A 57,671-nucleotide genomic window follows, 5' to 3' on the forward strand; every position below is an offset into this window, starting at 1 on the left:
TCGTTTTCAATACACCGCGCCGCATACGTTGCCAGCTTTGTTCCTTTTCCAGAGGAATAGCTTTCGATGGCTTTAATGAGTCCGATCGTCCCGATGGAGATGAGGTCTTCAGCGTCTTCCCCGGTATTTTCAAATTTCTTGACAATATGGGCGACGAGCCGAAGGTTATGTTCAATCAGCATATTTCTCGCGTGTTCATCGCCCTGTGCCATAAGGGCTAAGTATTTTTTTTCATCATCTCCTGAAAGGGGCTGTGGAAAGGCATTGTTTTTGACATAGGACACCAAGAACACCAATTCTTTGACCATCAATCCCATCGCTGTAAATACTCCTGCCACGATTTTCACCTCCACCATGTTTAGGCCACTGCCTATATCCTCAAATGTATGTGAAGGGGGGATTGTCTGTGTCTGTACGATGAAAAAATCATCTTTTTCGAAAAAAACGGGCTTCTGTTCGTCTGTTTTTGCTGCCCTTCTCATATGTTTGCGGTTTCTTTGCGGTGCTTGGCGGTCAAGAAGCGTGCTAAAATATGTAATATTAGACCGAAAAGGAAGGGGTTTTTTCGGAACATGGGGAAGGTTCTTTCTTCACATGTAGGTATGAAAATTAATGAATGGTATCGAATGATACGGCAGTTCAGTGTTCCAGATGCGGAAATCCTGAAAGCAGAAGTAGAAGCGGAAATTGAACGGATGGAAGAGGACCAGCATTTACTGATTTATTATCAGCTCATGTGTTTTCGGCACCAAATCATGCTTGACTATATACACCCTTCAAAATATCAACCTTTCTCAGTATCTAATCTTGTCGATAAAATCGAAAATTCCAATCATGAGTTATCTGATATGCTGCATTATTACCATGCATTTTTTCGTGGCATGCATGAGTTTAGTCAAAAAGAATATTTAGAAGCCGTCAAATATTATCGAGTGGCAGAAAAACAGCTGTCCATGGTATTTGATGATATTGAGCAGGCTGAGTTTCATTTTAAAGTAGCAGAAGCCTACTATATAATGAAGCAAACGCATGTCTCGATGCATCATATTTTAAAGGCGCTGGAAATATACGATCAGCATGATGCCTACTCTATTCGCATCATTCAGTGCCTTTTTGTTATCTCAGGAAACTATCAAGATCTAAAACGAAAAGACCGGGCACTGCCTCATTTAAAAAAGGCAAAACAGCTCGCATCACAGATTGATCACCCGCGGATATACAGTTCAGCGCTTTATAATTTAGGAAAATGTTATGGGGAGCTGGGCTATAGAGAGGAAGCAGAACGCTATTTAACGGAATCGGCTGATATTGCCTGTAAAGAGCAGCTTCCCACGCTTCCGCATACGCTCTATACGCTGGCAAAACTGCTTTTTAGACAAAATGAACAAGTGGAAGCACGCCGCATATTAGAAGATGGAAAATTAGCTGCAAAGAAGCATGAAGACCAGCTGTTTTGTCATATGTTTGAGTATCTGGATGCTTTATATGTTCAAGGAATGAATGAAGAACAACTGCAAAAAACCATTGATTATTTGGAAAAACTTAGCCTATACTCTTATATAGAGGATATCTCACTAGAAATTGCGACAGCCTTAGAAGCCTCTCAACAATACCAGAAGTCCAACCAGTATTATCAGAAATTATTATGGGCTCAAAATCAAATCCAAGAAGGAGAGTGTCTGTATGAATTCTAAGCAACGTTCGACAGTTGAAGAGAGAAACCAAACGTGAAATAAAAAGCGGGCCTGATGGGCCGGCTTTTTTTATGTCAAAAAAGAAGTCAGAGATGCGGACCGTGACTATGAATGCTGAATGATTCATCAAAAAGCGGGCAATTTAATCTGTAAGAATGTTCTGTGGAGGCGGTCAAATGAGAGGGTTGCATGTCTTGATGTGTATATTGCTGCTATGCACGTTTGTTCCTAATAAAATAGAGGCTCGAACATTAAAAAGGATCGACCTAGAAAAAACAGGACGAGCTTTTTGGGACATGAGACAGGAACGAAAAAAGATTGCACTGACCTTTGATGATGGACCTCATCCAGTGTACACGAATCAAGTATTGGATGTGCTCAAGGAGCATCAAGTGAATGCCAGCTTTTTTGTTGTAGGCAGCCGTATTCATACATATCCAGAGATTGCGGAACGAATCGTAGGCGAGGGAAATGAGCTTGGCAATCACACGATGAATCATACGTATTTTGACCTGTTATCATCAAAGGAGATCAAGCAGGAATTAAAAGAATCATCGGCTCATATCGCTTCACTTCAGCCTGGCGGACCCTTATTATTTCGCCCCCCTGGTGGCCGCTTGACGATGACATCATTCCGCATTTTGTCAAAGCAAGGATATGATGTGGTCATGTGGTCCTTTACGCAAGATCCGAAGGACTGGTCAAGACCAGGCTCACGCAAAATTGCGAGCCGGATTATTGATCATATTCAAGGCGGCGATATCATTCTTTTGCATGATGGCGGGGGCAATCGGAAGCAGACGGTAGAAGCACTGAAACAAGTGATTCCTGAATTAAAGGACCGAGGCTATGAATTTGTCAAAGTGAGCGAACTGCTGCATCATGACAAAGCGTATGTACCTGTTCAACTGCAATAGGAAGCATTCGTCAAAAACAGTCATTCATTGAAACCAAAAGTCTTGTCGTTTACTATATGAAGAGGGCTTTTGGAGGTGAATGTTGTGAAGAAATGTGTTGTCCTTTTTATCCTGCTTTGTGTCGCTGCTGGGTGCTCAAAGCCAGAACAAGAAAGTGTCATTGCATTTGGCGACAGCAATACAAGGGGATCAAACTGGGACTTTCGAGATTATCCAACATCTGAAAAATGGGTGAATCTCATGAAAAACGTCGAGCGCGGCCAAATTCAAGTGAAGAATGCGGGCATTGGTGGGCAGACAACTGAAGACGCGAAGCTTCGCTTTGAGCAGGATATTTTAAAGCAGAAACCAACTTACGTCCTCATCATGTTCGGTACGAATGATGCGGCGATTTTAGATGGGAAACATCCCCGCGTGACGAAAAAACGATTTAAAGAAAATGTATCCTACTTCATTTCTGAAAGTAGAAAAGAAGGCATTACCCCGATTCTCATGACCTGTGTACCTGTTGTAGAAGGCGGAAAAAAGGGCTTGTATTACTACTCTAGGTATAAGTCATCTTATTTTGCTGAGAGAGGCGGGGCAAGAGCTTGGCAAAATTCCTATAATGACATTACGAGAGAAATAGCCAAGGATCAGCAAGTACCGCTTGTCGACAATTGGAAAGCGTTCATCCGAGAAGCTGGTGAAGATAGTGACAATGCGCTGATTCAATCAGGTTTGATCGACCCTTCTGGCAATCATATGACGCCAAAAGGGGCAAGAATTATTTATAACGAAATCAAAGAGCGTGATGTCATCAAACATTTTTAAATGATGGCCATCTGCCTAAACAAGACCATCCATCCAGCATAGTCTAACAGTATATCTTCCTAGAAGGAGGTAACTGATATGTGGGGATGCCCTTATCCTTACCCTGCGTGTTCACCTTATCCAGCTCAAGGAGCAGGAATCGGTTACGCTTTTCTTGTTGTGTTCCTTGTGGTCATTTTGGTCGTAGGCGGAGGGTTATGGTTTTGGAATGAACAGCCTTGCAAATAAGACACCTCTTCTTTGATGAGAAGGGGTGTTTTTTACGGAAAATAGTAGTAAGCCTATAGCGCAAGTGATATAATATCAGTCACCTGAGTTTAAAAAAGGAGAGTGCTCGGGAGGCATGGTTCCTGCGAAATGGAATTAAGAGGAAACAGAGAGCATATGCCCGAGCGAACGTCTTTTCATTTCTGTCTCAATTAATTCAATGAAGTCGCGATTTAAGTTCATTTCATTTGCTTTATAATACGATTCTATAAGTAAATCATCTGACAGCTTTTTCATACTAGAAACCCATATGATGGGAAAAACACCTCCCCTGAAAAAGTTGGCATAAAACTTAAGGAAAAGACATATCATCATAGGTTGATCGAATGTCTCTGAAGTACCTTTAATCTACCATGAATGGGAAACAAGAACAATCGTTCTGTTATCCACATGGTGAAGTGGATAACTTGTGGGTAGAGTGTTTATAATTGAATGAAAGCGTGATGAAATATAGGTGGATAATGTGTGTAAAATTATCCACACCTGTTGAAGGTCCTCATCATATGTCGAAAACTTTTTCATTGTATTCGATAGACAGACAAATTGTGATTTGATTCGACACAATCGCTGAAAAACCAATGGAAGAAAGGGTGCAAATTGTGCTAAAGAAGTATTTCTTACCGGATGAATTTGTGAAAAGCATTTTCCACATTTCACCGCAAAAACTAAAAGAACGAAATGTAAAAGGAATTATTACCGATTTAGATAACACACTAGTAGAATGGGACCGTCCAAGTGCGACGCCCCGCTTAATTGAATGGTTTCAAGAAATGAAGGATCACGGGATACAAGTGACGATTGTATCGAACAATAATGAAAAAAGGGTCAAGCTTTTTTCTGAACCAGTTCATATCCCGTTTATTTATAAAGCGAAAAAGCCTATGGGAAGAGCCTTTAATAAGGCAGTCTCTGATATGCAATTGAAAAAAGAAGATGTGGTGGTCATTGGGGATCAGCTCATGACCGATGTACTAGGCGGGAATCGTCATGGCTTCCATACGATTTTGGTCGTCCCTGTCGCTGCCTCGGACGGATTTTTCACCAAGTTTAACAGGCAGATTGAACGCAGAATTTTAGGAGCCTTAAAGCGTAAGGGCCACATTCAGTGGGAGGAAGAGTAATAATGGAAAAGGTTGTTTGTATTGGCTGCGGTGTAGCCATTCAGACGGAAGATAAAGATCAATTAGGATATGCGCCGGCAGCATCTCTATTGAAAGAAGATGTGATCTGTCAGCGCTGTTTTAGGTTAAAGAACTACAATGAAATACAAGATGTTTCTTTAACAGAAGACGACTTTTTAAATATATTGCACAGCATTGGAGAGACAGATTCTCTGATTGTAAAGGTCGTTGATATTTTTGACTTTAACGGAAGCTGGATCAATGGGCTGAGTCGTATTGTCGGTGGTAATCCGATTTTACTCGTCGGCAACAAAGTAGATATTTTACCGAAATCCGTGAAAAAAGATCGTCTGATTCATTGGATGAAACGGGAAGCGAAAGAAAACGGATTGAACCCGATCGATGTTTTCTTAATCAGTGCAAGCAGAGGTCAGGGCGTACCTGAGGTGATGGAAGCGATCGATCATTACCGCGAAGAAAGAAATGTCTATGTCGTCGGCTGTACGAATGTTGGAAAATCCACATTTATCAATCGAATCATCAAAGAAGTATCTGGCGAAGAGAACGTGATCACCACATCCCAATATCCAGGTACAACACTTGATGCCATTGAGATCCCGCTTGATGACGGATCTGCTCTATTTGATACGCCGGGCATTATCAACCGTCATCAGATGGCGCACTATGTCAGCAAAAATGACTTGAAGATCTTAGCGCCGAAAAAAGAATTGAAACCGAGAACGTTCCAATTAAATGAAGCACAAACGCTTTATTTTGGCGGCCTTGCTCGATTTGATTATGTAAAAGGCGGCAGAACGTCATTTGTCTGCTATATGCCAAATGAGCTGAACATACACAGAACAAAGTTAGAGAACGCAGATGATTTATATGAAAAACATGCCGGGGAACTGCTATCACCGCCATCAAAAGAGGGGATGGAAGATTTCCCTCCGCTCGTTCCGCATACCTTTACGATTGATCAGCCGAAAATGGACATCGTCTTTTCAGGCTTAGGATGGGTAACGGCAAATGATGCAGGGAAGCAAATCAAAGTCTATGCGCCAAAAGGCGTTCATGTGTTTATGAGACGTTCGTTAATTTAAATGTTCAAAGGGGGAGAGACCTTGAAACCTTTATACGGATTAATCGGTAACCCTGTTGGTCATTCAATGTCTCCGGATATTCATAATGCAGCATTGAAGGATGCTGGGATTGATGGACATTATCATGGCTTTCAAGTAGAAGACGAAGACCTTAAAGATGCCATTCATGGTATGAAAGCCTTAGGAATCAGCGGCTTTAACGTCACTGTTCCGCACAAGGTAGACATTATGCAGTACCTTGATAAAATTGATGTGACAGCTGAACGCCTGCGTGCAGTCAATACGGTGCGGCTTGAAGGAGGTCAGCTCGTTGGGTACAACACAGATGGAGAGGGCTTTCTTCATTCATTGCTTGAAGCCTTGGATCAGCCATTATCAGAGCTGTCATTTCTTATGATTGGTGCTGGCGGAGCGGCAAGAGCGATTTATACGACAATCGCTGAGTATGCACCGAAAAGCTTTGATATCACCAACCGAACCATTGAAAAAGCTGAGGCTTTAATTGAAAGTGCAGATGGGAACATTACTTCTAGTGCCATTATTTTAAAGACAGCAGAAGAACGACTTGGGGAATATGATGTCATCATCCATACGACCTCAATCGGTATGTACCCGAATGTTGAAGAAACCCCGATTTCTTTAGCAAACGCAAAAAAAACAGCGGTCGTTTGTGATATTGTGTATAATCCAATAGAAACAAAGCTGCTCAAAGAAGCAGCCGGGTTAGGTTTGAAAACAGTAGATGGTGTCGGCATGTTTGTTGGACAAGCAGCAAGAGCCTTTGAATTGTGGACAGGCATCACGCCTGACGTCAGAAAAATGAAGTCAATTGTGATAGAGAAATTAGGAGGAACACCATGTTAAAAGGGAAACAAAAACGTTTTTTACGTGCAAAAGCACATCATTTATCACCTATTTTTCAAGTAGGAAAAGGCGGGGTAAATGACAATATGATCAAGCAAATTTCCGAGGCGCTTGAAGTAAGAGAACTGTTAAAGGTCAGCGTATTACAAAACTGCGACGAGGACAAAACGGAAGTTGCGAAAGCACTTGTAAAAGGTGCAAAAGCTGAACTTGTTCAAACGATCGGAAATGTGATTGTCCTTTATAAAGAATCGAAGGAAAATAAACAAATTAAGCTGCCGTAAAGGTGGATGTGATATGAAAAAAATAGGGTTGTTTGGCGGTACGTTTGATCCTCCTCATAATGGGCATTTGCTGATGGCGAATGAGGTGCGTTTTCAAGTAGGGCTTGATGAAATGTGGTTTATCCCAAATCACAAGCCCCCTCATAAAACAGACCGGAAACGAGCAGATAGTCGTCACCGGGTGAAAATGGTGGAAGCGGCGATCCAGTCAAATCCACATTTTCGGCTGGAGCTCATTGAAATGGAGCGAGAGGGTCCATCTTATACAGTGGATACGGTGGAGCTTTTAAAGAAGCGTCATCCTGAAGATGAGTTCTTTTTTATGATTGGAGCTGACATGGTCGAGTATTTGCCAAAATGGCATCGGATTGATGATTTGCTTCAGATGATCACCTTTATTGGGATGAAAAGACCGGGTTATGCCGGAAGTACGGCATATCCTCTTTTATTTGCAGATGTTCCAGCTTTTGATGTATCATCGACATTGATTAGGCAGCGAATAAAGCAGGAAAAACCTGTCGATTATTTGATACCGAAAGCTGTTGAGCGTTATATAAAGGAGCATCATTTATATGAATCGTGAAGAAGCATTGAACTGTGTCAAAGAGCAGTTAACAGAGCATAGATATACACATACACTCGGGGTCATGAGTGCAGCCATTTCATTAGCGGAACGGTTCGGTGCAGATGTGAAAAAAGCAGAGATCGCCGCTATTTTTCATGATTATGCGAAATTTAGACCAAAGGAAGAAATGAAGGGAATTATCCAGAAGGAACAGATGAACCCTCTATTGCTTGAATATTCGCCTGAGCTTTGGCATGCCCCGGTTGGTGCTTATCTGGTTAAAAAGGAAGCAGCTATTAACGACCAAGACATTTTAACTGCCATTGAATTTCATACATCAGGCAGGCCAAACATGACATTACTTGAAAAGGTCATTTATGTCGCTGATTATATCGAACCAGGACGTCATTTCCCTGGTGTTGAAGAAGTAAGAGAGTTAGCAGAGCATGATTTGGATAGCGCGCTGGTTCAGTCACTAAAAAACACCATCAGCTTCTTATTGAAAAAGAATCAGCCAGTCTTTCCAGATACATTGGCTACTTACAACTCGCTTGTGCATAAGAACAATTAAGGAGGAATTTGGATGGATTCATCATCAATTTTAAACGTCGCGGCAGGAGCATGCGATGATAAACGGGCTGAGGATATTATTGCCCTTAATATGCAAGGAATCTCACTTGTTGCCGATTATTTTCTCATTTGTCACGGGAACTCTGATAAGCAAGTGCAGGCCATTGCAAGAGAAGTAAAACATCTTGCAGAGGAAAGTGGAATCGAAGTGAAGAAGATGGAAGGCTTTGATGAAGCAAGATGGGTATTGATTGATCTTGGTGATGTCATTGCTCATGTGTTCCACAAAGAAGAAAGAGGATACTACAACCTAGAGAAGCTATGGGGAGATGCGCCGAGAGAAACGCTTTCACTTGGCATTAACTCATGATTTATCAAGGGTTTGCAGATGTGTATGACGAGCTCATGACACATGCACCTTATGATGAATGGGTTCAGTGGATCCAGCAGAATATCAAACCGAATGCTGCCATTATTGATGTTGGCTGTGGAACTGGAGAGATTTCTCTTCGGTTAGCTGAAAAGGGCCACACAGTCACAGGAATTGACCTCAGTGAAGAAATGCTGGCCTTCGCGCAGCAAAAAGCACAGGCGAAAAGGCAGTCAATTCAATTTTTACACCAAGATATGAGAGAGCTTACGGGTTTTGAGCAAGTCTTTCAAGCAGCGGTTATTTGCTGTGATTCCTTAAATTACTTAAAAAACGAAAATGACGTCAAAAAAACCTTTAAAAACATGTTTCAGCTTTTAGAGGCAGATGGGGTTTTACTCTTTGATGTTCATACACCTTATAAAATGGAAGAGGTATTCCCAGGTTCGACTTATGCCGATCAGGATGAAGAGATCAGCTATATTTGGCAGAGTGATAAAGGGGATGACGTGTATTCGGTCATTCACGATTTAAGCTTTTTTGTAAAGGACGGAGACGTGTATCAGCGTTATGATGAGACACATGAACAGCGCACATTTCCATTTGAGACATATGCGGCGTTCCTTGAGTCCGCTGGCTTTGTACAGATAGAAGTGACTGCTGATTTTACAAATGAAGTCCCTGGGGAATTCGCCGAAAGATATTTCATTTCAGCTAAGAAACCAAAAACCATCGTTTAATGGAACGATGGTTTTTTAAAACCCTTTTTTCGCTTGTTGCAGAGATGATTAATTTCTGCGATCATCAGTAAACACACTTGGCGGGTATTGATGCGCAACCGCTTCAAGGTCTTCATCGAATTTTTCATGGGTGTTTTGAAAGAGGCGGTGAAACATATCTTGAACACCTGCTTCAAGTGCTTTAATCCCTTCACCAGTGACGCCGCCTTTAACACACACTTTGTCTTGCAGTGTCGGAAGGGTATAGACTCTTTTTTCAATCAAACGGCCAAGTCCTACAAGCATATCTTCTGATAAGGTGGTGGCTTCTTCTTTGGAAATATCTGTTTGTTCGACAGCTGCTTCAATCATTTTCTGAACGAGAAAGCTGATAAAGGCAGGACCGCAGCTGACGATATCTGACGCCGCTCTTGTAATCGAATGATGAATCTCAACGGGTGTTGAAATGCAGGAAGCTAACTGTCTTAACGCTGTTTTCGTCGCGACATTGCATGACGATCCAAATGTTAAAAGTGACGCCCCTGATAAAGCGCGGTTCGTAATGCTTGGAATCAGCCGTGCTGTTTGACAAGGAACGATATCCTGAAGCTGTTCAGGATGTACCGGGCTTGTGATGATGACAATGGTTTGGTGCTCTGTTAAAAGAGGGCTCAGCTCTTTTAAAAGTGGATAAATATCAAGTGGTTTGACACAAACAAAGATAAAATCTTTATTCGTGACAGCTCCTGTAAGCTGTTTCGTAACTTCAAGCTCTGGGTGGTTCTTTTTTATATTGAACGCTTTTTCAATGGTCCGGTTTGTGATGGTGATGGATGAGGGATTGACTGCCTTTGATTCAATAAATGCCTCAGTAAGTATGGTACCCATGTTTCCTGTACCGATTATCCCTATATTCAAACGTTCTCCCTCCTTAGACGCATAGGATCTGTTATCTTCTAAACAGTATGTTGAGCAATAGAAAAATATGATTGAAAGAAGCGTGAGCACGTGAAGCGACTCATTCCATTGAAAAAATACAGTCTTTATATCGGAGCTGGGCTCATGGTCGTGATCATCATCACTTTTTTCCTTTTCGCAGGAAATAGGGAGAGCAGCAGAGAGCCAAGTGTATTGAAGGAAGATAAAGACATACAAGTCACATTAGAAGACAAACAAGAAAAGACCGATCATGAATCATCTCCCATTTTTGTAGAGGTCAAAGGAGCTGTGAAAAAACCAGGTGTTTATAAGTTTCAATCTGATGCACGGGTAGAAGAAGCGATCCGGAGAGCAGGGGGCTTTACTAGTAAAGCAGACACGATTGAAATCAATCAAGCAGCAAAATTAGAGGACAGTATGATGATTTATGTCCGGAAGCAGGGAGAAGCGGAGAGGCAGACGCAAATAGCAGCTGCTGACGCTCCATCGGGTAATGAAAAGAGTCAAGGTGTCAATGTCAATCAGGCTGATGCGGCGGAATTGCAAACTATTAACGGAATAGGGCCAGCTAAAGCAGAAGCCATCATTACGTACAGAGAGGAACACGGGGAATTTCAACAAATTGAAGATTTGCGGAACATTTCAGGTTTTGGGGAGAAGACCATTGAACGGCTGAAAAGTGAATTGACCGTTAAGTAGAATTGACGGTATAGAAGGAAGGCATGTACACTTAATACCAACCATCATTCTGGAGGGATCAGCTCGTGGAAAGAATTTCATGGAATCAATATTTTATGGCACAAAGCCATTTGCTTGCTTTACGAAGCACCTGTGAGCGGTTAGCTGTTGGGGCGACCATCGTCAGAGACAAGCGTATCATTGCAGGGGGATATAATGGCTCAATTGCTGGTGATGTCCATTGTGCAGATGTGGGATGCTATGTCATTGATCATCACTGCGTTCGCACCATCCATGCGGAAATGAACGCTATTTTACAATGTGCCAAATTTGGTGCACCTACAGCGGATGCTGAAATATATGTCACGCATTTTCCTTGTTTGCAGTGCTGTAAAGCCATTATTCAAGCGGGTATTCGAACCGTGTACTATGCAAAGGATTATAAAAATCACCCATATGCCGTTGATTTATTTGAGCAGGCAGGTGTTCAAACGGAACAAGTTGAACTGGATGAAATGATCATCGACTTAAAAAATCAAGAAAAATTGGCCTTTGTTGCAGATTTAATTGGCAAGTTAAGTGAATCAGGACTTAGTGAAACAGAAATTCGCGTTATGCATGAGAAGGCGAATCAATTATTTACTTCCTATGTTTAATTATTTGCCGTTTGGGGCAATTTCAGCAGCTGTTGGAATTGCTCTGGCTGCATATCATCTTCATATGTATTTCCTTCTCTTTCTTCTCATCATATTACTTCTCAGCCTACTGAAAAAAATTCCCCGGCTCTTTCTAATGGTCAGCCTATGTGGAGCTGTTTATACTCTTATTTTTATGGTTCATGAGTTTTTTGAAACGGATCAACCTGTACAAGAAAAATTTCTTTCCGGCTCCGTTGTGATTGAAAGTATTCCGAAAACAGATGGCAATCGTTTTTCAGCAACTGTGTCAACAGAACATGAACGGCTAGCCGCTTTCTATACCATTCAAACAGAGCGTGAAAAAGAGGCGCTAAAAGATGTAGAGCCAGGTATGAGCTGTCATATGACAGGTGATGTTCGGCCGCCTAAACACGCAACCATTCCTAACGGGTTTCAATACGATCAATTTCTAAAATCAAAAGGCATTAGCGCCATTTTCTTACCGCAGTCAATCAAAGGCTGTACAAAAAAAGACAGACCTTCCTATTATCTTCAAGCGATGAGACAAAAGGGCTTAAAATTCTTAGAAGATCATGTGCCGAAAAACTCTGTAGGCATTGTACAGGCCCTTATTTTTGGTGATCGTGAGTTGATTGATCCTGACACATTAAGAGACTATCAAATGCTCGGCATTATTCATCTGTTAGCGATCTCAGGACTGCATGTGCAAACGCTTCTTGCCTGTTTATTTTGGTGTCTGCTTCGTGCCGGTGTGACAAGAGAGACAGCACGTATTCTTCTATTATTCTTTCTTCCTGTTTATGCTTGTTTGACAGGTGCTGCACCATCGGTTTTAAGAGCTTGTCTCATGGCAGGAATCTATTTAGCGATGACGAGCCTGCCGAAAGAAATGAAACAGCCTTCTGCTGTCGTATTAAGCGCAACGTTTTTACTCTTATTAGCGATTCATCCTCTATATCTATTTGATATCGGATTTCAGCTTTCATTCGTGGTAACGTTCTTTATTTTGTTATCGACCAAAATCTTATCACAAGCGAAAAGTGCAGTGATGCAGTTATTCCTTATATCCTTTGTTGCGCAGCTTGCCTCACTTCCTGTTCTTTTATATCATTTTCAGCAATTTTCTTTGCTGAGCATCCCATTGAATATGATGTTTGTCCCTTTTTATACGACGGTTGTCCTGCCTCTGTCCTTACTCTTTTTTCTTTTGTCCATCATTTATCTCCCTTTTGGACAAGCATTGTTCCAGCTGCTTGATTCGGTCATCCAGCTAAGTCATCAGTTGTCAGCATATATGGCAGTTTTTGATGGGTTTAACTTGATTTTTATGAAATCTACTTGGTGGCATATTCTTCTGGAAGTGAGTGCCATTGTTTTTCTGCTGTTTGTGATGGAGTGCAAAGCTTCTGTGAAATCCTATTCTGTGCCACTTCTTTTTTCTATTGGTGTTTTGAGTGTACACTTTTTTACTCCGAACTTTCTCCAAAAAGGGGAGGTCACGATGCTGGATGTAGGACAGGGGGATAGTTTGTTTATTCAACTGCCCTATCGAAAGGGGCATCTGCTTGTGGATACAGGGGGCAGACTTTCTTTTGAAGAGGAACCGTGGAAAAAAAGACGTAAAGTATCTACGATCGGTGATCAAACGCTGATCCCGTTTCTGCATTCTAAAGGTATAGCAAAACTTGATGTACTGATTCTCACGCATGCGGATCAAGATCACATGGGAGAAGCGGTTCGTTTAATCAACCGAAATAAAGTAAAGCGGCTGGCCATACCAAAAGGCTTTGCCCGAAGTCCAGAGGACGCAAAGCTGCTAAAAGAAGCAGCTAAAAAAGGGATATTTATTGATGAATTAGAAAGAGGAGATCAGCTCCGAGTTGGAGAGCACATATTTGAGGTTCTGCACCCTTCGCAAGACCGGGTGACAAGTAAGAACAATGATTCACTCGTTCTGGCTTTTACTCTTGGTGGGAAACGTTTTCTGTTCACTGGAGACCTTGAACAAGAAGGGGAACGAGACATCATAGAAGCCTATCCCCACCTGCGAGCGGATGTCTTAAAGGTTGGGCATCATGGGAGTAAAGGGTCAACAAGTGAGGAGTGGCTTCGACATCTGGAGCCGTCCTATGCACTCATTTCGGCTGGTGAACGCAATCGTTATCAGCATCCTCATCAGGAAGTTTTGAAAAAACTAAAGGATCATCAAATGGAGGTGTACCGCACAGATCGAGACGGGAGTGTGACCTATGAATTTCTTGAGAAGAAAGGAACGTTTTACACGCAACCTCCATATGATATCTTACAAAATCAATAAAAAAACTGCCTAAACGGCAGTCATTTAGCAATCATGAAGTTAAGATCCAACGAGGTGTATAATTGTTGCCAAAATAAACATTGAGGCGAAAAATCCGAATGTGACGATAAAACCAACGGCTGAGTCGGTCACATCATTCCGCTTGCTTTGAACATTTTTTTCAAATTCATTCATTTTCATCCCTCCTGGCTAATTTTAGTATACTTGAACTCATTTGGAATTGCTAGAAGGTAAAGTAACCGTTTTCCATTTTCATGATCATTTTATGAATATCGTCTGACAGCGAGCTGACCCGGGAGCTTGCACCAGACGTTTACTATAAATGAGGAGGCGGCACTTTCAGCTTCCTCTTTACTAATGTCTTCACACACTTTAGGATAGAGGAGGAAGTGAAAGAGAGGGATTCAATTTATGGTCTTTGAAGTTTGGAACAATTTAAAAAGAGGGGATATCCATCCCGTTTATTGCTTATATGGAAAAGAAACGTATTTACTGCAAGAAACAGCAGCTAAATTAAGACAAGCTGTAGTAGACGAGGAGACGAAGGATTTTAATTACTCCGTCTTTGATATGGAAGAGGTGCCGCTTGAACAGGCTGTGACGGATGCAGAAACCTTTCCGTTTATGGGAGAAAGGCGTCTCGTTGTGATCAAGAATCCTTATTTTCTTACAGCGGAAAAGAAAAAGGAGAAGATTGAGCATGAGCTTTCTGTGTTAGAAGCTTATTTAGAAAAGCCGGCGCCTTATACCATTCTCGTGTTATTAGCACCATATGAAAAGCTGGATGAACGGAAGAAAATCACCAAATTGCTAAAAAAGAAAGCGGCTATGGTTGAGGCAAAAGAGTTAAACCCAAAAGAAACAACGGATTTCACCATTACACTGGTGAAAACAGAAGGAAAGGCGATGACATCTGAAGCGGCTGAGCAGCTTGTGATGCTATGCGGTGGGAGTCTATCCTCATTGTTTCAAGAGGTCAGGAAGCTGAGTACATATATTGGAGAACGAGAAGAAATTGAATTAGCGGATGTCAATCAGCTCGTTGCAAGAAGCTTAGAGCAGAATATTTTCGAATTAATTAACCAAATTGTCAACAGACGCCGCTCTGAGGCCATGCAGATGTTTTATGATTTGCTGAAACAAAATGAGGAACCCATTAAAATATTAGCACTCATATCAACTCAATTTCGATTGATTTTGCAGACGAAGTATTTCGCTCAGCAAGGATATGGGCAAAAACAAATTGCTTCAAATCTAAAAGTCCACCCATTCCGCGTCAAACTTGCTATGGATCAGGCAAGGCTGTTTTCAGAAGAAGAGCTCAAGCAGATTGTCAAAGAGCTATCAACGATCGATTATGAAATGAAAACCGGTAAAAAGGACAAGCAGCTATTGCTAGAATTGTTCCTGCTTCGACTATTGGGCGCTTGAACATAAAAAAAACGACCTTCTAAAAAGAGGGTCGTTTTTGTTTAGATGTATAATTGCCAGTCTGTCCTAATGGCTGAGCCGGTCAGGACGGACGTACAGTTAAACAGTTGCCTCATCACTGAGGCGTTGCAAGCATTATGCAGAAAGTCCGTTTACTTGTTTAGCAAGTCTTGACTTGTAACGCGCAGCTGCGTTTTTGTGTACAAGACCAGTTTTAACGGCTTTGTCAATGCGTTTTGCAGCAGAAGAAAGAGCAGCTTTTGCTTGCTCAGCATCGTTGTTAGCTACAGAAACTTCAACTTGTTTAATCGCAGTACGCATCGCAGACTTGATTGTTGCGTTGTGTGCACGGCGTTCGTTATTCGTTTTTGTACGTTTGATCGCTGATTTAATATTTGGCATGTGTTTCACCTCCTAAGATACAACCTAAACACAATTGTCTTAAGGTTAAATCTTCACAATAGAACAAGTTGTATTCTATCAAACACACCTTTAGAATGCAATATAAATGTAAAGTATTTTTCATTGATGAAGCGCTCGAATGTTTCTTTAAAGAGATGGAAAGACTACTGTTAATTACTTGGTGGAAGGAGTCTTTTTATGGAGAAACAGAAACTTGATTTAAGTGCTTATCAAATCCGGACAGACTTGGCTGTTGAAACAAAAGAGATACTAGAACAAGAGAACGATCCGAATGTCGTCAAAAAGGACGGAATTCAAGGGATTGTCGAAAAGGAAAAAGAGGAGCACGGCATCCGTATACGCACAGTGGAGATCACGAAAGAAGGGGAGGAGCTGACCAGCAAAAAGGCAGGAACATACTTGACGCTTGAGGCGCAGGGCATTCGGGAGAAAGATTCTGAGATGCAGGAAAAAGTCGTCGAAGTATTTGCGCGTCATTTTGCTCAGTTTTTAAAAGACCGAGGCATTCAGGCTGATGCGAGCTGTCTTGTAGTAGGACTAGGAAACTGGAATGTCACGCCAGATGCGCTAGGCCCGCTCACGGTTGAAAGCCTGCTTGTGACCCGGCATCTCTTTGAATTGCAGCCGGAAAATGTACAGGAAGGGTATCGCCCAGTGTCCTCTTTATCACCGGGAGTGATGGGACTGACCGGTATTGAAACAAGCGACATTATACAAGGTGTAATCGAGCGGTCCAAACCTGATTTTGTCATTGCAATCGATGCTCTTGCTGCTCGTGCAGTGGAACGGGTGAATACCACGATTCAAATCTCTGATACAGGCATCCATCCCGGTTCAGGTGTAGGGAATAAGCGGAAAGAATTAAGCAAAGAAACGTTGGGAATTCCAGTGATTGCGATTGGCGTTCCAACAGTGGTAGATGCAGTAACCATTGCAAGTGACACAATTGATTATGTCTTAAAGCATTTTGGTAGAGAACTGAAAGATGACCGGCCGTCCCGCTCTCTTGTGCCGGCTGGTTTGACTTTTGGGAAGAAAAAAGTGCTAAACGAAGAAGACTTACCAGATGAGGAAACGCGTCAATCATTTTTAGGTATCGTAGGGACTCTTCCGGAAGAAGAGAAACGGCAGCTGATCCATGAAGTACTTGCGCCGCTAGGGCAAAATTTAATGGTCACGCCTAAGGAAGTGGATACATTCATTGATGATATGGCAAACGTACTCGCCAATGGATTAAATACAGCACTCCATCAAAAAATCTCTCAAGATAACATGGGTTCTTATAATCATTAATCGGTTCTACTTTCTCTAGCTCGCTCATAGTGTAATTACTAGAAAGCGTGCTGGAGGGAGTAAATCATGAAAAAAAGACCCCGCCGTCCTCGACAGTTGGTCGTTGCGATTAATGGAACAAAAGTAGTGAAAAGCATTTTCTTATTTATAGCCTCGCTTGTTGTGGTGTTTGTGATGTCAGGGGCGTTGACATCTTTAAAGCCAGAGCTGAGGCCGCAAGCCTCACTATATGGTGTAGCAGATGAGCTTTCCGGAGCCTTCTTCGCTACATTAATGGGTATGGAAAATCAATATTTCGCCTCAGCAGTCCCGAAAGATCAAAAAGGGTTTCATTTCTCTGGACTGTCACTCAAGCTTGCGACTAGTATCAATTTAGAAGACCCGCGTAGTTTTCTAGGGAGAGAACTCCCAGGTTTTGAACATTTTGATACAAAAATCATCTTAGCGGGTGAAGGAACAGACTATACCAACATGCCAATGGAATCGCCGCCGCCAAGTGAAGTCATCCAAGATGAAAAAGAAGCAAATTTGGCAGAGCTGGACAAGCTCGACAAAGATGTGCCGAAAAAGCCTGCGAAAGAGCCGGACCGGTCGACAGGAAAACGAAAAGCCGTGTACATTTACCACACGCATAATACGGAATCATATTTACCATTTTTAAAAGGAGAAACGAATCCAAACAATGCACGGCACTCAAAAGTGAATGTCACCCTTGTCGGCGACATGTTCGGAAAGGCGCTTGATCAGCAAGGCATCGGGAATACGGTCGACAAAACGGAAGTTGAAAAAAGGCTCCTGCAAAAAGGATTAAAGTATCCCCAGTCTTATAATGAATCAAGATTGGTCGTAAAAGAAGCCTTAGCGAAAAATGATGACCTCGAATATTTAATTGATATCCACCGTGACTCAAGAAGAAAGAAAGACACCACTGTCGAGATCAAAGGGAAAAAATATGCGAGAATTGCGTTTGTTGTAGGGAAGAAGAATCAAAGCTATGAGAAAAACCTCAAGCTTGCGACGGAGTTCCACCATTTGATGGAGAAAAAATATAAAGGTCTTAGTGTCGGTGTGTTTGCCAAAGGAGAAATTGGCGATAATGGAATTTATAATCAAGATTTATCCGACAAAGCCCTTCTTTTAGAATTTGGCGGAGTGGATAATAATATGGAAGAATTGAAAAATGCATCCAATGCAGCAGCTGATGTCTTCAGCGACATTTTCTGGGACGCGGAAAAGGTAAACGGCAAAGCAAAGGATGAGAAAAAACGCTCTTAAGGTGGTGACGGTGCATGGGATCATTTATTGGAAAAACCATTATTTTAGGACTAGTCTTGCTATTTGGCGTCTTTTTAGGAATGCAGCAGGCGAATAATGGCATGCTGCAAATGAAGGGTTACCATGACCCGCAATTAAAAGGCGCGTTCTCCATCCAAATGAACGAAGATAAAGAACGAGAAGCCTCTATCTTAGGAACGGCTGTTACAGAAAAGGATCTTGCCGAAAAACAAAAGCAGCTTGAGGAAATAGAGAGCTTTAATGCCTTCTCCAAGGCAGGAAAAGCGCTGTCTAATGGCATGACACATGCAGCCCGTTCTCTTTATGATTGGATGAATGGGAAATAAACAAATCAACACCATATGACTAAAGCCGCTGACCGATGAGCGGCTTTTCTTGATTTCGATTGAATCTTTACAGCCCTATTGATATAATCTAAGCTAGCGCAACCCGCGTTTTATAGTAGGAGTGATAGATTGTGACAGATAAAGAAAAACGATTAGAACGGCAATCAAGAATTCGAAATTTCTCTATTATCGCCCATATTGACCATGGGAAATCCACATTGGCGGACCGTATTTTGGAAAAAACAGCGGCGATTACTCAGCGAGAAATGAAAGAACAATTACTTGATTCCATGGACTTAGAGCGTGAACGCGGCATAACGATTAAATTAAACTCTGTCCAGCTGAAATATAAGGCGAAGGATGGAGAAGAATATATTATGCACCTGATTGATACACCAGGGCATGTCGACTTCACCTATGAGGTATCTCGAAGCCTTGCTGCCTGTGAAGGTGCGATTCTTGTAGTAGATGCAGCACAAGGAATTGAAGCACAGACACTTGCGAACGTTTATTTAGCTCTTGATAACAACTTAGAGATTCTTCCGATTATCAATAAAATCGATCTGCCAAGTGCAGAGCCTGAGCGTGTAAGAGAAGAAATTGAAGATGTCATCGGGTTGGATGCGTCTGAAGCTGTTCTCACCTCTGCTAAGGCGGGTATTGGGATCGAAGATATTTTAGAACAAATCGTCGAAAAGGTCCCGGCACCTGCTGGAGACCCAGAAGCACCGCTTCAAGCTCTTATTTTTGATTCTCTCTACGATGCGTATCGCGGCGTTATTGCGTACATACGAATTGTTGAAGGAACCGTCAGACCAGGTCAGAAAATCAAAATGATGGCGACGGGCAAAGAATTTGAAGTGCTTGAAGTCGGCGTATTCACACCAAAAGCGATGCCGACAGATGAACTCACTGTTGGAGATGTTGGCTACTTAACAGCAGCGATTAAAAATGTCGGTGATACACGTGTGGGGGATACGATCACAAGTGCGGAGAACCCAGCGAAAGAAGCGCTGCCAGGATACAGAAAGCTGAACCCAATGGTGTACTGCGGACTTTATCCAATTGACACAGCGAAATATAATGACTTACGTGAAGCCTTAGAAAAGCTTGAATTAAATGATTCTTCCCTTCAATATGAGGCAGAGACGTCCCAAGCACTTGGCTTCGGTTTCCGCTGCGGCTTTCTTGGAATGCTTCATATGGAAATCATCCAAGAACGGATTGAACGTGAATTCAAAATCGATCTTATTACGACAGCACCAAGTGTTATTTACGATGTGTATATGACAGACGGAGAAAAAATCGTCGTAGATAACCCGTCGAATCTGCCTGATCCGCAAAAGATTGAGAAAATTGAAGAACCATACGTGAAAGCAACAATGATGGTGCCGAATGATTATGTAGGCTCTGTCATGGAGCTTTGCCAAGGAAAGCGCGGCAATTTCATTGATATGCAATACCTTGATGCAAACCGAGTGAGCATTGTGTACGAAATTCCTTTGGCGGAGATCGTGTACGAATTCTTTGATCAGCTCAAGTCCAACACAAAAGGCTATGCGTCCTTTGATTATGAGCTGATTGGCTACCGCCCATCTACTCTAGTGAAAATGGATATCATGCTGAATGGCGAAAAAATCGATGCCCTTTCCTTTATTGTTCACCGCGATTACGCATATGAACGAGGCAAAATCATCGTAGAAAAGCTGAAAGAACTCATTCCACGCCAGCATTTTGAAGTACCAGTTCAAGCAGCGATTGGACAAAAAATCGTGGCTCGTTCTACCATTAAAGCGATGCGTAAAAACGTACTTGCTAAATGTTATGGTGGAGACATTTCCCGGAAAAGGAAGCTTCTTGAGAAGCAAAAAGAAGGGAAAAAGCGCATGAAACAAGTGGGCTCTGTTGAAGTCCCGCAAGAGGCATTTATGGCTGTGCTGAAGATGGACGACAGCACACCAAAAAAATAACACCCTCAAGGCAACCTGCTTTACAATGTCAGCCTTGGCGTTTATAGTCGAAAACAAACAAAGGTGCCGCAGCGATAAACTGCGGCTCTTTACCTGTAAAGAAGGTGTCATCAAATGAAAGCAGCATACATTCATATTCCATTTTGTGAGCACATTTGCCACTATTGTGATTTTAATAAATTTTTCATTAAAACGCAGCCAGTCGATGAATACTTAGCGGCTCTTGAAAAAGAGATGCAGCACACGATCGAGCAAAAGGGCGAGCAAGAACTAAAGACGATCTTTATTGGCGGGGGAACGCCGACATCACTGACCGTCAGCCAGCTAGACCAGCTCATGAACAGCATTCACCGTGTGTTAAAACCGGCAAAGCATCTGGTTGAATTTGCAGTGGAAGCGAACCCAGATGAATTATCACTCGAGAAGCTGCATGTATTAAAAGCAGCCGGCGTCAATCGGCTAAGCTTTGGGGTGCAAACCTTTGAAGACGATTTACTCAAAAAAATCGGACGAGTTCATCAAAAGAAAGATGTCCTCACGTCTTTCCAGCGAGCAAGAGCGGTTGGGTTTGACAACATTAGCCTCGACCTCATGTTTGGATTGCCGCATCAAGAAAAGCATCATGTGATGAATTCACTTGAGACAGCTTTCTCATTAGGGGCAGAGCATTATTCTGTCTACTCACTGATTGTGGAGCCGAAAACAGTTTTTTACAACTTAATGCAAAAAGGCAAACTGCATTTACCGCCGCAAGAACGTGAGGCTGAAATGTATGAGCTTGTGATGGATGAAATGGAGCGACATGGATTAAAGCAATACGAAATTAGCAATTACGCAAAACCTGGCTTTGAAAGCCAGCATAACCTGACCTATTGGAGCAATGAAGACTACTTCGGTTTCGGTGCAGGAGCACACGGGTATGTAGATGGCATCCGAAATGTGAACGCAGGGCCTGTGAAGCATTACTTGGAACTGATTGAGCAAACTGGGTTCCCGTATAAGGAAACTCATCAGGTCACAAAAGCAGAGCAGATTGAAGAAGAAATGTTCTTAGGCCTTCGAAAGATCGAAGGGGTGAAAAGTGCCGACTTCCAAGCCAAATATGGTGTTGCACCAGAAGCTCTTTTTTCCACTGTTCTTGAAGAATTAGAAGAAAAAGGTCTCATTGTAAAAGATGACATCGGCATTCGTCTAACAAGAAAAGGGAAATTGTTAGGAAATGAAGTATTTCAAGCGTTTCTCGGTGAGTTATAATTGACATTTTAATTTGAGTTTGGTAATTTTGTTTATACAATTAGCACTCGTTGAAAGAGAGTGCTAACAGGGGTGATGATGATGTTAACAAATCGTCAGCTTTTGATTCTGCAAGTCATCATTAATGACTTTATTCGTTCGGCGCAGCCAGTTGGGTCAAGGACTCTTTCTAAAAAAGAGGACATCACATTCAGCTCTGCGACGATTAGAAACGAAATGGCTGATTTGGAGGAACTTGGTTTTATTGAAAAGACCCATTCTTCATCTGGAAGAATTCCTTCAGAAAAAGGATATCGTTATTATGTAGATCATTTGCTCTCTCCGCGAAAACTGTCGTCTAAAGAGCTTGTGCTCATCCAGTCGGCTTTTCAGGAGAAAATTTTTGAGCTGGAAAAAACAGTTCAAAAATCGGCGGAAATTTTATCAGATCTCACAAACTATACATCGATTGTGCTTGGTCCAAAGCTAAGTGAAAATCGATTAAAGCAAATTCAGCTTGTCCCCGTTCAGCCAAACAAAGCAGTAGCGATCATGATTACAGACAGCGGGCATGTTGAAAACAAAACCATTACCTTCTCTGAGCATCTCGATGTCTCCGATATTGAGAAGCTGATGAATATTTTGAACAGCAGATTAGCTGGCGTTCCAATGGACCAGCTGAAGGACAGGATGTATAAAGAAGTGGTCATGCTTCTGCGCACACATTTAAAAGATTATGATCACATTTTAGATGCGCTGGGCAGCACATTTACATCGACACAAAATGAATCAAAACTTTTCTTTGGCGGGAAGATTAATATGTTGAATCAGCCAGAGTTTCATGACATCGACCGCATTCGCTCACTCATGATGCTGATTGAGCAAAAGAATGATGTCATGCAGCTGTTTCATCCAAATCAGCAAGGAATCACCATTAAAATCGGTTCAGAAAACAATTTGGAAGCAATGGAGAACTGCAGTTTGATCACAGCCACTTATTCGATTGATCAAAAATCACTTGGCTCCATTGCCATCATCGGTCCAACCCGCATGGATTACGGGCGAGTCGTTAGTCTTTTGCATCATGTATCAAAAGACTTGTCAAACGCACTTTCCAATTTGTATGATGAGTAGGGTGATAAAAGATAGGGGCATTGCCCCTTCGTATTCTTGAATCTTTTGAGGGAGGTGAACACAATGTCAGAAGAAAAACAGACACCTGAGCAAGAAGCAGAGGTTGAAGCACAAGAAGAAGCAGTTCAAGCAGATACTGAGGAAGTAACACATGATGAACAGTCTGCCTTCCAAGAGAAAATCGATGAATTGCAGCAGCTTCTAGATGAAAAAGAAAACAAAATTCTGCGTGTTCAAGCAGATTTTGAAAACTATAAACGCCGTGCTCGAACTGAAGTGGAGACCGTGCAAAAATATCGTTCTCAACATGTTGTCAGCGATCTTCTCCCAGCTCTTGACAACTTTGAAAGAGCGCTTGGAATTGATCCAGACAATGAGCAGACGAAAAGTTTGTTAGAAGGAATGCAAATGGTTTACCGCCAGCTGGTAGAAGCGTTGAAAAATGAAGGCGTTGAACCGATTGAAGCTGTCGGCAAAGAGTTCGATCCAAACCTTCATCAAGCCGTCATGCAAGTTGAAGATGAAAATGTCGATTCAAATATCGTAGTAGAAGAATTGCAAAAGGGCTATAAACTCAAAGACCGAGTTATTCGTCCATCAATGGTAAAAGTAAATCAATAACTACATAATGGGAGGTCATCGATTATGAGTAAAATCATTGGGATTGACTTAGGAACAACAAACTCATGTGTTGCAGTACTTGAAGGCGGAGAGCCAAAAGTTATTGCAAACGCTGAAGGAGCACGTACAACACCATCTGTTGTCGCTTTTAAAAACGGAGAGCGCCAAGTTGGTGAAGTAGCGAAACGTCAATCAATTACAAACCCGAACACGATCATGTCTGTTAAAAGACATATGGGTACAGATTATAAAGTAGAAGTTGAAGGCAAGAACTATACACCGCAGGAAATCTCTGCAATCATTCTTCAACACCTTAAATCTTATGCTGAAGGCTATCTTGGCGAAGAAGTAACAAAAGCTGTAATCACAGTTCCTGCTTACTTCAACGATGCAGAACGCCAAGCGACAAAAGATGCTGGTAAAATTGCTGGTCTTGAAGTAGAACGTATCATCAACGAACCAACAGCAGCTGCACTTGCGTATGGTTTAGATAAAACAGAAGAAGATCAAACGATTCTTGTATACGACCTTGGCGGCGGTACATTTGACGTATCAATCCTTGAGCTTGGAGACGGGGTCTTTGAAGTACGCTCAACTGCTGGTGACAACCGTCTTGGTGGAGACGATTTTGACCAAGTCATCATTGATCACCTAGTAGCTGAATTCAAAAAAGAAAATGGTATTGACCTTTCTAAAGATAAAATGGCGCTTCAGCGTTTAAAAGATGCTGCTGAAAAAGCGAAAAAAGATCTTTCAGGTGTATCTTCTACACAAATCTCATTGCCATTTATCACAGCTGGAGAAGCAGGTCCTCTTCACCTTGAATTAACGCTGACGCGTGCTAAATTCGAAGAGCTTTCTGCAGATCTTGTAGAGCGCACAATGACACCTGTACGTCAATCTTTGAAAGATGCTGGTTTATCTGCTAGCGAGATTGATAAAGTCATCCTTGTTGGTGGATCAACTCGTATTCCTGCAGTACAAGAAGCAATCAAAAAAGAAACAGGCAAAGAGCCTCATAAAGGTGTAAACCCTGATGAAGTGGTTGCTCTTGGTGCGGCGATCCAAGGTGGAGTCATCACAGGAGATGTCAAAGACGTTGTTCTTCTTGACGTAACACCACTTTCTTTAGGAATTGAAACAATGGGCGGCGTATTCACGAAGCTGATTGAACGTAATACAACCATTCCAACAAGTAAATCTCAAGTATTCTCAACGGCTGCTGACAACCAAACAGCGGTAGACATCCATGTCCTGCAAGGTGAGCGCCCAATGGCAGCAGATAACAAAACATTAGGCCGTTTCCAATTGACTGACATCCCGCCAGCACCACGCGGCGTACCACAAATCGAAGTATCTTTTGATATCGATAAAAACGGTATTGTCAACGTACGTGCGAAAGATATGGGTACAGGCAAAGAGCAAAACATCACAATCAAATCTTCTTCAGGTCTTTCTGATGATGAGATCGAAAAAATGGTAAAAGAAGCAGAAGAAAATGCTGAAGCAGATGCGAAGAAAAAAGAAGAAATCGAAGTGCGCAATGAAGCAGATCAATTAGTGTTTACAACTGAAAAAACATTAAAAGATCTAGAAGGCAAAATCGATGAAGAGCAAGTGAAAAAAGCAAACGACGCGAAAGATGCACTAAAAGCTGCGATCGAAAAAGGCGAGCTTGAAGACATCAAAGCGAAAAAAGATGAGCTGCAAACAATCGTTCAAGAACTAACGACAAAGCTCTATGAAGAAGCTGCAAAACAAGCACAAGCTCAGCAAGAAGGCGGCGCTGAAGGTGCTCAAAAAGCAGATGACAATGTAGTGGATGCAGAATACGAAGAAGTAAACGACGATCAAGAGAAAAAATAATCACCTTTACTTTTGAAAAAGACTGCTGAAACGTACTCGTCAGAAAGTCAAAGTCAGGATCTCTTGGCTTTGACTTTTTTTCTTTCCAATGATGAAAGCAATTGAAAAAGGTCAAATCAAAATGATACAATCGTATTTATGTGAGAAATCGGGAGTGTGAAGAGATGAGTAAGCGTGATTACTATGAAGTGCTTGGCGTGAGTAAGAGCGCCTCAAAAGACGAGATCAAAAAGGCATACCGCAAGCTTTCAAAAAAGTATCACCCTGATATTAATAAAGAAGCTGGCTCAGATGAGAAATTCAAAGAAGTAAAAGAAGCCTATGAAACCCTTTCTGACGATCAAAAACGTTCGCAATATGACCAGTTCGGTCATACCGATCCAAACCAAGGCTTTGGCGGCGGCGGTTTTGGCGGAGGAGGAGACTTTGGCGGCTTCGGCGGCTTTGATGACATTTTCTCTAGTATTTTTGGCGGCGGAGCCAGAAGAAGAGATCCAAATGCACCGCGTCAAGGAGCAGACTTGCAATATACAATGACGCTTTCATTTGAAGAAGCAGCATTTGGGAAAGAAGCAACGATTGAAATCCCTCGCGAGGAATCATGTGAAACATGTCATGGATCAGGGGCAAAGCCTGGGACAGAAGCAAAGACTTGTTCACATTGCGGCGGCTCTGGTCAATTAAATGTTGAGCAGTCAACTCCGTTTGGTAAAGTGGTCAACCGCAGAGTATGTAACTACTGTAGCGGAACAGGAAAACAAATCGATCACAAATGTTCTACATGTGGCGGCTCTGGTAAAGTGCGTAAGCGTAAGAAAATCAATGTGACGATTCCAGCAGGTGTTGACGATGGTCAGCAGCTCAGAGTGTCTGGTCAAGGGGAACCAGGTGTAAATGGAGGGCCTCCAGGCGATCTATTTGTTGTGTTCCATGTGCGTTCGCATGAATTCTTCGAACGTGACGGAGATGACATTTACTGCGAAATGCCGCTAACCTTTGCACAGGCTGCATTAGGTGACGAAATTGAAGTGCCGACATTACACGGTAAAGTAAAATTGAAAGTCCCTGCTGGCACGCAAACTGGCACGAAGTTTAGACTCAAAGGAAAAGGTGTGAAAAATGTACGCGGCTATGGCCAAGGCGATCAGCATATCGTTGTACGAGTCGTCACACCGACAAATTTAACGGACAATCAAAAAGATATCATTAGAAAATTTGCTGAAGTGAGCGGAAATAAACCGGACGAACAAGAAATGAGCTTCTTCGATAAGGTGAAACGCGCATTTAAAGGCGAGTAAGACGGATAAGGAGTTGGTAGTATTGAAGTGGTCAGAAATTAGCGTCCATACAACAAATGAAGCGGTGGAACCGATCACCAATATTTTGCATGAAGCAGGTGCAAGTGGTGTCGTGATTGAGGACCCGCTTGATTTAGTCAAGGAACGTGAAAATGTATACGGTGAGATCTACCAGCTCGATCCGAATGACTATCCTGATGAAGGGGTCATCGTCAAAGCCTATCTTCCAATGAACAGCTTTTTGATGGAAACGGTAGATGAGATCAAAGAAGCCATCAACAATCTTCTTCTATACGATATTGACCTTGGACGAAACACGCTGTCTATTTGTGAAGTAAATGAAGAGGAATGGGCCACCGCATGGAAGAAATACTATCATCCTGTGAAAATCTCTGAAAAATTCACCATCGTTCCAACATGGGAAGAATATACTCCGGTTCATTCTGATGAACTGATTATTGAAATGGACCCAGGAATGGCATTTGGAACAGGGACACATCCAACAACCGTTCTTTGTATTCAGGCGCTTGAGCGCTATGTGAAGGAAAACGATACGGTGATTGATGTTGGAACAGGCTCCGGGATTTTAAGTGTGGCAGCAGCGATGGTTGGTGCAAAGGACATTCAAGCCTTTGATCTCGACACCGTTGCGGTTGAAAGTGCGAAGCAAAACATCGAACTAAATGGTGTAAGCGAACAAGTGACGGTCAAGCAAAACAACTTACTTGATGGGATTTCAGGTGAACGTGATGTGATCGTCGCCAACATTCTCGCAGAAGTGATTTTGCGCTTTACAGATCAAGCCTATGACTTATTGAAGAAAGATGGCTATTTCATTACATCAGGCATCATTGGACAAAAGAAATTACAAGTCAAAACAGCACTAGAAGAAGCAGGTTTTGACATTGTTGAAGTGCTGTCAATGGAAGATTGGGTCAGCATTATAGCGAAAAAATAAAGCGAGTAGGTGTCAGGACACGTATGCAACGATATTTTATCGACCTCACGAAAGAAGAAGTGATCGCAAAGGGATCTATCGTCATAAAAGGTGAAGATGTACATCACCTTTCCAACGTCATGCGCATGAAAGCAGGGCAGGAAATCCTTTGCTTAACGACAGACGGCTTTGAAGCGCTCAGTAAAATTGATACAATAACAAAGGAAGAAGTCATTTGTCACGTTGAAGGCTGGACAAATCAGGACAGAGAGCTTCCGGTAAAAGTAACAATTGCGAGCGGTCTCCCAAAAGGAGATAAGCTTGAGCTGATTATCCAAAAAGGCACAGAGCTTGGCGCAAGTGCATTTATCCCGTTTCAAGCGGCTCGTTCCATTACAAAGCTTGACCAAAAGAAGTCACATAAAAAACGAGAACGCTGGGAGAAAATCGCGAAAGAAGCAGCTGAGCAGTCCTACCGGAATATCATTCCTCGTGTTGATCCAGTATCAACGTTTAAAGAGCTGACTCAATTAGCTGGTGAATTCGATAAATGTGTCGTTGCATACGAAGAATCATCGAAAGAAGGAGAGCAAAGCCGCTTTCAAACTGTGCTCCAACAGATGAAAGGCGGACAAACCTTGCTCGTGGTTTTTGGCCCTGAAGGCGGTTTGGCAGAAAAGGAGATTGACGAGCTTGAAACGCTTGGTGCAGTCATTTGCGGGCTCGGACCACGCATTTTAAGAACGGAAACAGCTCCTCTTTACGCGCTTTCTGCTATATCTTATCAAACAGAGTTATTAAGAGGTGAATCATGATGGGAACAGTAGCGTTCCATACACTTGGCTGTAAGGTCAATCACTATGAAACAGAAGCGATCTGGCAGCTGTTTAAAGAAGCAGGCTATGAAAGAAAAGAGTATGAATCAAAAGCAGACGTATATGTCATTAATACATGTACGGTCACGAATACAGGCGATAAAAAAAGCCGCCAAGTTATTAGAAGAGCCATTCGTCATAACCCGGATGGTGTCATTTGTGTAACAGGCTGTTATGCGCAAACATCTCCAGCAGAAATTATGGCGATTCCTGGTGTTGATATTGTCGTTGGAACACAAGACAGACATAAATTACTCGGTTACATTGAAGAATATCGCAGAGAAAGACAGCCGATTAATGGGGTTGGCAATATCATGAAAGCACGTGTGTTTGAAGAACTCGATGTTCCTGCATTTACAGACAGAACACGCGCTTCATTAAAAATCCAAGAAGGCTGTAACAATTTCTGTACATTCTGCATTATTCCTTGGGCTCGCGGACTTCTTCGTTCTCGTAATCCAGAAGAGGTCATCAACCAAGCGCAGCAGCTTGTGGATGCCGGCTATAAAGAAATTGTATTAACAGGTATTCACACAGGCGGATACGGAGAAGACTTAAAGGATTATAACTTTGCAAAGCTTCTGAAAGAATTAGATGAACGTGTCATCGGTTTAAAACGAATCCGTATTTCATCTATCGAAGCAAGCCAAATTACAGATGAAGTGATTGAAGTGCTTGATCAGTCAGATAAGATTGTCAGACACTTGCACATCCCGCTTCAATCTGGCTCGAATACAGTCCTGAAAAGAATGCGCCGTAAATATACGATGGAATTCTTTGCAGAGCGTTTAACAAAGCTGAAAAAAGCATTGCCAGGCCTTGCTGTCACCTCTGATGTGATTGTTGGATTCCCTGGGGAAACAGAGGAAGAGTTTTTGGAAACGTACAATTTTGTCAAAGACCATCAATTCTCTGAACTACACGTATTCCCTTACAGCAAACGTACAGGTACGCCAGCTGCAAGAATGGAAGATCAAGTGGATGAAAATGTGAAAAACGAACGCGTCCACCGCTTGATTGCTCTTTCTGACCAGCTTGCGAAAGAATATGCATCAGCTTATGAAGGAGATGTCCTAGAGATTATTCCGGAAGAATCCTTCAAAGAACAAGAAGGAAAGCACAATCTTTATGTGGGATATACAGATAACTATATGAAGGTTGTTTTTGAAGGAACAGAGGACATGATCGGCCGTTTGGTCAAAGTGAAAATCATGAAAGCGGGTTATCCTTATAACGAAGGACAATTCGTTCGTATCAGTGATGATGTGCAAACAGACAAAGTGAGAATGACCTCATAATAGATAAAAAAACCGGCTGCCAAAAGGGCAAGCTGGTTTTTTTATTTTGACTGATTTGGTAAAAGACATAAGATCAATGTGTGAAATGGATGAATGAACGGGAAGAAAAGCAAAGAGCTTGCCACATTAAACAGCAGGCTGAAGTGCGCAATTTGCTGGGCTGGAGCGTTTGCAAGAAGGGCGACGAATTCCGTCATCATGGCGAGAAATGGGAGACATAAAAGCACGCCGAGCACATTAAACAAAACGTGTGCATAAGCGGTTTGACGTGCTGCATAGCCGCCAGATATGGCAGCCATTACGGCTGTAATACATGTCCCGATATTTGACCCTAACACAAAGCTTATGCCTTCCTGAAGCCCAACAGTTCCTTCATTCATAAACCCCATTAAAATGCCGATACAGACGGAGCTCGAATGAACAATCGCTGTGAAAATGGTACCCGAAAGCAGCGCCGTCCAGTCAGAATGCTGCATCATTTCAAGAAAGCGCAATGTCTCAGGCTGACTTGTCATCATACCTGCAATTTTAGAAAAGCCTTGAATACAAAAAAAGATCATCCCGAGCCCAAATATACTTTTTCCTGCATGCCTAAAAGATTTCCTGCCTAACATGATGCATATCAGACCAGCTAGGATTAAGACCCACATGAAAACATCCATTTTAATGGCGATAAATTCTGTTGTAAACGTGGAGCCAATATTGGTGCCAAGAATCATTGGAATGGATTTTTTAAAAGAGAGAATGCCTGTACTGACAAAGCCGATCACGATGACCATAAACGCTGAACTGCTTTGAAGAATCCCTGTAAATACGATGCTGACCAAGAATGCTTTTATTGGGTGATCTGTAAAGAGAAGAAGTGATTTCTCAATACGAGACGACGCAAGCGCCATTAATCCTTTTCTCAGCAAACCCATTGACCATAAAAAAATGAAAATAAGTGCACAAAAATAAATGATCGCCATCATAGAAAAGTCCTCCTCTTACCAATGAATATATGGACTTGTCTACCTGCTCATGACGAAAATATATTTCCAAATCACTTAGTTGACCTCACACTAGGCTTATATTATAATGTCTAGGTACATGTTTTGCATGTATATCTTTTTTTAATGCAGTCGATTGGTGTATTCGGAGGGAGGGAAAGAGAATGTCAAAAACGGTCGTTAGAAAAAACGAATCGCTTGAAGATGCTCTTCGTCGCTTTAAACGCAGTGTATCCAAAACTGGAACATTGCAAGAAGCAAGAAAGCGTGAATTTTATGAAAAGCCTAGCGTAAAGCGCAAGAAAAAGTCTGAAGCTGCTAGAAAACGTAAATTCTAAAGAGGGTGGATTTTATGAGTCTTCTTGAGCAATTAAATACTGATATGAAGCTTTTTATGAAAAACCGTGAGAAAGACAAGCTTGTTGTCATTCGTATGGTAAAGGCTTCGCTCCAAAATGAAGCAATTAAGCTTAAGAAAGACAGTTTGACCGGCGATGAGGAACTAACCGTCCTTTCCCGCGAGATTAAGCAACGTAAAGACTCCCTCCATGAATTTTCGAAAGCTAATCGCTTAGATTTAGTAGATAAAGTTCAAAAAGAGATTGACATCTTAGACGTTTATTTACCTGAACAGTTTTCTGAAGAAGAACTGCAAACGATCGTGAAAGAAACGATCGCTGAAACAGGTGCTTCATCGAAGGCTGATATGGGTAAAGTCATGAGCGCTATTATGCCAAAAGTAAAAGGTAAAGCTGATGGTGCTGTCATTAACAGACTTGTCAGCGAGCAGCTGTCTCAATAAAAAAGTATCCTTCTATTGTTAGAAGGGTACTTTTTTTATACCTTCATCATTCTGTCATATAAAAATGAAACCTATGATACATTTGTAACGTATGTAAAGGAACGGTAAAATGGAAGATAGAGAGGAGGGATCACCAAATAGATGAAAAAAATAAAAATTTCTATTGCTCTCTTCAGTTGTTTTATAATATGCTTGTTATTAGGGGTTCAATTGACCGCGAAATCAGTAGATCAGAAAGTTCATGTTATCCCAATTGAAGATACAGTAGAAAAAGGACTTTCTAAATTTATTGAACGATCATTTGAGCAGGCAAAGTCCGAACGAGCGAAACATATCATTCTAGACATCAATACACCAGGTGGTGCAGTCGATGCGGCGCTTGAGATTGCAGATACCATTCGTGCGTCTGATATCCCTGTGACAGCATTTGTGAATCATAGAGCGCTTTCAGCCGGGGCATTCCTTGCACTAAATGCCGACGAGATTTATATGACCCCAAATGGAAAGATGGGAGCTGCTGCGATCATTGATGGGGAAGGCAATGCTGCCGATCAAAAATCTGAATCGCTATGGCTTGCTGAAATGAGTGATGCTGCCGAAAAGCAGGGGCGTGATCCGAAATATGCGCTTGCGATGGCTGATCCAGACATAGATGCGAAGGATGCTGGTGCACCAAAAGGAGAACTGCTCACCTTTAATACGGATCGAGCGCTTCAATTTGGTTACGCAGAAGGTGAAGTGAAGAATTTAGATGACTTGCTTCAGAAGCTGAAATTAGCAGACGCTTCTGTTCAATACGATGAAGTGAGCTTTGCTGAAAAGGTTGCGCGCTTTCTCACGCACCCAATCGTCATTCCAATCCTTTTATCCATCGCAAGCTTAGGGTTAATTGTTGAGCTCTATTCTCCTGGCTTTGGGGTTCCAGGCACCATGGGAGTGACAGCGCTTCTTTTATTCTTTTATGGACATCTCGTGGCTGGTTTTGCAGGATATGAGACGTTGTTCCTGTTCTTAGCAGGGATATTGCTCATTATTCTGGAATTGTTTTTGCCGGGGGGAATCGTAGGTGTCATTGGACTGATCTGTGTTGTTGCCAGCTTATTTTTAGCAGCTGGAAGCTTTACAGAAATGGCGATTTCCATCTTGATTGCCACTGCTGTTTCAATCATAGCAGTTATTTTATTGACAAAGGTGTTGGGGAAACGTATGAAATTTTTTAAAAAGTTCATTTTAACCGATTCAACCAATAAAGAAAGCGGTTATGTCTCAAATGAAACAAGAGAGGATCTTGTTGGACAGATCGCTGTTACATTAACAGCGCTTCGCCCATCTGGGACGGCTGTACTCGGAGATGAGCGCATTGACGTTGTGTCAGAAGGTGCGTTTATTGACAAGGATGAACAGGTTAAAATCGTCAAAGCGGAAGGCTCACGCATTGTCGTGAGGAAAGTATAGATAACTGATTTTATAGGAGGAATAAAATGGATCCATCTACTTTACTATTATTTGTGATTATCGCAGCAGGTCTGATCGTTCTATCGATCTTCTTCACCTTTGTACCGGTGATGCTGTGGATTTCTGCCTTAGCGGCTGGCGTAAGAGTGAGCATTTTTACACTTGTAGGAATGAGACTTCGCCGAGTCATTCCAAACCGAGTGGTCAATCCGCTCATCAAAGCACATAAAGCAGGTCTTGATGTGACGATTAACCAATTAGAAAGTCACTACCTGGCAGGTGGTAACGTTGACCGTGTTGTGAACGCATTAATCGCAGCTCAACGTGCGAATATCGAATTGAACTTTGCACGTTGTGCAGCGATCGACCTAGCAGGCCGTGACGTACTTGAAGCTGTACAAATGAGTGTAAATCCTAAAGTCATTGAAACACCATTTATCTCTGGTGTGGCAATGGACGGGATTGAAGTAAAAGCCAAAGCACGTATTACAGTTCGCGCAAACATCGAACGACTTGTCGGTGGTGCAGGGGAAGAAACAATCATTGCTCGTGTAGGTGAAGGAATTGTCTCTACAATCGGTTCATCAAATAATCATAAAAAGGTTCTAGAAAATCCAGATATGATTTCTCAAACGGTTCTTGGTAAAGGATTAGATTCAGGTACTGCGTTTGAAATTCTCTCGATTGATATCGCAGATGTGGATATCGGTAAGAACATCGGGGCGATTCTGCAAACGGACCAAGCAGAAGCAGACAAAAACATCGCACAAGCGAAAGCGGAAGAACGCCGCGCAATGGCTGTTGCCCAAGAACAAGAAATGCGTGCAAGAGTTGAAGAAATGCGCGCGAAAGTCGTAGAAGCAGAGGCTGAAGTACCACTTGCAATGGCTGAAGCATTACGCGAAGGTAATATTGGAGTCATGGACTACATGAACATTAAGAATATCGATGCTGATACGGATATGAGAGATTCATTTGGTAAAATGACAAAAGGTCCATCTGATAATGAAAACAAATAAGCATCCTCTCACGCTTTAAGGAGGGAGCCCAATGGACATTCTATTTGAAAATCCGTTACTAATTGCGATTATCATCGGTATCATCTCTGCTGTATTTGGGAAAATCGGCAAACAAGAGGAGAAGGAACAAAACAACCAGCAACATAAGCCGGCTCCTCAGAATAAGCCTATGCCTCAAAAGAAAGCAGAACAAACCAGCCCGAACCCAGTCAAAACAGACCAGTTGGACGATTTCGGCGATGTACATGATCATGGCGGGATGAAGAAACAAGGTTCACAGTCCTTACAGGATCGTTATACCGCTACACTAGCTGAAATGGAAGAAAGAAAAAGCGAGCTGAATAAAGAGTTCAAATCTCTTGAAAGGCAGCTGACCAGACCGAAAGCTTCTGCTGCGGAAATGAAGCCGCACGTCATTAACAGGCTTAACCAAAATACTGTTGTTCAAGGCATGCTTCTTGGAGAAGTATTTGGAGAGCCGCGCGCGAAAAAGCCGCACAGAACGATGAAACGGCCATATAAAAGATAAAGAAGAAAGTCCCTTTATATAAAGGGGCTTTTTTGTTTTTCCTGATGGAGATTTCTCGCAGTAAAAATGATGAAACGGCTGTTTTGCGGGATTCATTAGCATGATCTGAACCGCTGAGGAATAGGATGATATAGAGGCTTTCTCATCAGTCTCACCATCTTTCAGTTTGATCTCATACACATGGGGCGGGAAGGGGTTCTTATTGAATGGGAAAAAGAAAAAATCGACTTAAAGCATGGCTGACAAGAACACTTGAAATCCCTCCAGACGTCATGATGGATCTTCCCCGTATTACGATGGTTGGCAGACTCCACATTTACATAGAGAACCATAAAGGGCTTTTGCTTTTCAGTGATCAAGAGGTAAGGCTGATGCTCAAACAAGGACAATGCATTATTTCAGGGAAAGATTTTGTGATTAAAACGATTTTGCCAGAAGAGATCTTATTAGAAGGGAAAATCGATGAGGTCCGTTATATTGATTCTTAACTGACGGAGGGGAGAAGTGTGAAGAATAAATGGTTCGCCTATTTTATTGGTAGAGTGGAAGTGGAGATCAAGGGAAACGGCATTGAGCGGCTCATCAATGAGTGCACGAGACAGGGGATCACAATGTTTCAAGTGAGCCGCCGTCAAGACAGCGTGCGCTTATTTATTCGCTTATCAGATGTACATGCCTTCAGAAAAGTACAAAGACATCATGAAGTGACATGTTCATTTCATCAAAAGAAGGGATTTCCGTTTCTTCTCCTATGGTCAAGGAAGAATATTGGGTTTACCCTTGGGATTGTGTGTTTTCTAGCGACGATATTGGCGCTTTCAAACATGGTGTGGAAAATTGATATTAAAGGAGCCAATCCAGAAACTGAACATCAGATGAGAAAGCATTTAGACGAGATTGGAGTGCAAAAAGGCCGTTTTCAGTTTCTAATGGGAACACCTGAGAAAATTCAAAAATCACTGACCGCCAATATTCAAAGCATTACATGGGTCGGCGTTGAACTAAACGGTACAACATTTCAAATGAAAGTTGTGGAAAAAAATGAGCCGGAAGAAGAGAAATATACGAGTCCTCAGCACATCGTTGCCAAGAAGAAGGCTGTCATCACGAGAATGTATGTGGAAAAAGGGGAGCCGCTTGCCGCGGTTGACGAACATGTGAAGAAAGGGCAGATGCTCGTCTCTGGCCTCATCGGCAGCGAAGACCAGCAAAAAACGGTGGGTGCTAGAGCGAAAATTTATGGTGAAACGTGGTACCGTTCTGAAGTTTCTGTCCCTCTTCGAACATCTTTTGATGTCTTTACGGGTAAAATGAAGACAAAGCACAAGCTCTCCGCATTTGGAGGTTCAATGCCATTTTGGGGCATTTCCTTTAAAAAGGATGATTTTAAGCAGCCAAAAACAGAAACAGAAGTTCACCCACTACATTTCTTAAACTTCCAGCTCCCATTTTCCTATGAAAAAGAAATGACACGCGAAAGTGAAAAAATAAATCGGACATACACAAATAAAGAAGCGGTTCAAGCAGGGATTAAAATGGGTAAAAAAGAATTAGAAGAGAAGCTAGGTCAAACAGGAGAGGTGAAAAGTGAAAAAGTTTTGCACGAGACAACAGGGAATGGTAAAGTTAAGTTAATCATCCTTTACCAAGTAATAGAAGATATTGTTCAACCAACACCTATTGTTCAGGGAGACTAGAGAATGACAGAACATTTACTTGAAATTCAACAAAAATTAGATAGCCCAAACGAAGCGATTGCTTTATTTGGAAATCAAGATGCTTATCTGAAACTGATGGAAAACGAGCTGAATGTCTCCATTATTACGCGCGGAGAAAAAGTGTATGTTTCTGGTCAGGAAGCATCAAGAGAAACAGCGAGCCGTCTGATTACATCTCTCTTACATCTCATCCGAAAAGGAATTGAGATTTCTGAACGGGATGTCGTCTATGCCATTAAAATGGCGCAAAAAGACAAGCTCAATTATTTTGAAAATATGTATGAAGATGAAATTACGAAAAATGCTAAAGGGAAGTCAATCAGGGTAAAAACCATTGGCCAGCGGGAATATGCTGCGGCGATGAAAAAAGATGACCTGGTCTTTGGAATTGGACCAGCTGGAACAGGGAAGACGTATTTGGCAGTCGTCAACGCGGTACATGCACTGAAAAATGGACATGTGAAACGGATTATCCTGACAAGACCAGCTGTTGAAGCAGGAGAGAGTCTTGGCTTTTTACCAGGTGATCTAAAGGAAAAAGTAGATCCTTATTTAAGACCACTATATGATGCCTTGCATGATGTGCTTGGCAGTGATCATACGGAACGTTTAATCGAGCGCGGCGTGATTGAAATAGCGCCTCTTGCCTACATGAGAGGGCGGACACTCGATGATGCATTTGTTATTTTAGATGAAGCGCAGAATACAACGCCTGCCCAAATGAAAATGTTTTTGACGAGACTTGGGTTTGGCTCTAAAATGGTCATTACAGGAGATATTACACAGATTGATCTGCCGAAAGGCATGCAGTCTGGTCTTGCAGCTGCAAAGGACATGCTTGCAGAGATCAAGGGCATTTCATTTATTGAGTTAGACCAGACAGATGTGGTCAGACACCCGCTTGTGGCGAAGATCATCGGAGCATACGAAAAGCAAAAATGAACTTAGTGACCCGATCGTCTTCATCGGGTCATTTTGTTTCGATCGTGGTTTAAAGTAAAAAAGGAGGTACTTTCCTTGAGAAAGAATCAGAAAGACAGTCAGCGCAAAAGACTACTGTCTAAAAAAGAACCTCAGAAAATGGAGCGCTCACGTTATTTAAATGTTTTGCTATACGCAGGTTTAGCAGCCATTCTATTCGTGGTGCTCTTCTTCCATGTAAAGCCTGAATCGCTCGACTTAGATTTATTTTCAGTGAGCGAACAGACCATCTATTCTCCATCAACCGTCGATGATCAAGAAGCGACAGAAGAAAAGAAGCAAGAAGCAACAGATCAAGTAGAGGATCAATATACTCTCAAAAAAGCGTATTCTGACAATCGTGTTGACCTCATCTCCTCCCTTTTTGAAGCCATTAAAGAAGAGAAGAAAGCAGCTGATGAAAAAGAGAATCCGCCATCAGATAAAGAAATGGTCAAGCGTGTCAAAGAAAAACTCACATCAGATATGCAGGAGGCTGTTTCAGACCAATCCATCAAAGCACTGCTTCAGGCAAGTGACGAAAATCTCTCTTTTACTAAGGATTCCATCATCACAGTGGTAAATTCACTGATGAGTAAAGAAATCACAGCAGCGAAATTACAAGATGAGAAAAAACAAGTGAAAACAGAGCTTGAAAATAATTCAATTCCATCAAAATACTTAAATGCAGCAAAAGAAATTGGTGAATTTGCGATCATTCCAAACTATGTATTTGATCCAGTGGCTACAGAGAAGAAAAGACAAGAAGCCGCTGATAATATTCAGCCCGTTCAGATTAAGCAAGGGCAAATTTTAGTCGAAGAAGGAGAACTTATCGACCGGGAAGTGTATCGTAAATTAGAACTGACAGGCCTCTTAAACAGCTCCAATTTGATTAAGCCTGTAAGCGGTCTTATGATATTGATTGGTCTGTTTTTAGCAGCGATTATTCATTCACTTGAAACGAGGAAAAAATCGCTTGTTCATAAGAATAAGTCGTTGCTGCTCTACTCGCTTATTTTCACCATTATTTTAGTCATCATGGAAGTATTCAGTCTCTTCCAGGAAACGAAGTATACGACGATAGGTTATGTGGTACCAGTGGCACTTGGCACGATGCTGATCAAGCTGCTTATCAATGAGCGGCTAGCGATCTTCTCTGGCCTTGTATTTGCTCTTTGCGGCAGTATGATGTTTAATCAAGGAGTAACCGGCGTCTTTAACTATGTGATCTGTGCTTATTACCTTGTGAACGGGATGGCGGGCATTTTATTTTTGAGAAAGCATAATGCACGTTCAAAAATATTGCAGGCAGGGCTTTGGGTCGCTTTAATGAATGTCCTTGTGGTTCTATCCATTACGCTGATCCAAAACTCCTCACCATCAGGGCTTGAAATCGGTGTGAACCTCATGATGGCGTTTGTGTCAGGGTTTGCATCATCTATTTTGGTCATTGGGTTAATGCCTGTGTTTGAGAGTATGTTCGGCATCCTTTCAACAATGAAGCTGATTGAATTATCAAACCCAAATCATCCGCTGCTCAAAAAGATTTTAACAGAGACACCAGGTACATATCATCATAGTGTCATGGTGGCAAATTTAGCGGATGCTGCATGTGAAGCAGTTGGCGCAAACGGTCTTTTAGCAAGGGTTGGCGCTTATTATCATGACATTGGGAAAACGAAAAGACCGCAATACTTTATCGAAAACCAAATGAACATTGATAATCCGCATGACAAGCTTTCTCCTCAGCTAAGTAAAAATATCATTATTGCCCATACGACAGATGGAGCTGATATGCTGAGAGAAAAGAAGTTTCCTGAAGAGCTTGTCGATATTGCAGAACAGCATCACGGGAAGTCACTGTTAAAGTTCTTTTACTATAAGGCAAAAGAGCGTGATGATCAGGTGACAGAGGAAGAATTCCGTTATCCTGGTCCAAAACCGCAATCAAAAGAAGCGGCAATTATTTCTGTAGCGGACAGCGTTGAAGCGGCAGTACGATCGATGCATAATCCAAATCCAGAGCGAATCGAAAAGCTCGTCAAAGGCATTATTTCAGATAAAATGCAGGATGGGCAATTTAGTGAATGTGATCTGACATTTAAAGAATTAAATATTATTGGTCAAACGATTTGTACAACATTAAAGGGGATTTTTCATTCTCGGATTGAATATCCAGATGCCCCGAAGCAGAAGGTGAAGTAAATGACATTGTTAATCGATTTAATAGATGAAACAGGACAAGTATCAAAAGAGCAGCTTGAAGAAGTGGAAAAGCTTCTTCAGTTCGCTGCAGATGCCCTTGAGGTCAAAGATCAAGCGGAGGTATCAGTGACGATCGTCTCGAATGAAGAGATTCATCAAATCAATAAAGAATACCGCGGGAAAGACGCACCAACGGATGTCATCTCCTTTGCACTTGAGGAAGAAGGAGAAGGGGAAATTGAAATCATTGGTGCTGATGATATTCCGCCTGTACTCGGCGACATCATCATTAGTGTGGACCGTACGAAAGAGCAGGCAGAGGAATATGGACATTCCTTTATGAGAGAGCTTGGATTCCTCACCATTCATGGGTTCCTTCATTTGCTCGGGTTTGATCATATGACAGAAGAAGATGAAAAAGAAATGTTCGCCAAACAGACAAAGATCTTGGATGATTATGGCCTTTCAAGATCTTCGTAAGAAAAGAAGGCCGCTTGCCCGTTTTTTTCGGAGTTTTTATTATGCATTTAGAGGAATATGGCGAACTTTCTTGAATGAACGGAATTTTCGATTTCACACAGTCGCAGCCATCATCGTGGTGATCTGCGGCTTTTGGTTTCACATTGAACCATACGAATGGATGATCGTTTTGCTTTTATGCGGGGGGATGTTTGCGCTTGAACTTGTCAATACAGCCATTGAACATACAGTGGACCTGATGACAGAAGATAAGCACCCTCTTGCAGAGAGAGCGAAGGACGCTGCAGCAGGCGCTGTTTGCGTTTACGCCGCGATTTCGGTTATGATTGGGGTGATCATCTTCTTACCGAAGATCATGCAATAGAACAATATTACTATTTATTAACATTTTTAGAAATGGGCGTGAAAATGTCACGTGAATTATGTAAAATATAAATGTGACAGTGGGTCCATTTCTTCTGAAAGTGGGAACTAGGAATGAACAAACAAGAGTTGATTTCAGAAGCAGTTAAAGCAAGAGATTTTGCATATGTACCCTATTCAAAATTCAAAGTCGGTGCAGCATTATTGTCGAATGATGGAAAAGTGTATGGCGGCTGCAACATTGAAAATGCAGCATATGGCATGTGTAATTGTGCGGAAAGAACAGCACTTTTTAAAGCCTATTCAGAAGGCATCACATCGTTTCAAATGCTAGCGGTAGTGGCTGATACAGACCGGCCTGTTTCGCCGTGCGGCGCATGCAGACAGGTCATTTCAGAGCTGTGTGCACCTGATATGCCAGTGATTCTAACGAACTTAAAAGGACATATATACGAAACAACAGTAAACGAACTATTGCCAGGCGCATTTTCACCGGAGGATTTAAATGACTAACGAAAGCTTCAAATCAGGATTTGTATCAATTATTGGAAGACCAAATGTAGGAAAATCAACCTTTCTTAATCGTGTGATTGGACAAAAGATCGCCATCATGAGTGATAAGCCCCAAACGACACGAAACAAAGTGCAAGGTGTCTTGACAACAAACACGTCACAAACGATCTTTATCGATACACCAGGGATTCATAAACCTAAGCATAAGCTTGGTGACTTTATGATGAGAGTGGCTACAAATACACTGAAGGAAGTCGACCTGATCTTGTTTATGATCAATGCACAGGAAGGCTATGGCAAGGGTGATGAATTCATCATTGAACGACTCAAGCAAACATCTACACCGGTATTCCTAGTCGTCAATAAAATCGACCAAATTCACCCAGATGAGCTGTTCCTTTTAATTGATGAATACCGCACACGTTATCCATTTAAGGAAATTGTGCCAATTTCAGCTCTTGAAGGAAACAACATTGACACGCTTCTTCAGCAGATTGAAGGTTATCTTCCTGAGGGCCCTCAATTTTATCCGGCAGATCAAGTAACAGATCATCCAGAGCGGTTTATTATTTCTGAATTAATTCGTGAAAAAGTGCTGCATTTAACGAGAGAAGAGATCCCGCACAGTATTGCAGTTGCGATCGAATCCATTAAGCCAGATGAAAATGGCAAGATCCATGTTGCGGCGACCATTGTCGTAGAACGTGATTCACAAAAAGGGATCGTCATTGGTAAACGAGGCAGCTTATTAAAAGAAGTGGGACAAAAAGCGCGCAGAGATATTGAAGCACTTCTCGGTTCAAAAGTGTATCTGGAGCTTTGGGTAAAGGTTCAGAAGGACTGGCGTAATAAATCCACTCACCTTCGTGACTTCGGATTTAGAGAAGACGAATATTAAAAAATCGCTGCTGTTGTCATAAAATCTGACAATGGTGCGGTTCGATTAGTAAAAATTGTTTATCATGAAATGGAGGTAGCTTGGTCAAGATAAAATTAATATGTTGGATGTAGCGTTGCTGCTTCTAATAAAGAAAGGTGGGGTTTTTATGTTGAATTTTACATGGAACGTATTTTCACAAACAGGAAGCGTTGACACGTATCTGCTTTTCAAAGAGTTAGAAAAGGAGAACCTGGAAAGACCCGATGTACTTGAAGAAGAGATAGCACGATTTGATTTTCCAATCTTATAATTCTTGACCCCCTCCAATGCTCGGAGTGTAGACAAATGCTCATTAAAAGTGAAGGAATCGTCCTTAGAACAACAGATTATGGCGAAACAAACAAAATTGTCACGCTGCTCACTAGAGAACATGGGAAAATTGGCGTGATGGCAAGAGGTGCAAAAAAATCAAACAGCCGCCTGTCAGCCATAAGCCAGCCGTTTTTATACGGAACCTTTCTGATCCAATCATCAACAGGACTTGGAACGCTCCAGCAAGGCGAAATGATTGAAAGTATGCGAACCATTCGGGAGGATTTATTTTTGACCGCATATGCCGCATATATGACAGAGTTACTCGATAAAGGCACAGAAGAAAAAAAGCCAAACCCTTATTTGTTTGAGCTCCTGCTTCAATCTCTGCGTCATCTGAATGAAGGCACAGATGCTGATATTATCTTATTTATCGTAGAGGTCAAAATGTTATCAGTAATGGGAATGAAGCCTGAACTTGATCAATGTGTCCATTGTGGTCAAAAAGAAGGGCAGTTTCATTTCTCTATTAGAGATAACGGCTTCATTTGCCAAAATTGCTTTTCTAAAGATCCGTATAAACTGCCCTTATCCCCAGCAGCTGCAAGGCTGCTCCGTTTATTTCATTATTTTGATTTATCAAGGCTCGGTCAGGTTGATGTGAAACCGCAGACGAAACAAGAAATTCGTCAAGTGCTCGATCACTACTATGAAGAGTATTCAGGCCTTTATTTGAAATCAAAAAAATTCATGAATCAGATGGAATCCATGAAAAAGCTAATGGGCGGGGAAAACAAAAGTTGACATCTCCCATGACTTTTTGTAAGATCATCTAAGATAAAATATGTTGCATTGACAGAAAGAAGTACTTACGCAGAATTCATTAAAAGCGACCTTAGGGCGGTGTGAGCTAAGGATGGAGGCGTAACGAAAGGCATTCTTGAGCAACGTAAAACAAAGCGGCTGGATGCTACGACACCAGCAAATAGGGTGGAACCGCGGGAAAAACTCTCGTCCCTATGTTTGCAAGGAGCCTTGCGAGCATAGAGACGGGAGTTTTTGTGTTCTTTTGCGGGGTTCTCATCCCCACCCGCCATATCATAGCGGATGGTGTAGAAAAGATGGAGGTGCGATCATTGAATATTCAAGACATGATTTTGACGCTGCAAAAGCATTGGTCAAATGAAGGCTGCGTATTAATGCAGGCGTATGACACAGAAAAAGGTGCCGGAACGATGAGTCCATACACGTTCCTCAGAAGCATTGGCCCAGAGCCGTGGAAGGTAGCATATGTAGAGCCTTCAAGACGCCCGGCTGATGGCAGATATGGAGAAAACCCAAATAGATTGTATCAGCATCATCAATTTCAAGTGATCATTAAGCCGTCACCTGACAATATTCAAGAACTGTATCTTGAATCATTGAAAGCACTTGGTATTGACCCGCTGAAACATGATATTCGTTTTGTGGAAGACAACTGGGAAAACCCATCTCTAGGCTGTGCAGGACTTGGCTGGGAAGTATGGCTTGATGGGATGGAAATTACACAATTCACGTATTTCCAGCAAGTCGGCGGCTTAGAATGTAAGCCTGTTTCCGTTGAAATCACATACGGTATTGAACGTCTTGCTTCCTACATCCAGGACAAAGAAAATGTCTTCGATCTTGAATGGACAGAGGGATTTACGGTCAGAGATTTATTCTTAATGGCTGAATATGAGCACTCTGTTTATACATTTGAAACATCTAATACTGACATGCTGTTTGAGTTATTTACGACCTATGAGAAGGAAGCGCATAGCCAAATGGACAAAGGGCTTGTTCACCCAGCATACGATTATGTGCTCAAATGCTCTCATACGTTTAACCTGCTCGATGCTAAAGGCGCGATTTCTGTTACCGAGCGAACTGGCTATATCGGAAGAGTGCGCCAGTTAGCCAGAAAAGTAGCCAAAACATATTATGAAGAACGAGAAAAATTGGGATTCCCTATGCTAAAAGAGGAGGCGGCTTCTCATGAATAAACAAGATGTATTACTCGAAATTGGCTTAGAAGAGATGCCGGCTCGTTTCATGCCGGAAAGCACAAAGCAGCTAGGTGAGAAAGTAAAAGCATGGTTTGAAACGCAAAATATTTCATTTGAAGATGTTGCTTTATTCAACTCACCAAGACGTCTTGCTGTACTCGTGAAAGGTGTCGCAGAAAAACAAGAAGACATCAAAGAAGAAGCAAAAGGTCCAGCTAAAAAGATTGCGCAAGATGCTGAAGGCAATTGGACAAAAGCAGCAGAAGGCTTTGCCCGCGGACAAGGTGCCTCAACAGCTGATCTCTATTTTAAAGAGATCAAAGGAGTGGACTACGTTCATGTCCAAAAGTTTCAAGAAGGAAAGCAAGTCAAAGACCTTCTGCCAGCGTTAGGTGAGATTGCTGCCTCATTAAGTTTTCCAAAGAACATGAGATGGGGAAGCAAAGATTTACGCTATATCCGTCCGATTAAATGGATTGTTTGTTTATTTGGAGAGGAGATTGTACCTGTTGAAATTGCCGGGGTGAAAAGCGGCCGTGAGACAAGAGGACACCGTTTCCTTGGTAGGGGAGCCACCATCGACTCGCCTGCTTCTTATGAGCAAACATTGCGCGATCAATTTGTCATTGCAGATTCAGATAAAAGAAAACAATCCATTACTGAGCAGCTAAATGCTCTATCTTCAGAAAAAGGCTGGGTCATTCCTGTTGATCCTGAGCTTCTAGAAGAAGTCAACGATCTTGTAGAATACCCAACGGTACTATCTGGTTCCTTTGAAGAAGAATTCCTTGCATTGCCGGAAGAAGTATTAGTGACCACAATGAAAGAGCATCAGCGCTACTTCCCTGTGAAAAATGAGCAAGGGGAATTATTGCCGCACTTTATTACGGTCAGAAATGGAAACAGTGAGGCGCTTGAAAATGTCGCAAGAGGGAACGAAAAAGTACTTCGTGCACGTTTATCAGATGCTGCATTCTTCTATAAAGAAGACGAAAAACTAGTCATTGATGACAATATTAAGAAGCTTGATAAAGTTGTATTCCATGAGAAACTTGGCACAATTGGCGACAAGCTAAAGAGAGTGACAGACATTGCGACCCGCCTAGCAGCGCATGTCGATGCAGATGACGAAACGACAAAACGAGTGGCAAGAGCAGCAAGTATTTCGAAGTTTGATCTTGTGACTCAAATGGTCTATGAATTCCCAGAATTACAAGGAATCATGGGCGAGAAATATGCAAAAGCACTTGGCGAACATGAAGAAGTGGCAAAGAGCATCAACGAGCACTATATGCCACGCTTTGCCGGTGATGAGGCGCCCTCCACTTTGATTGGTGCGATTGTGGCAGTAGCAGATAAGCTGGATTCTATTTGTTCCTTCTTCTCAATTGATGTCATTCCAACAGGCTCTCAAGACCCTTATGGTCTGAGAAGACAAGCGAGCGGTATCGTTCAAATCCTGCTCGATCGTCATTGGAATATTTCATTTAAAGAGCTTTTGGCACTTGCTCAAGTAGAAGCAGAACATGAAGCTGCTCTGATTGAATTTTTGACACACCGTTTAAAATATGTCCTCCAAGCAGAGCATATCCGTCATGATGTTGTCGATGCAGTGCTGGATGTTGAAAATATTGAACCTTATGCAGTCGTGAAAAAAGCAGCTGTTCTTGAAGAGAGCGTGAAACAAGAAAGCTTCAAAGAAACGGCAGAAGCATTAGGACGCGTCATTTCAATCAGTAAAAAAGGGGAAGATGCAGAGATTCAGCCTGAGCTGTTTGAAAATGAGCATGAGCAAAAGCTATATGAGGCGTATCAACAAGTAGAGACAGCTGTCAAGGAACATGTAGCAGCAGGGCAATACAGCGCAGCACTTGAGGCGCTAGATACGTTAAAAACACCGATTGTTCATTATTTCGATCACACAATGGTACATGCGGATGATGAAAAGCTGAAGCGAAATCGTTTGGCGCAAATGGTCAAACTAGCCAAAGTCATTCAATCATTTGCGAATATGAACAATTTAATTGTAAAATAAATACCTAAGAACGGTTGCCTTTTTCGAAGGGCAATCGTTTTTTACTCATTTAATTCACGGTTTTTGAGTGGATTTTTGTTTCATTCGGACAAAGATGCGCTATAATATGATGAGTTATGAAAATGATATACATAAAGTAAAGATTCGCTCTCTCTATTTAAAGGTGGTGAGTACAATCGAGTTAAATAAACGGCAAGAGCAGATTTTACAGATTGTCAAAGAGAATGGTCCGATCACTGGAGAGCATATCGCCGATCGGCTGAACTTAACTAGGGCGACCCTCAGACCGGATTTAGCCATATTAACGATGTCAGGCTTTTTAGAAGCAAGACCAAGGGTCGGCTACTTTTTCACAGGAAAAACAGGCACGCAGCTTCTAGCAGATAAGCTGAAAAAACTTCAAGTAAAAGATTTTCAATCCATTCCAGTGGTGATACATGAGAATGTTTCAGTTTATGATGCGATTTGTACGATGTTTTTAGAGGATGTGGGCACATTATTCGTTGTGGATGATCACTCTATTTTAACAGGCGTGTTGTCAAGGAAAGACCTCCTTCGCGCAAGTATTGGAAAACAGGAGCTTCCATCTATCCCTGTCCATATTATTATGACAAGAATGCCGAACATCACCGTTTGCCGCAAGGAAGATTTCATTATGGATGTGGCGAAGCACTTGATTGAAAAGCAGATAGATGCACTTCCTGTTATAAAAGATACGGATAAAGGCTTTGAAGTGGTCGGCAGAATTACGAAAACAAACATGACGAAAATACTTGTTAGCTTATCGGAGAATGAAATAATCTAATTAAAGAAGACTGCGAGGGGATGTTATGAGTAATCGCGTAATTTTTGTGTTATCAGATTCAGTAGGAGAAACGGCAGAGCTCGTGGTCAAAGCGGCACTTAGCCAATTTGATGGCGGCTCATCAGACCATTCAAATATTAGAAGAATTCCGTATGTAGAGGATGTCGGTACGATTAAAGAAGTCATTTCACTGGCGAAAGCAGATAACGGAATCGTCTGCTTTACTCTTGTTGTGCCAGAAATGCGCCAATTCTTAATTGAAGAGGCAGAAGCAAACGGAGTCGTTTATTATGACATCATCGGACCACTCATCGATAAAATGGAGACTGCTTATGGAAATGAAGCGAAACATGAGCCGGGGCGTGTACGTCAATTAGATGAGGACTATTTTAAAAAGGTTGAAGCCATTGAGTTCGCAGTGAAGTATGATGACGGCAGAGACCCAAGAGGCATTCTAAAGGCTGATATTGTGCTCATCGGTGTATCACGCACATCTAAGACACCACTATCTCAATACTTGGCGCATAAACGGCTGAAGGTAGCGAACGTTCCAATTGTTCCTGAAGTAGATCCGCCAGAGGAGTTATTTTCAGTTGATCCAAAAAAATGCATCGGTCTAAAAATCAGTCCAGACAAACTAAATCATATTCGTAAAGAGCGTTTGAAATCTCTAGGTTTAAATGATCGCGCAATTTATGCGAACATTGAGCGGATTAAAGAAGAACTAGAGTATTTTGAAAAAGTGGTGGACCGCATTAACTGTCAAGTCGTTGATGTATCGAATAAAGCAGTTGAGGAAACGGCAAATGTCATTCATCAAATGCTGACCAAAAGAGGTTCCGAATAAACTCAGGATGCTCCTCCTGGGTTTTTCCTATGGTGGGAAACGGGTAAACAAAAACAATGGCATATTTGCTGCATTTGTATTATAATAAAAAATTGTGATAAAATGATTGATTTTAGGTTTAAGTTAAGTCAAGAACGAATAAACTAATATTGGCAGAAGTCAAGTGATTCTGAACATAACTTTTCGACAAAATGAGTTTTACTGTTGTTTGCTATATGGGGGGAAAGTATGGTCTTTTTGCTTCTCTAAAGCAGGAATAAGGTGGAGGGATGGAGAATTAGTCACCTGAATGAACATAAACAAGAGAGGACGATTTATGTCGATGCAGATGCTTGTCCTGTAAAAGACGAAATCCTTTCTGTCGCATCTCAATTTCAAGTACCTGTGACGTTCATTGCTTCATATGAGCATTTTCAAACCAAAAGATCTCCACTTGAAGATTGGCGGTTTGTAGATACACATAAGGAAGCAGCGGATTTAGTCATTGCGAACTCAGCTGCCGCGCATGATATTGTCGTCACCCAAGACATTGGTCTTGCCTCCTTACTGCTTCCAAGACAGGTCATTGTACTGTCTGAAAGAGGACGGATGTACACAAACGAAACAATTGATTTTGATTTGGAACGCAGACATGTTTCCAGTAAACAGCGAAGAAAAGGTGTATATGGAAAAGGTCCCAAAAAGCTTTTAGAAGAGGATAAAAAGCGATTTATTGCGCAGCTACAAAAAATCCTGTCGAATCATGAAGGATTTTTGAATTAAAAGGCGAATAATGTACGACGGAGTGTTATAGGATGAGCAAACGTATACCAGATGAACTTTTGGAGCAAATCCAAAAAAACGCAGACATTGTCGAAGTGATTGGAGAATACGTACAGCTTAGAAAGCAAGGTCGAAATTACTTCGGTCTTTGTCCATTCCATGGTGAAAATACTCCTTCATTCTCTGTTTCAGCAGATAAGCAAATCTTCCATTGTTTTGGCTGTGGTGCAGGAGGTAATGTATTTTCGTTCCTCAGACAAATGGAAGGCTACTCATTTATTGAAGCCGTTTCACATGTTGCTGATAAGTACCATATTGATTTGCCTGATCATGTAGCAAATGCTCAGGTCAGCTCCTCACAGCAAGAGGACACTGCAGATCATAAAATGATTGAAGCGCATGAGCTTCTTAAGAAATTTTACCACCATTTGCTGGTAAATACAAAGGAAGGTCAAAACGCACTCGATTATTTACGGGCGAGAGGCTTTACGGATGAAACAATTGCCAAGTTTGAGATCGGATATGCTCTTGACTCTTGGGATTTCGTGACCAAGTTTTTAGAAAAACGAGGGTTTGATCCTGTGATGATGGAGAAGGCTGGTCTTTTGATTCAACGTGAAAACGGAACAGGCTTTTTTGACCGCTTTAGGGATCGTGTGATGTTTCCCATTCATGATCATCATGGGACAGTCGTCGCTTTTTCCGGAAGATCGCTTGGTGATCAGCAGCCTAAGTATATGAATAGTCCTGAAACGCCACTTTTTCATAAAAGTAAGCTGCTTTATCACTTTCATGACGCGCGTATGCATATACGAAAACGCGAACGGGCGGTTCTTTTCGAAGGATTTGCTGACGTCATTTCAGCTGTCACATCAGGTGTCGGCGAAAGTGTTGCAACAATGGGTACGTCTCTAACAGAAGAGCACGTAAAACTTCTCAGACGTAACGTAGAAGAGATCATTCTTTGCTATGACTCTGACACGGCCGGTTATGAAGCCACCATGAAAGCATCAGATTTGCTTGGAAAAAGAGGATGTAAAGTTCGCGTTGCCATGATACCAGATGGACTTGATCCAGATGATTACATTCGTAAATATGGCGGCGAGAAATTTAGGAATGACATCATAGATGCAAGTGTGACATTAATGACTTTTAAGATGAACTTTTTCCGTAGAGGAAAGAATTTATCTGATGAAGGAGACCGGCTTACTTATATGAAGCAGGTACTCCGAGAAATTAGCCGGTTAAACGGTTCCTTGGAACAAGAGATTTACATGAAACAGATTGCTGGAGAGTTCTCGATCTCACTTGATTCATTAAAAGAACAACTGGAGCTGTTTGAAAAACAGCAGCGGCAAGAAGCCAAAAGCACACAGGAAGAAAGCGGGCTTGAAAAACGGCGTGCACATCTGTCAACACAGGTAAGAAGAAAGCGTCTGCGGCCAGCATATGAAAATGCAGAGCGAATGCTGCTTGCTCATATGTTAAAAAGTGATGACGTGATCCGAAAAGTACTTGACAGAGTAGGTATTGAATTTAATATAGATTCTCACAGGGCGCTGGCCACGTACATTTATGCTTTGTATGAAGAAGGCAAAGAACCAACGCCGCAGCATCTGATGAACCGTATAGAAGATGATATTATCAATCAGCTTCTGACGGATATATTCATGATTCAAGTTGGAGACGAACTAAGTGAAGCTGAATTAAGTGATTATGTAAAAAAAGTGTTGAATCATCGGAATTTGTCAATGATAAAGGAAAAAGAACTAGAACGTGCAGAAGCGGAGAGGCAAAAAGATTTCTTCAAAGCGGCAACACTTGCAAAAGAAATTATTCAGTTGAACCGTTCGCTGAAGTAATACGTCTAATATTTATGACAAGACTTACGGCTGGCAATGAATCCTTTACGGGAGGAGCATAAGACCGCAAGCATCTTGCCTTCATCATTATTTATTTTATTCCTATTTGCTCATCTGTTTGATAAAGAGAGAAAAGCAGAGCGAAAGCAAATCGCAAGTTACTTTAGAATTCGTTGCAAGCTTTGGAAGGAGGGATCCATAATGGCTGATAAACAAGCCCACGAAACCGAAACTGAATTAACCTTTGAACAGGTGAGAGATAAGCTCACTGAAACGGGTAAAAAACGGGGCGTTTTAACATACGAAGAAATTGCAGAGCGTATGTCTAGCTTTGAAATTGAATCAGACCAAATGGATGAATACTATGAATACTTAGGCGAACAGGGTGTAGAGCTCATCAGTGAAAACGAAGAGACAGAAGACCCAAATGTTCAGCAGCTGGCTAAAGCAGAAGAGGAATTTGACCTGAATGATTTAAGCGTACCACCAGGTGTCAAAATTAATGATCCTGTTCGTATGTATTTAAAAGAAATCGGACGCGTCAATTTGTTATCTGCTAAAGAAGAAATTACGTATGCTCAAAAGATCGAAGAAGGCGATGAGGAATCAAAAAGAAGATTAGCGGAAGCAAACCTTCGTCTCGTTGTCAGCATCGCGAAACGCTACGTCGGTCGTGGTATGCTGTTCCTTGACTTGATTCAAGAAGGAAACATGGGTCTTATGAAGGCAGTTGAGAAGTTTGATTACCGCAAAGGATACAAATTCTCAACATATGCAACCTGGTGGATTAGACAGGCGATCACGCGTGCGATTGCCGATCAGGCCAGAACAATCAGGATCCCGGTTCATATGGTGGAAACCATTAATAAATTGATCCGTGTTCAAAGACAGCTTCTGCAAGACCTAGGCAGAGAACCAACGCCAGAGGAAATTGCTGAAGACATGGATTTAACTCCAGAAAAGGTAAGAGAAATTCTTAAAATTGCGCAAGAGCCTGTATCTTTAGAAACACCTATTGGTGAAGAAGATGACTCGCATCTTGGTGATTTTATTGAAGACCAAGAGGCGACATCTCCATCTGACCATGCTGCATACGAATTGTTAAAAGAGCAGCTTGAAGATGTATTAGACACGCTAACGGACCGTGAAGAAAATGTACTGAGACTACGCTTCGGACTAGATGACGGAAGAACACGTACGTTAGAAGAGGTTGGAAAGGTGTTCGGCGTCACAAGAGAGCGTATCCGCCAAATTGAAGCGAAAGCTCTGCGTAAATTAAGACACCCAAGCAGAAGTAAACGATTAAAAGACTTCTTAGAGTAGAAACTGGACGGATCTTGAAAGAGATCCGTTCTTTCTTCATCAAAAATGAAAACGCTTTTTTCAATCTGATTATATTTTACTGAATAACAAATGAATTTGCAACGTTCTTAGAGAAAAGATGTATAAAAAATACATCAAAATGTGCTGAAGGCTTCATTTCTCATCTTGCATCATTTTTGTCTAATCTGTGAACTTGACCAAAGTTTTGTATCATAATTCGTTTACTTTTTGTAAAATTAAAGTAGAATTAGAATTGTTTGCATAGTCTCAAAGGGGTTTTCACAAAGGGGAGGATGAAAGAAATGAAACGGAATCCACTTATACCATTCTTATTGATTGCCATTTTAGGTATTGGACTCACTTTTTTCTTATCAATGAAGGGGTTGAAAGATGAAGACAAAATCGCCTCTGGAGGCGAGGAGCAAAAACAAGAAGAGACAGCGAATGCGACGCCGGAAGAATTGTATAAGCAAAACTGTCTGAGCTGTCACGGGGAAAACTATGAAGGCGGCGCAGGTCCTGCATTAAAAGGCGTTGGAGACAAGCTTGAAGTGGCAGACATCAAGAAGAAAATTCAAGAAGGCGGCAACGGGATGCCAGGCGGGCTGATCCCGAATGAAAAGCTCGATGAAATGTCGGAATGGGTATCCAAAATTAAATAATGTTACGCAAAAAGCTCTTTTTCATCAGAAGAGCTTTTTTCATTTGAAAACGACTTTTAAAAAGTCCATAATTTATATAAGATAGACAAGTATGAACATTAAAGAAAAGTAGTGATACGTATGAATGAAATGAATTTATCAAAACGATTAAAAAGAGTCGCAGACTTTTTACCGCATGAGGCCGTCTTTGCTGATATCGGCTCAGATCATGCCTATTTGCCATGCTATGCGATCCTGCATCAAAAAGCAGTAAAAGCCATTGCTGGTGAAATTACTGAGGGACCGCTTCAATCGGCGAAGCAGCAAGTACATAGACTTGAATTAGATGACCAGATCTCGGTCAGAAAAGGCAATGGCCTTGAAGTTATTGAAAAGGGCGAAGTGAATGCTATCACGATTGCAGGTATGGGCGGAGCACTCATCGCAAGCATTTTAAATGATGGCAAGCATAAGCTCGCAGGCCATGAGAGGCTCATTCTTCAGCCAAATATCCATGCTCACCACATTCGTTTATGGCTCTATCAAGAGGGGTATGAATTGATGGATGAAGTCATTTTAGAAGAGGATGGCAAAATATACGAAATCATGATCGCAGAAAAAGGCGACAAAGATAAAGCCTATGAAGGGATGTCGATTGAAACAGGCATGCTAGTTGGTCCGTTTCTTGCGAAAGAGCAAAACGACGTCTTCCGGCGCAAGTGGATGCAAGAGCTTCAGCATATGGAGAAAATAGAAAGTCAAATTCAGCAGGCAGCGCGGGCAGAAGAGAATAAGGAGCGCCTTGAAGAGCTGCATGTAAAAATAAAGATTCTAAAGGAGGTTTTGACTGTTGGCTAAAACAGTAAACGGACATGAAATCATCCAATTATTTGAACAATTTTCACCAAAGGCATATGCCGTAGAAGGTGACAAAATCGGTCTCCAGATTGGGACGTTAAATAAAAAGGTAAACAATGTCATGATCACCTTGGATGTATTAGAGAATGTGGTAGATGAGGCGATCGAAAGAAATGTGGATCTCATTATTGCTCACCATCCACCGATCTTCCGTCCGTTAAAACATGTAGCGACAGATCAGCCAGCTGGACGGATCATTGAGAAATGCATCAAACATGATATTGCGGTATATGTGGCACATACGAATTTAGATGTGGCTGATGGAGGAGTCAATGACTTGCTTGCGGAGGCTTTAGAGCTTGAAGAAACAAGTGTGTTAGTCCCGACATATGAAGATCAAATCAAACAGCTTGCCCTGTATGTCCCGCAGGAATTTGAAGAAGCCATCCGTACAGCTTTAGGAAATGCAGGCGCAGGCCATATTGGCAACTACAGCCATTGCGCGTTTTCAAATGAGGGGACAGGCAGCTTTTTGCCATCAGAAGATGCGGATCCGTTCATTGGTGAGAGCGGTCAATTGGAATTTGTCAAAGAAGTGCGGATTGAAACCATTTTCCCGGCAAGTATAGAAAAACAAGTGATTCGTGAAATGATTAAAGCACATCCTTATGAAGAAGTCGCTTATAGTGTACACACGACAGATCTTCCTCCTATTCAAAAAGGCCTTGGCCGTATAGGGGAGCTAAGAGAGCCTATGACCCTTGGAGATTTTACACGATTTGTGAAGACAAAGCTGGATGTAAATGGTGCTCGCTTTGTAGGTGATCAGGACGCTGTTGTGAAAAAAGTGGCTGTGCTTGGCGGAGACGGAAATAAATACATTCATCAAGCGAAAAGAATGGGTGCTGATGTGTATGTGACAGGGGATCTTTATTTCCATGTCGCCCATGATGCCATGATGCTCGGGCTGAACGTAGTGGACCCAGGGCATTATGCAGAAAAGATTATGAAAGAGGGCGTAAAGGCGAAGCTTCAATCGCTATGTTCAGATAAAAAGTATGATGTACAGATCTTTGTTTCTGAATCGAACACAAACCCATTTCAATTTATGTAAACAAAAAAACGTCAGAGCTGCTATGCTCTGACGTTTTCTTTATTTCTTTGTTTTCACGCGCGGTAGTATTTTCGAAAGAGGAACCGACCGTTCAATCTTCCAAGTTGCTTCATCATCCGGCTCGTAGTTTTCTAAGAAACGTATGACTTCCTTTGTAATAGGTGTTGGTGTTGAAGCACCAGCAGTAACGGCAACGGTATTTACGCCTTGCAGCCACTCCAGCTTGAGCTCACTTAGGTCACCAATACGGTAAGCCTGCGTTCCAGCAATCTCCATGGACACTTGTGCCAGACGGTTGGAGTTATTACTTTTTGGATCGCCGACAACAATGGTAAGATCAGCTTGGCCAGCTTGCTCGGAAACAGCTTCCTGACGTACCTGTGTCGCAAGACAAATTTCTTGATGGTACTCGACGTGAGGGTATTTCTCTTTAATCAGCTCCATTAGATCGTGAACATCCCACTGAGACATCGTCGTCTGATTGGTGATGAGCAGTTTATCTGATGTTAAATCGAGCGCCTCAATGTCGGCTTCTGTTTCGACAAGATGCACCTTGTCAGGAGCTACTCCGACAGCTCCCTCTGGCTCAGGATGACCCTTTTTCCCAATATAAATAATGTCATATCCATCGGCTGTTTTCTCTGAAATGAGTTCATGTGTTTTCGTTACATCGGGACAGGTTGCATCAATGGTGATAAGGCCTTTTTCTTCTGCAATTTGACGAACCTCAGGTGAAACGCCGTGAGCGGTGAAAATGACTGTTCCGCTTTCAACCTGCTTTAAAATGTCCATGCGGTTTGGTCCGTCCAGTGTGTAGATCCCATCTTCTTCGAAGGCATCTGTCACGTGCTTGTTGTGCACAATCATACCTAATATATAAATTGGGCGTGGCAAGTTTTTATCAAGTGCGGCATTTTTAGCAATGACCATTGCATCCACAACGCCATAGCAATAGCCACGCGGCGAAATTTTAATTACATTCATTTATTCGTCCTCCTGTAGGGAAGTGCTTCTAGAGAAGAACAATATAAAAAGCCGTAAAAAACGGCTTTTTATCATTCTCTAGCTTCCATTATAGCCAAAGTAAGCGCATATATCAAAGATTGTTATACGCAGTGAACACTTCGCCGTTAAAAGATCACTAGACATATAGTTTTGGAACAGAACTGCCAGGTCTTTTTTTCGGTTTTGCTTCAGGAGCAGATGATGTGTGAGGAGCTGCTTTTTTGACCAGGATGTCCTCTGGTTCTTTGTTTTCTTCTATTTCATCATCTCGTGCTGCTTCTTCTTGCGGCACTTCTGTTTCCTCGCCGATCTCTTTAGGTTCTTCATCTTCGCCTGTTTCATCATCCGCACTGCCGAGCTGACTGTACAGCTTAATCATCGCAGGCAGATTTCTTACTAAAGGACCGTATTGCTGAATCATTGGCGTAAATTGCTGCGCCATACCGAGCACTTTTTGTACATTTCCTAACATGCTTGAGAGGGTCGCAGGATTTGTGAAGCTCTGGATTCCTTGTAATCCCGCACCACCTCCAGAGACCCCTGCTCCCCCTGCGCCAGGAAGAAATTTAGCGAGCATGCCTTTCATTCCTGTGCCGCCGCCTAGTGCACGGCTTTCGCCTCCTGGCATTCCGCCCATTCCGCGTATACCGCCTCCCTGTACAGACGGGGAGCGAGGTATCATTTGCTGAAATTGATTGCCTTGCCCTTGAAAAGGCTGTTCGATAGGAGGCTGCTGCCCTCTTTGAAAAATCCCGGGTTGTCCGCCATTTCCAAGATGCCGGCGTGAGGGACGGTGCGGCTGAAAATCGCCCATAGGCTTTTGCCCTAACATACTTGTACCTCCCTTACTGCATTCTCTTTCTCTTCATAGGTTATGCAAGGAAGCATCAATTGGTTTCCTGTAAGAAAAGCGGACATGGTTTTTTTGCTGATAATCAGCTATAATGAGGAGATGAGCAAAAAGGCATTGCCTTAAGGAGTGAAAACATGAACGAAACAAAATTTACGACATATGAATTAAAGCCTTTTATTATAGATGCTATTCATGAACTGGGCTTTTATGAGCCAACTGATATTCAAAAAAGAATCATCCCTGCTGTGTTAAAAGGAGAAAGCGTGATTGGTCAATCACAAACAGGAACAGGAAAAACTCACGCGTACTTATTGCCGCTTATTCATTCAATTGATCCAAGCAAAGAGCAAGTACAAGTTGTGATTACTGCACCTACAAGAGAATTAGCCAATCAAATTTTCAAAGAAGCCCAAACGATTTTAAAGAATGCCTCTCCAGAAGAAGAGATGAAAGCAAAGCTTTACATTGGCGGAACGGACAAGCAGAAATCCATTCAAAAGCTAAAAACCCAGCCGCATTTGGTCGTCGGTACACCTGGACGTATTGCTGACCTCATTCATGAGCAGGCGCTGAATGTTTACAAAGCGACATCTCTTGTCATTGATGAAGCGGATTTAATGCTGGATATGGGATTTCTAGAAGATGTGGACCGTATTGGTTCACAAATGCCAGAACAGCTGCAAATGCTTGTGTTCTCAGCAACTATTCCAGAAAAACTAAAGCCGTTCCTGAAAAAATATATGGACAATCCAAAATATGCCCATGTTGAACCAAAACGAATTACAGCTGAAAATATTCAGCATATTTTAGTCCCATCTAAACAGCGTGACAAGCTAAAATTGCTTCATGAAATGGTGACGAATGTACAGCCTTATTTAGGCATCATTTTTGCCAATACAAAAACAACCGTTGATGAAATCGCATCATTCCTACAAGAAAAAGGAATGAAAGTTGGAGTGCTTCATGGCGGATTAACGCCGCGCGAACGTAAAAAAGTAATGAAACAAATTGATGATTTAGAGTTCACTTATATTGTGGCATCTGATCTTGCAGCCCGCGGAATTGATATTAAAGGCGTCAGCCACGTGATCAACTATGAACTTCCAACTGATCTTGATTTTTATGTTCACCGTGTTGGTAGAACAGCTCGAGCTGGTTCATCTGGAATTGCGATGACTATTTATGAGCTTGCTGATGAGGATGCACTCATTCAAATCGAGAAAATGGGCGTTGTGTTTGAAAACAAAACCATTGTTCATGGCGAATGGCGAGATGCAGATGACCGCTTGAAGCGTCAAAGACGTAAAAAAGCACCTAATGAAATTGAAGAAAAAGCAAAGCGTCTTGTGAGAAAACCGAAAGCCGTCAAACCTGGATATAAAAAGAAAATGACACGTGAGATGGACAAAATCAAGAGACAGGAACGTAGA

62 protein-coding genes (1 of these 62 running past the window's edge) are annotated in these 57,671 nt (G+C 42.0%); 54 read left to right on the plus strand and 8 right to left on the minus strand.

Annotation, left to right across the window (positions count from 1 at the left end):
* A partial coding sequence (locus tag C6347_RS09510) for a sigma-70 family RNA polymerase sigma factor (RefSeq protein WP_141227722.1) occupies positions 1-338 on the minus strand: 338 nt, incomplete at its 3' end.
* Between the two features lie 234 nt (positions 339-572).
* Here C6347_RS09510 and C6347_RS09515 point away from each other — a divergent pair.
* The 4 genes from C6347_RS09515 (at position 573) to C6347_RS19240 (ending at position 3,652) form a co-directional block, all read left to right on the plus strand.
* Positions 573-1,694: a Rap family tetratricopeptide repeat protein gene (locus C6347_RS09515; RefSeq protein WP_034661385.1), complete on the plus strand. Its 1,122-nt coding sequence runs from the start codon at positions 573-575 to the stop codon at positions 1,692-1,694.
* Positions 1,695-1,870: 176 nt separating this feature from the next.
* Positions 1,871-2,611 carry a polysaccharide deacetylase family protein gene (locus tag C6347_RS09520; RefSeq protein WP_060596638.1) on the plus strand — a complete coding sequence of 247 codons (741 nt, stop codon included), beginning with the start codon at positions 1,871-1,873 and terminating at the stop codon, positions 2,609-2,611.
* A gap of 84 nt (positions 2,612-2,695) precedes the next feature.
* Positions 2,696-3,424 carry an SGNH/GDSL hydrolase family protein gene (locus C6347_RS09525; RefSeq protein ID WP_223249890.1) on the plus strand — a complete coding sequence of 243 codons (729 nt, stop codon included), beginning with the start codon at positions 2,696-2,698 and terminating at the stop codon, positions 3,422-3,424.
* Between the two features lie 78 nt (positions 3,425-3,502).
* Entirely contained in the window at positions 3,503-3,652 is a 150-nt protein-coding gene (locus C6347_RS19240) for a hypothetical protein (protein ID WP_003217499.1), read from the plus strand.
* Positions 3,653-3,787: 135 nt separating this feature from the next.
* On the opposite strand, the gene C6347_RS09530 is transcribed toward C6347_RS19240, so the two are convergent.
* Positions 3,788-3,928 carry a sporulation histidine kinase inhibitor Sda gene (locus C6347_RS09530; protein WP_003217327.1) on the minus strand — a complete coding sequence of 47 codons (141 nt, stop codon included), beginning with the start codon at positions 3,926-3,928 and terminating at the stop codon, positions 3,788-3,790.
* Positions 3,929-4,290: 362 nt separating this feature from the next.
* Between C6347_RS09530 and C6347_RS09535 the strand changes: the two genes are divergently transcribed.
* Genes C6347_RS09535 through C6347_RS09570 form a run of 8 tightly spaced genes read left to right on the plus strand, consistent with a single transcriptional unit; the run spans position 4,291 to position 9,308 of the window.
* Entirely contained in the window at positions 4,291-4,812 is a 522-nt protein-coding gene (locus C6347_RS09535) for a YqeG family HAD IIIA-type phosphatase (RefSeq protein ID WP_034662006.1), read from the plus strand.
* A gap of 2 nt (positions 4,813-4,814) precedes the next feature.
* Entirely contained in the window at positions 4,815-5,915 is a 1,101-nt protein-coding gene (gene yqeH / locus C6347_RS09540) for a ribosome biogenesis GTPase YqeH (RefSeq protein ID WP_106071613.1), read from the plus strand.
* Between the two features lie 21 nt (positions 5,916-5,936).
* The gene (gene aroE / locus C6347_RS09545; protein ID WP_106071614.1) at positions 5,937-6,779 is read left to right on the plus strand and encodes a shikimate dehydrogenase; all 843 of its coding nucleotides are present in this window, start codon (positions 5,937-5,939) and stop codon (positions 6,777-6,779) included.
* Complete coding sequence (yhbY, locus tag C6347_RS09550; RefSeq protein ID WP_034661378.1) at positions 6,773-7,063, plus strand: ribosome assembly RNA-binding protein YhbY; 291 nt, start codon at positions 6,773-6,775, stop codon at positions 7,061-7,063. The genes aroE and yhbY overlap by 7 nt, the downstream gene beginning before the upstream one ends.
* A 13-nt stretch (positions 7,064-7,076) precedes the next feature.
* The gene (locus C6347_RS09555) at positions 7,077-7,646 is read left to right on the plus strand and encodes a nicotinate-nucleotide adenylyltransferase (RefSeq protein ID WP_060596641.1); all 570 of its coding nucleotides are present in this window, start codon (positions 7,077-7,079) and stop codon (positions 7,644-7,646) included.
* Positions 7,636-8,199 (plus strand): bis(5'-nucleosyl)-tetraphosphatase (symmetrical) YqeK, encoded by a 564-nt coding sequence (yqeK, locus tag C6347_RS09560; protein WP_060596642.1) that lies wholly within the window; start codon positions 7,636-7,638, stop codon positions 8,197-8,199. The genes C6347_RS09555 and yqeK overlap by 11 nt, the downstream gene beginning before the upstream one ends.
* Before the next feature lie 12 nt (positions 8,200-8,211).
* Positions 8,212-8,568: a ribosome silencing factor gene (gene rsfS / locus C6347_RS09565; RefSeq protein ID WP_003217467.1), complete on the plus strand. Its 357-nt coding sequence runs from the start codon at positions 8,212-8,214 to the stop codon at positions 8,566-8,568.
* Positions 8,565-9,308, plus strand: a complete 744-nt coding sequence (locus tag C6347_RS09570; RefSeq protein WP_106071615.1) for a class I SAM-dependent DNA methyltransferase — start codon at positions 8,565-8,567, stop codon at positions 9,306-9,308. The genes rsfS and C6347_RS09570 overlap by 4 nt, the downstream gene beginning before the upstream one ends.
* Positions 9,309-9,356: 48 nt before the next feature.
* Here the strand turns inward: C6347_RS09570 and comER are convergent, their stop codons facing one another.
* Complete coding sequence (gene comER / locus C6347_RS09575) at positions 9,357-10,205, minus strand: late competence protein ComER (RefSeq protein WP_106071616.1); 849 nt, start codon at positions 10,203-10,205, stop codon at positions 9,357-9,359.
* 90 nt (positions 10,206-10,295) lie between these two features.
* On the opposite strand from comER, the gene C6347_RS09580 reads away from it, so the two are divergent.
* The 3 genes from C6347_RS09580 to C6347_RS09590 all read left to right on the plus strand — a co-directional run bounded on the left by C6347_RS09580 (position 10,296) and on the right by C6347_RS09590 (position 13,880).
* Complete coding sequence (locus tag C6347_RS09580; RefSeq protein WP_106039273.1) at positions 10,296-10,925, plus strand: helix-hairpin-helix domain-containing protein; 630 nt, start codon at positions 10,296-10,298, stop codon at positions 10,923-10,925.
* Positions 10,926-10,990: 65 nt separating this feature from the next.
* Complete coding sequence (locus C6347_RS09585) at positions 10,991-11,560, plus strand: ComE operon protein 2 (protein WP_034661371.1); 570 nt, start codon at positions 10,991-10,993, stop codon at positions 11,558-11,560.
* Complete coding sequence (locus C6347_RS09590) at positions 11,553-13,880, plus strand: DNA internalization-related competence protein ComEC/Rec2 (RefSeq protein ID WP_106071617.1); 2,328 nt, start codon at positions 11,553-11,555, stop codon at positions 13,878-13,880. Before C6347_RS09585 ends, C6347_RS09590 begins: the two co-directional genes overlap by 8 nt.
* 39 nt (positions 13,881-13,919) lie before the next feature.
* Here C6347_RS09590 and C6347_RS09595 read toward each other — a convergent pair whose 3' ends face one another.
* Entirely contained in the window at positions 13,920-14,054 is a 135-nt protein-coding gene (locus C6347_RS09595; RefSeq protein WP_012010638.1) for a YqzM family protein, read from the minus strand.
* A 237-nt stretch (positions 14,055-14,291) separates the two neighbouring features.
* Here C6347_RS09595 and holA point away from each other — a divergent pair, with 237 nt between their 5' ends.
* Positions 14,292-15,311 carry a DNA polymerase III subunit delta gene (gene holA, locus C6347_RS09600; RefSeq protein ID WP_060596647.1) on the plus strand — a complete coding sequence of 340 codons (1,020 nt, stop codon included), beginning with the start codon at positions 14,292-14,294 and terminating at the stop codon, positions 15,309-15,311.
* A 135-nt stretch (positions 15,312-15,446) separates the two neighbouring features.
* Here holA and rpsT read toward each other — a convergent pair whose 3' ends face one another.
* Positions 15,447-15,713, minus strand: a complete 267-nt coding sequence (rpsT, locus tag C6347_RS09605; RefSeq protein ID WP_008342485.1) for a 30S ribosomal protein S20 — start codon at positions 15,711-15,713, stop codon at positions 15,447-15,449.
* Positions 15,714-15,911: 198 nt separating this feature from the next.
* Here rpsT and gpr point away from each other — a divergent pair, with 198 nt between their 5' ends.
* From gpr to mtaB, 12 genes are all read left to right on the plus strand, one after another.
* Complete coding sequence (gene gpr / locus C6347_RS09610) at positions 15,912-17,027, plus strand: GPR endopeptidase (RefSeq protein ID WP_034661368.1); 1,116 nt, start codon at positions 15,912-15,914, stop codon at positions 17,025-17,027.
* A gap of 66 nt (positions 17,028-17,093) precedes the next feature.
* Positions 17,094-18,302, plus strand: coding sequence for a stage II sporulation protein P (locus C6347_RS09615; RefSeq protein ID WP_034661367.1), 1,209 nt, complete (start codon positions 17,094-17,096; stop codon positions 18,300-18,302).
* Positions 18,303-18,316: 14 nt separating this feature from the next.
* Positions 18,317-18,649, plus strand: a complete 333-nt coding sequence (locus C6347_RS09620) for a YqxA family protein (protein ID WP_106071618.1) — start codon at positions 18,317-18,319, stop codon at positions 18,647-18,649.
* A 131-nt stretch (positions 18,650-18,780) separates the two neighbouring features.
* Positions 18,781-20,619, plus strand: a complete 1,839-nt coding sequence (gene lepA / locus C6347_RS09625; protein ID WP_060596649.1) for a translation elongation factor 4 — start codon at positions 18,781-18,783, stop codon at positions 20,617-20,619.
* Positions 20,620-20,733: 114 nt separating this feature from the next.
* Positions 20,734-21,873, plus strand: coding sequence for a radical SAM family heme chaperone HemW (gene hemW, locus C6347_RS09630; protein WP_066030641.1), 1,140 nt, complete (start codon positions 20,734-20,736; stop codon positions 21,871-21,873).
* An 81-nt stretch (positions 21,874-21,954) separates the two neighbouring features.
* Positions 21,955-22,986, plus strand: a complete 1,032-nt coding sequence (gene hrcA / locus C6347_RS09635) for a heat-inducible transcriptional repressor HrcA (RefSeq protein ID WP_034661363.1) — start codon at positions 21,955-21,957, stop codon at positions 22,984-22,986.
* A 63-nt stretch (positions 22,987-23,049) separates the two neighbouring features.
* Positions 23,050-23,607, plus strand: coding sequence for a nucleotide exchange factor GrpE (gene grpE / locus C6347_RS09640; RefSeq protein WP_034661362.1), 558 nt, complete (start codon positions 23,050-23,052; stop codon positions 23,605-23,607).
* A 24-nt stretch (positions 23,608-23,631) separates the two neighbouring features.
* On the plus strand, positions 23,632-25,473 hold the full coding sequence (dnaK, locus tag C6347_RS09645) for a molecular chaperone DnaK (protein WP_034661361.1): 1,842 nt from the start codon (positions 23,632-23,634) through the stop codon (positions 25,471-25,473).
* A 164-nt stretch (positions 25,474-25,637) separates the two neighbouring features.
* Positions 25,638-26,771 carry a molecular chaperone DnaJ gene (gene dnaJ, locus C6347_RS09650; RefSeq protein ID WP_003217525.1) on the plus strand — a complete coding sequence of 378 codons (1,134 nt, stop codon included), beginning with the start codon at positions 25,638-25,640 and terminating at the stop codon, positions 26,769-26,771.
* Between the two features lie 22 nt (positions 26,772-26,793).
* The gene (gene prmA, locus C6347_RS09655; protein ID WP_060596652.1) at positions 26,794-27,729 is read left to right on the plus strand and encodes a 50S ribosomal protein L11 methyltransferase; all 936 of its coding nucleotides are present in this window, start codon (positions 26,794-26,796) and stop codon (positions 27,727-27,729) included.
* 23 nt (positions 27,730-27,752) lie between these two features.
* Complete coding sequence (locus C6347_RS09660; protein ID WP_060596653.1) at positions 27,753-28,523, plus strand: 16S rRNA (uracil(1498)-N(3))-methyltransferase; 771 nt, start codon at positions 27,753-27,755, stop codon at positions 28,521-28,523.
* On the plus strand, positions 28,523-29,881 hold the full coding sequence (gene mtaB, locus C6347_RS09665; protein ID WP_034661359.1) for a tRNA (N(6)-L-threonylcarbamoyladenosine(37)-C(2))-methylthiotransferase MtaB: 1,359 nt from the start codon (positions 28,523-28,525) through the stop codon (positions 29,879-29,881). The genes C6347_RS09660 and mtaB overlap by 1 nt, the downstream gene beginning before the upstream one ends.
* Positions 29,882-29,922: 41 nt before the next feature.
* Here mtaB and C6347_RS09670 read toward each other — a convergent pair whose 3' ends face one another.
* Positions 29,923-30,852, minus strand: coding sequence for a Na/Pi symporter (locus C6347_RS09670; RefSeq protein ID WP_060596655.1), 930 nt, complete (start codon positions 30,850-30,852; stop codon positions 29,923-29,925).
* Between the two features lie 182 nt (positions 30,853-31,034).
* Between C6347_RS09670 and rpsU the strand changes: the two genes are divergently transcribed.
* The 25 genes from rpsU to C6347_RS09795 all read left to right on the plus strand — a co-directional run bounded on the left by rpsU (position 31,035) and on the right by C6347_RS09795 (position 54,383).
* The gene (rpsU, locus tag C6347_RS09675; protein WP_003152957.1) at positions 31,035-31,208 is read left to right on the plus strand and encodes a 30S ribosomal protein S21; all 174 of its coding nucleotides are present in this window, start codon (positions 31,035-31,037) and stop codon (positions 31,206-31,208) included.
* Positions 31,209-31,222: 14 nt separating this feature from the next.
* Positions 31,223-31,672, plus strand: coding sequence for a GatB/YqeY domain-containing protein (locus tag C6347_RS09680; protein WP_060596656.1), 450 nt, complete (start codon positions 31,223-31,225; stop codon positions 31,670-31,672).
* A gap of 141 nt (positions 31,673-31,813) precedes the next feature.
* On the plus strand, positions 31,814-33,127 hold the full coding sequence (locus tag C6347_RS09685) for an NfeD family protein (RefSeq protein WP_060596657.1): 1,314 nt from the start codon (positions 31,814-31,816) through the stop codon (positions 33,125-33,127).
* Between the two features lie 26 nt (positions 33,128-33,153).
* Positions 33,154-34,146: a flotillin-like protein FloA gene (floA, locus tag C6347_RS09690; protein WP_034661354.1), complete on the plus strand. Its 993-nt coding sequence runs from the start codon at positions 33,154-33,156 to the stop codon at positions 34,144-34,146.
* Between the two features lie 31 nt (positions 34,147-34,177).
* Positions 34,178-34,675 (plus strand): hypothetical protein, encoded by a 498-nt coding sequence (locus C6347_RS09695; protein ID WP_060596658.1) that lies wholly within the window; start codon positions 34,178-34,180, stop codon positions 34,673-34,675.
* Between the two features lie 206 nt (positions 34,676-34,881).
* On the plus strand, positions 34,882-35,163 hold the full coding sequence (gene yqfC, locus C6347_RS09700; protein WP_012010618.1) for a sporulation protein YqfC: 282 nt from the start codon (positions 34,882-34,884) through the stop codon (positions 35,161-35,163).
* 18 nt (positions 35,164-35,181) lie between these two features.
* Positions 35,182-36,372: a sporulation protein YqfD gene (gene yqfD, locus C6347_RS09705; RefSeq protein ID WP_106030980.1), complete on the plus strand. Its 1,191-nt coding sequence runs from the start codon at positions 35,182-35,184 to the stop codon at positions 36,370-36,372.
* 3 nt (positions 36,373-36,375) lie between these two features.
* Positions 36,376-37,335, plus strand: a complete 960-nt coding sequence (locus C6347_RS09710; protein WP_060596660.1) for a PhoH family protein — start codon at positions 36,376-36,378, stop codon at positions 37,333-37,335.
* Between the two features lie 114 nt (positions 37,336-37,449).
* Positions 37,450-39,561 (plus strand): HD family phosphohydrolase, encoded by a 2,112-nt coding sequence (locus C6347_RS09715; protein WP_374955736.1) that lies wholly within the window; start codon positions 37,450-37,452, stop codon positions 39,559-39,561.
* Positions 39,562-40,041 carry an rRNA maturation RNase YbeY gene (gene ybeY, locus C6347_RS09720; protein WP_012010615.1) on the plus strand — a complete coding sequence of 160 codons (480 nt, stop codon included), beginning with the start codon at positions 39,562-39,564 and terminating at the stop codon, positions 40,039-40,041. It begins immediately after the preceding gene.
* Positions 40,019-40,405 carry a diacylglycerol kinase family protein gene (locus C6347_RS09725; RefSeq protein ID WP_060596662.1) on the plus strand — a complete coding sequence of 129 codons (387 nt, stop codon included), beginning with the start codon at positions 40,019-40,021 and terminating at the stop codon, positions 40,403-40,405. The genes ybeY and C6347_RS09725 overlap by 23 nt, the downstream gene beginning before the upstream one ends.
* A 113-nt stretch (positions 40,406-40,518) precedes the next feature.
* Positions 40,519-40,917: a cytidine deaminase gene (locus C6347_RS09730; RefSeq protein ID WP_034661347.1), complete on the plus strand. Its 399-nt coding sequence runs from the start codon at positions 40,519-40,521 to the stop codon at positions 40,915-40,917.
* Entirely contained in the window at positions 40,910-41,815 is a 906-nt protein-coding gene (gene era, locus C6347_RS09735; protein WP_060596663.1) for a GTPase Era, read from the plus strand. The genes C6347_RS09730 and era overlap by 8 nt, the downstream gene beginning before the upstream one ends.
* 148 nt (positions 41,816-41,963) lie before the next feature.
* The gene (locus C6347_RS09740; RefSeq protein ID WP_003217288.1) at positions 41,964-42,107 is read left to right on the plus strand and encodes a YqzL family protein; all 144 of its coding nucleotides are present in this window, start codon (positions 41,964-41,966) and stop codon (positions 42,105-42,107) included.
* 35 nt (positions 42,108-42,142) lie between these two features.
* A complete protein-coding gene (gene recO, locus C6347_RS09745) occupies positions 42,143-42,913 on the plus strand; it encodes a DNA repair protein RecO (RefSeq protein ID WP_034661344.1) in 771 nt (256 codons plus the stop codon).
* A gap of 332 nt (positions 42,914-43,245) precedes the next feature.
* Positions 43,246-44,133 (plus strand): glycine--tRNA ligase subunit alpha, encoded by an 888-nt coding sequence (gene glyQ / locus C6347_RS09750; RefSeq protein ID WP_106039268.1) that lies wholly within the window; start codon positions 43,246-43,248, stop codon positions 44,131-44,133.
* A complete protein-coding gene (gene glyS, locus C6347_RS09755; RefSeq protein ID WP_106039267.1) occupies positions 44,126-46,171 on the plus strand; it encodes a glycine--tRNA ligase subunit beta in 2,046 nt (681 codons plus the stop codon). Before glyQ ends, glyS begins: the two co-directional genes overlap by 8 nt.
* Positions 46,172-46,337: 166 nt before the next feature.
* Positions 46,338-46,976: a transcriptional regulator CcpN gene (gene ccpN, locus C6347_RS09760; protein WP_024423017.1), complete on the plus strand. Its 639-nt coding sequence runs from the start codon at positions 46,338-46,340 to the stop codon at positions 46,974-46,976.
* A gap of 25 nt (positions 46,977-47,001) precedes the next feature.
* Positions 47,002-47,823: a pyruvate, water dikinase regulatory protein gene (locus C6347_RS09765; RefSeq protein ID WP_106071619.1), complete on the plus strand. Its 822-nt coding sequence runs from the start codon at positions 47,002-47,004 to the stop codon at positions 47,821-47,823.
* Between the two features lie 261 nt (positions 47,824-48,084).
* Positions 48,085-48,585, plus strand: a complete 501-nt coding sequence (locus C6347_RS09770) for a YaiI/YqxD family protein (protein WP_060596665.1) — start codon at positions 48,085-48,087, stop codon at positions 48,583-48,585.
* Positions 48,586-48,617: 32 nt separating this feature from the next.
* Positions 48,618-50,447: a DNA primase gene (gene dnaG / locus C6347_RS09775; RefSeq protein ID WP_106030983.1), complete on the plus strand. Its 1,830-nt coding sequence runs from the start codon at positions 48,618-48,620 to the stop codon at positions 50,445-50,447.
* A gap of 201 nt (positions 50,448-50,648) precedes the next feature.
* Positions 50,649-51,770 (plus strand): RNA polymerase sigma factor RpoD, encoded by a 1,122-nt coding sequence (gene rpoD, locus C6347_RS09780; protein ID WP_008342392.1) that lies wholly within the window; start codon positions 50,649-50,651, stop codon positions 51,768-51,770.
* 302 nt (positions 51,771-52,072) lie between these two features.
* Positions 52,073-52,432 (plus strand): cytochrome c550, encoded by a 360-nt coding sequence (cccA, locus tag C6347_RS09785; RefSeq protein ID WP_003217503.1) that lies wholly within the window; start codon positions 52,073-52,075, stop codon positions 52,430-52,432.
* Between the two features lie 120 nt (positions 52,433-52,552).
* Complete coding sequence (locus tag C6347_RS09790; RefSeq protein WP_106030984.1) at positions 52,553-53,269, plus strand: tRNA (adenine(22)-N(1))-methyltransferase; 717 nt, start codon at positions 52,553-52,555, stop codon at positions 53,267-53,269.
* Complete coding sequence (locus tag C6347_RS09795) at positions 53,262-54,383, plus strand: Nif3-like dinuclear metal center hexameric protein (protein ID WP_106071620.1); 1,122 nt, start codon at positions 53,262-53,264, stop codon at positions 54,381-54,383. Before C6347_RS09790 ends, C6347_RS09795 begins: the two co-directional genes overlap by 8 nt.
* Positions 54,384-54,422: 39 nt before the next feature.
* On the opposite strand, the gene C6347_RS09800 is transcribed toward C6347_RS09795, so the two are convergent.
* Positions 54,423-55,367: a 4-hydroxy-3-methylbut-2-enyl diphosphate reductase gene (locus C6347_RS09800; RefSeq protein WP_034661333.1), complete on the minus strand. Its 945-nt coding sequence runs from the start codon at positions 55,365-55,367 to the stop codon at positions 54,423-54,425.
* A gap of 157 nt (positions 55,368-55,524) precedes the next feature.
* Positions 55,525-56,220, minus strand: coding sequence for a VrrA/YqfQ family protein (gene vrrA, locus C6347_RS09805; protein WP_066030649.1), 696 nt, complete (start codon positions 56,218-56,220; stop codon positions 55,525-55,527).
* 155 nt (positions 56,221-56,375) lie between these two features.
* On the opposite strand from vrrA, the gene C6347_RS09810 reads away from it, so the two are divergent.
* A protein-coding gene (locus tag C6347_RS09810; RefSeq protein ID WP_106071621.1) for a DEAD/DEAH box helicase crosses the window boundary here: on the plus strand, positions 56,376-57,671 show its 5' portion. Its footprint extends 24 nt past the window's final position; the window shows 1,296 of its 1,320 coding nt (coding positions 1-1,296); its start codon is at positions 56,376-56,378; the stop codon falls past the right edge of the window.

Source organism: Bacillus sp. NMTD17 (genome assembly GCF_002998735.1).
Classification (GTDB): Bacteria; Bacillota; Bacilli; order Bacillales; family Bacillaceae; genus Bacillus.

Bases quoted from the DNA above. Each gene is read 5' to 3' on its own strand.
- C6347_RS09765 (WP_106071619.1), top strand. From the start codon at position 47,002: ATGAGTAATCGCGTAATTTTTGTGTTATCAGATTCAGTAGGAGAAACG.
- C6347_RS09530 (WP_003217327.1), bottom strand. From the start codon at position 3,928: ATGAAAAAGCTGTCAGATGATTTACTTATAGAATCGTATTATAAAGCA.
- C6347_RS09555 (WP_060596641.1), top strand. From the start codon at position 7,077: ATGAAAAAAATAGGGTTGTTTGGCGGTACGTTTGATCCTCCTCATAAT.
- yqeH (WP_106071613.1), top strand. From the start codon at position 4,815: ATGGAAAAGGTTGTTTGTATTGGCTGCGGTGTAGCCATTCAGACGGAA.
- C6347_RS09590 (WP_106071617.1), top strand. From the start codon at position 11,553: ATGTTTAATTATTTGCCGTTTGGGGCAATTTCAGCAGCTGTTGGAATT.
- recO (WP_034661344.1), top strand. From the start codon at position 42,143: ATGCTCATTAAAAGTGAAGGAATCGTCCTTAGAACAACAGATTATGGC.
- yhbY (WP_034661378.1), top strand. From the start codon at position 6,773: ATGTTAAAAGGGAAACAAAAACGTTTTTTACGTGCAAAAGCACATCAT.
- cccA (WP_003217503.1), top strand. From the start codon at position 52,073: ATGAAACGGAATCCACTTATACCATTCTTATTGATTGCCATTTTAGGT.
- rpoD (WP_008342392.1), top strand. From the start codon at position 50,649: ATGGCTGATAAACAAGCCCACGAAACCGAAACTGAATTAACCTTTGAA.
- C6347_RS09620 (WP_106071618.1), top strand. From the start codon at position 18,317: ATGGGATCATTTATTGGAAAAACCATTATTTTAGGACTAGTCTTGCTA.
- C6347_RS09800 (WP_034661333.1), bottom strand. From the start codon at position 55,367: ATGAATGTAATTAAAATTTCGCCGCGTGGCTATTGCTATGGCGTTGTG.
- C6347_RS09570 (WP_106071615.1), top strand. From the start codon at position 8,565: ATGATTTATCAAGGGTTTGCAGATGTGTATGACGAGCTCATGACACAT.
- C6347_RS09660 (WP_060596653.1), top strand. From the start codon at position 27,753: ATGCAACGATATTTTATCGACCTCACGAAAGAAGAAGTGATCGCAAAG.
- rsfS (WP_003217467.1), top strand. From the start codon at position 8,212: ATGGATTCATCATCAATTTTAAACGTCGCGGCAGGAGCATGCGATGAT.
- mtaB (WP_034661359.1), top strand. From the start codon at position 28,523: ATGGGAACAGTAGCGTTCCATACACTTGGCTGTAAGGTCAATCACTAT.
- C6347_RS09520 (WP_060596638.1), top strand. From the start codon at position 1,871: ATGAGAGGGTTGCATGTCTTGATGTGTATATTGCTGCTATGCACGTTT.
- era (WP_060596663.1), top strand. From the start codon at position 40,910: ATGACTAACGAAAGCTTCAAATCAGGATTTGTATCAATTATTGGAAGA.
- dnaK (WP_034661361.1), top strand. From the start codon at position 23,632: ATGAGTAAAATCATTGGGATTGACTTAGGAACAACAAACTCATGTGTT.
- glyS (WP_106039267.1), top strand. From the start codon at position 44,126: ATGAATAAACAAGATGTATTACTCGAAATTGGCTTAGAAGAGATGCCG.
- hrcA (WP_034661363.1), top strand. From the start codon at position 21,955: ATGTTAACAAATCGTCAGCTTTTGATTCTGCAAGTCATCATTAATGAC.
- gpr (WP_034661368.1), top strand. From the start codon at position 15,912: ATGGAGAAACAGAAACTTGATTTAAGTGCTTATCAAATCCGGACAGAC.
- C6347_RS09790 (WP_106030984.1), top strand. From the start codon at position 52,553: ATGAATGAAATGAATTTATCAAAACGATTAAAAAGAGTCGCAGACTTT.
- grpE (WP_034661362.1), top strand. From the start codon at position 23,050: ATGTCAGAAGAAAAACAGACACCTGAGCAAGAAGCAGAGGTTGAAGCA.
- C6347_RS19240 (WP_003217499.1), top strand. From the start codon at position 3,503: ATGTGGGGATGCCCTTATCCTTACCCTGCGTGTTCACCTTATCCAGCT.
- C6347_RS09740 (WP_003217288.1), top strand. From the start codon at position 41,964: ATGTTGAATTTTACATGGAACGTATTTTCACAAACAGGAAGCGTTGAC.
- ybeY (WP_012010615.1), top strand. From the start codon at position 39,562: ATGACATTGTTAATCGATTTAATAGATGAAACAGGACAAGTATCAAAA.
- dnaJ (WP_003217525.1), top strand. From the start codon at position 25,638: ATGAGTAAGCGTGATTACTATGAAGTGCTTGGCGTGAGTAAGAGCGCC.
- hemW (WP_066030641.1), top strand. From the start codon at position 20,734: ATGAAAGCAGCATACATTCATATTCCATTTTGTGAGCACATTTGCCAC.
- C6347_RS09695 (WP_060596658.1), top strand. From the start codon at position 34,178: ATGGACATTCTATTTGAAAATCCGTTACTAATTGCGATTATCATCGGT.
- C6347_RS09710 (WP_060596660.1), top strand. From the start codon at position 36,376: ATGACAGAACATTTACTTGAAATTCAACAAAAATTAGATAGCCCAAAC.
- yqfC (WP_012010618.1), top strand. From the start codon at position 34,882: ATGGGAAAAAGAAAAAATCGACTTAAAGCATGGCTGACAAGAACACTT.
- C6347_RS09615 (WP_034661367.1), top strand. From the start codon at position 17,094: ATGAAAAAAAGACCCCGCCGTCCTCGACAGTTGGTCGTTGCGATTAAT.
- dnaG (WP_106030983.1), top strand. From the start codon at position 48,618: ATGAGCAAACGTATACCAGATGAACTTTTGGAGCAAATCCAAAAAAAC.
- C6347_RS09685 (WP_060596657.1), top strand. From the start codon at position 31,814: ATGAAAAAAATAAAAATTTCTATTGCTCTCTTCAGTTGTTTTATAATA.
- floA (WP_034661354.1), top strand. From the start codon at position 33,154: ATGGATCCATCTACTTTACTATTATTTGTGATTATCGCAGCAGGTCTG.
- vrrA (WP_066030649.1), bottom strand. From the start codon at position 56,220: ATGTTAGGGCAAAAGCCTATGGGCGATTTTCAGCCGCACCGTCCCTCA.
- C6347_RS09670 (WP_060596655.1), bottom strand. From the start codon at position 30,852: ATGATGGCGATCATTTATTTTTGTGCACTTATTTTCATTTTTTTATGG.
- rpsU (WP_003152957.1), top strand. From the start codon at position 31,035: ATGTCAAAAACGGTCGTTAGAAAAAACGAATCGCTTGAAGATGCTCTT.
- C6347_RS09680 (WP_060596656.1), top strand. From the start codon at position 31,223: ATGAGTCTTCTTGAGCAATTAAATACTGATATGAAGCTTTTTATGAAA.
- C6347_RS09730 (WP_034661347.1), top strand. From the start codon at position 40,519: ATGAACAAACAAGAGTTGATTTCAGAAGCAGTTAAAGCAAGAGATTTT.
- rpsT (WP_008342485.1), bottom strand. From the start codon at position 15,713: ATGCCAAATATTAAATCAGCGATCAAACGTACAAAAACGAATAACGAA.
- C6347_RS09515 (WP_034661385.1), top strand. From the start codon at position 573: ATGGGGAAGGTTCTTTCTTCACATGTAGGTATGAAAATTAATGAATGG.
- C6347_RS09595 (WP_012010638.1), bottom strand. From the start codon at position 14,054: ATGAATGAATTTGAAAAAAATGTTCAAAGCAAGCGGAATGATGTGACC.
- holA (WP_060596647.1), top strand. From the start codon at position 14,292: ATGGTCTTTGAAGTTTGGAACAATTTAAAAAGAGGGGATATCCATCCC.
- yqeK (WP_060596642.1), top strand. From the start codon at position 7,636: ATGAATCGTGAAGAAGCATTGAACTGTGTCAAAGAGCAGTTAACAGAG.
- C6347_RS09725 (WP_060596662.1), top strand. From the start codon at position 40,019: ATGGCCTTTCAAGATCTTCGTAAGAAAAGAAGGCCGCTTGCCCGTTTT.